Here is a 57,671-nt window from a genome sequence, read left to right as displayed (position 1 = left end):
GCCCGGGGCAAACGCGAAGAACGGCTCAGGCTGCATATTTGCGAGACGTTACCGTAGTAACACCGGTTAATACGCAGCAGCTCAAGGCGTAACTTGTTTCGAGATACAAAGTAGTGCAAACTTTCGTTTTGAAAGACTCGCGCCTTGGCGAAACGCGGTAATAGACCTCGGAGACAAATTGTTTCGATTTCAATGCGCTACATGCGATAAATGGCACGTGGGCGAGCCGAGTCTTACCTTCGCCGTGCCGGACTACTTGTCGGGAATTCCCCAGGATCGGCATAAGTCGCGCGTCCGCTGCTCGGAAGATCTCTGTGCGGTCGATGACGAATTCTTTTTCGCACGTGTGAGCCTTGAGATACCAATTATCGGTGCCAGCGCGCCATTTCTCTGGGGCATCTGGGTGACCCTGAGCAGGCGCAGCTTTGACGACTACACCGAGCGATTCGAACGGCGTGAGGCCGGAGGCCCGTACTTCAGTTGGCTTGCGAATGAGCTTCCCGGCTACCCGCCGCTAGCCGGACAGCAGTCGCGCATTTTCGCTCGGGCAGGAGGGCTCAGGCCTTTGGTTGAACTCGAAGAATCGGATCATCCGCTGTCTTTGGACTTTCACAAAGGGATGTCGGCGGAGCGTGCTGGAGCTATTTTCCAGATGATCCTCCATCGGACCGACCGGGCTCATTGAAGCCTAGATCTGAAAGCGAACACAGCGGTATGGCCAACTGAATAAGCGCGCCTGGTGGGCCTTTGTGGGCTTTACTGGCTGTCTGGTTGGTCGAGGTATGTCTTCAGAAAGGCATCGTCGGGATCGCCGAAGGACTCCAATGCTGCTCATTGCGCCAGGAACCGCCTTCGATCATCGGCGTTGGAGCGCGAGGTGCTCTTTCCTAATGGAACCTTCGCATGCAAGTGGCCTGCTGGCGAAACAAGTGCGGGCAGTCGTTAACTAATCATAAAACAAATGACAGCGAAAAATTATCTACTCATTATGGCTGTTTTTCTTTGCCAAGCATGTACAACGTTATCGGATAAAAACGCGGTACTGGATTACGCGCCGGGGACCTTAGTTGATGCTAATGCGCAATATAGGTTGGGACTGGATTACGAAGCCGGCAAGGGCGTGCCGCAAGATATGCAGCAAAGCAGAATCTGGGTCGAGCGCGCAGCGCTACAAAGGCTGGCAAAAGCTCAGTATGCGCTGGCGTCTATTTATCTGACGGGACATACGTTGGACGATGATCGTGTTGCCTTAAAATGGTTTCAAATTTCCACCGATCAAGGATATTCTCAGGCTCAAACTCATTTCGGTTGGGAAAGCGATCACGTGGAAAAAATTCCAAATGATATTAAAGTGGAAATAGTAAAAAATTATCAATTGGCGGCGCAACAGGGCGATGCCAAGGCTCAGTATGCGTTAGCGTGGCTTTATAAAGAATGGGTCGGGAATTTTGAGCAAGCACTTTATTGGTTTCAGCGTTCTGCTGACCAAGGGCACATGGCCGCAGAAAATAGATTGGGTATATTTTCTCAGCAGTTCAATAAATTTGATGAAGCGTTGTACTGGTATCGAAAATCTGCCGCGCAGGAATATGACGCAGCAGAGGGGAATCTCGCAATTATGTATTGGAATGGGCAAGGTGTTCAACAAAATAAAGAAGAGGCCCTCCGTCGATATCATAAGGCTGCAAATCAAAAATACCCGGTGGCACAGTACAATCTTGCCACCATCTATTGGAGCGACGGCGAATATAAAGATACCGTGCGAGCGTTGGATTGGTTCCGCTTAGCGGCGGACCAGGGATACGCACCGGCGCAAGCCTACCTTGGCGATATCTACGCTCAAGGCCTCGGCGGGGTGCCGCAGGATACCGAACAGGGGCTACGCTGGCTGAAGTTGGCAATTGATCAGAATTCCGATGTTGCCGAAAGCATACTGTCGCGGATGTACGCCAATGGAATTGGTGTGACGCCCGATCTGGGTATCGCATTTCAGTGGGCGCATCGCTCGGCCATCCGGGGGAATCTCCAAGCGCAATATGATGTTGGCAGAGCATATGCGTTAGGGCTTGGTGTTCCCGCAGATAAGCAGCAAGCCGCCAGTTGGTTTCGTTTATCAGCAGATCAAGGATATCCCGGCGCGCAATATTTTCTCGGCTTGTTGTACTTCAGCGGTGAGGGTGTACCGCAAGACAAACCGAAGGCCCTAGCCTTGATGCGGTTAGCCGCGGAGCAGGGGACTCTATCGCAATTCTTTGAACCGGGAGCGCCGGAAAACATGGTGGCCCTCATTTATCTAACTGGGGACGGGGCGCCCAAAAACGGGCCCGAAGCAGTGAAGTGGTTCACGCTGGCAGCGGGGCTTGGAAACACGTCAGCGCAACAATATCTAGGTGATATCTATCGATTGGGTGAAGCTGTTCCTCAGGACATGCAACAGTCGTTTCATTGGTACAAGCTGGCGGCCGATGCTGGAAACGCTGAGGCACAAGTGAGCGTAGCGCAGCTCTATATAGATGGATCCGGCGTGACGCAAGATTATCAGCAGGCGTTAAAGTGGGTTCAGCTAGCTGCCGATCAAGGTTTGGCTCTAGCACATACAAAGTTGGGCTGGATGTATATGAATGGGTACGGAGTTGCACAGAATTACCGAGAAGCCCTGAAATGGGAAACATCTGCCGCGCAGAAGGGCGATCCTGCGGGACAGTTTAATCTTGCATTACTTTATCTCCGCGGCCAGGGCATTAAAGTTGATAAGCAAGAGGCTCTCAAGTGGTTACAACTATCCGCGGGGCAAGGATACGAGGCGGCGAAAACTGCACTGACAGAGCTATAGCAGAGCGTTCAGACTGCCGTGTTCACGTACGTGTTTGTGATGGCGCGTACGGGGCTGGACTGCACAGTGGAACGAAAATGATAGCTGTTTTGGAGCAGAAGATAGGCCGTCCGCGTCAGTTGGTCATCGGCGAAACGCCGCGCCAGGCGAAGGCGATCGACAAGCAGTAGTTTGCATTGAGTAGGGGTTTGAAGGAAGCCCCGGCGCGTATTTGCCGGGGCTTTTGCATCCACGATGCCTGATTGTTTCTCCGCCTACCATTCGTCCTTCGCGCTTGCCCCCAACCCCACCTGCCCAAGCCAAAACTCGCGCAAACACGAGCAATATCAACATGCGACTTGTGTAGTAATGCCAAGATATCCAGGCTTACTGACCCTGCGGGCTTGCCCGCAAACCGCACGAGGAGCTACCGATGTTTCCAGAATTTCGCGATCTGATTTCCACGCTCAAGACGGAAGACGCCCACTTCGCTCGATTGTTTCAGCGTCACAACGAACTGGATCATGAGATCAAGAACATGGAGGGTGGGCCGCTACCCGCGGACGGTCGGACTATCGAAACGCTCAAGAAGGAAAAGCTGCTTCTGAAGGACAAGCTCTATGTCGTCTTGAAGAAGGCCGCGACGCCGGCTTAAGCAGGCAGCGCCTCGTTTAACCCTGAGAGGCGGGGCGCCTAGTTATAAGGAAGAGACTTTGACATCACAGCACGAAAAATCCGACGCTCGCCATTCAGCCGTGCGAAGCGTCGCTCGCGGCGACGTCCTGGAGACCGGCACTCCGCGCGCCGCACAGCTCGATGAAACCGGCCGTGCCGTTCAGGCGGCCAACGAGCAAATCTCAAGCACTTTGCAGCACGTATTGTCGACGGGTGCCGCGCAGGACCCGGGCACGCTGATGGACACCATCAAGACATTGATGAGCGGCCTCTCCCCCGATGAAACCACCGCCCTTCGCAGCGTCATGCTCGAGGGTGATCCGGCGCTTTGGCATGCTCGCGCTTCACGGCATCCCGACGACGAACTGTCACGTGACTGGCGCGGCGGCGGGTATCCATATCGGAACCTGATGTCGCGCCATGCGTACGAGAAGCAGAAGTATGCGCTGCAGGTCGAATTGCTGAAATTGCAGGCGTGGGTACGGGAAACCGGCCAGCGTCTGGTGATCCTGTTCGAAGGGCGAGATGCTGCCGGCAAGGGCGGCGCCATCAAGCGCTTTATGGAGCACATGAATCCGCGCGGTGCGCGCGTCGTCGCGCTCGAAAAGCCGACCGAATCCGAGCGCGGCCAATGGTATTTCCAGCGTTACGTGCAACACCTGCCGACATCGGGCGAAATCGTGCTGTTCGATCGCTCCTGGTACAACCGGGCGGGCGTTGAGCGGGTCATGGGGTTTTGTTCGGAACATGAATATAACGACTTCATGCAGCAGGTTCCCGAGTTCGAGCGGCAACTCGTTCGAAGCGGCATGCATGTTGTCAAGTTCTGGTTTTCGGTGAGCCAGGAAGAACAGCGCCGGCGCTTCAAGGAGCGCGAGATTCATCCGCTCAAGCAATGGAAACTCAGTCCGGTGGATCTCGCCTCGCTGGATAAGTGGAACGAATACACGGACGCCAAGGAAGCGATGTTCGCGCAAACGGATACCGCGGATTCCCCATGGGCGGTGGTTCGCTCGGACTGCAAGAAGCGGGCGCGGCTCAACGCAATGCGCCATATCTTGCATAAGCTGCCGTATGCGAACCGGGACGTTCGCGCAATTGGGACGGTCGATCCGTTGATCGTGGGGCGGGCTTTGTAGGCTGGTGTTTGACGGGTTGTTGATACATTCAACGGGTGTAGGTGCAGTCAGCGCTTACACCCATTTTTATGTCCGAAAGTTTGTTCCCTGGGCAAGGTTTCTACACCACGTCACTGAGAACTCGGATATGACGGATCAAGACGAAATAAAGCAACACGAATGGCGAGCGATGGACCCGGTTTTCATCGCAGGCCGCGACCATCCGGCCCATATCCTGCTGCCCATCGAAGAGTTTCCATGGGGCACCGACGCTTCCGACGCGAGCATTGTCGAGCGGTTAGCTGCTCCAGACACTGCGAATATCGAATTCAAGGCGCCGCAATCAGGCCGTTTATTCCACCCAGCTGATTTCTCCTGATTTGCTTCCTTAACAGGCCGGCCGCGCGGCTAAACGGCTGATTCTTTTCTGCATTCCGGTTGAACGGCCCATCCCGGTACTCCCCATACAGGTAGCCCTACTACCACCCTAACTCACTGTTTTATATCGGTTTTTTCTTGGTTCACTAGCGCAATGCGCCGTCCTGCGTGGCATAATCATCAAACCAAAAAACACCCCCGCAGTCACAACACCTGAAAAGACCATGGCCCAGACTCTGTACGACAAGTTGTGGAATTCGCATGTGATCCACACCGAGGAAGACGGCACGTCCATCCTCTACATCGACCGTCATTTGCTCCACGAAGTGACCAGCCCGCAAGCGTTCGAGGGTCTGAAACTGGCCGAACGGCCGGTGTGGCGGATCAGCGCGAACCTGGCGGTGTCCGACCACAACGTGCCCACCACCGACCGTTCGCACGGCATCGCGGACCCGATCTCGAAGCTGCAAGTCGACACGCTCGACAACAACTGCGACGCGTACGGCATCACGCAGTTCAAGATGAACGACTTGCGCCAAGGCATCGTGCATATCATCGGGCCGGAACAGGGCGCTACGCTGCCGGGAATGACAATAGTCTGTGGCGACTCGCATACCTCCACGCACGGCGCGTTCGGCGCGCTGGCGCATGGCATCGGTACGTCGGAAGTCGAGCACGTGCTCGCCACGCAAACGCTGCTGCAAAAGAAGAGCAAGAACTTGCTCGTCAAGGTCGAAGGACCGCTGCCGCGCGGCTGTACCGCGAAGGACATCGTGCTGGCGATCATCGGCAAGATCGGCACGGCGGGCGGCAATGGCTATGCCATCGAGTTTGGCGGCTCGACCATCCGGGCGTTGTCCATGGAAGGCCGCATGACGGTCTGCAACATGGCGATCGAAGCGGGCGCGCGGGCAGGCATGGTTGCCGTCGACGAAACCACGATCAACTACCTGAAAGATCGCCCGTACTCGCCGCACGGCGCGGAATTCGAGCAGGCGGCAACCTATTGGCGCACGTTCACGTCCGATCCGGGCGCGAAGTTTGACCGCGTCGTCGAGCTGAATGCGGCTGAAATCGTGCCGCAAGTGACGTGGGGCACGTCGCCGGAAATGGTGACGTCCATCGACGGTCGCGTGCCGGATCCCGAGCGCGAAAAGGACCCGGTCAAGCGCGACGCAATCGAACGCGCGCTGAAGTACATGGCGCTCGAACCGAACACGCCGATGCAATCGATCAAGCCGGACAAGATTTTCATCGGCTCGTGCACGAATGCGCGGATCGAGGACTTGCGTGCCGCAGCGTATGTGGTGAAAACACTCGGCCGCCGCGTGGCACCGAACATCCGTCTGGCGATGGTCGTGCCGGGTTCCGGCCTCGTGAAGGCGCAGGCGGAACGCGAAGGGCTCGACAAGGTATTCCTCGACGCCGGTTTCCAGTGGCGCGAACCCGGCTGCTCAATGTGCCTCGCGATGAACGCCGACCGCCTGGAACCGGGCGAGCGCTGCGCATCCACATCGAATCGCAACTTCGAAGGGCGTCAGGGCGCAGGCGGCCGCACGCATCTGGTGAGTCCGGCAATGGCGGCGGCAGCGGCTATTGAAGGCCATTTCGTCGATATCCGCGAACTGGCATGAAGCGCGTCTTTACTCTGCTGGCGTTGATCGCGGTCGTCGCCACTGCTGCGGGCTGCAATACGGTCCACGGCTTTGGCGAGGATCTGCATCACCTCGGCAACTCGATCAGCAACGCGGCCGACAAGTAAGCGGCTCCAAAGAACGGTCAAGCTAACCAAACCGCAAACCGGTGACGGATCATGGAAAAATTCACAGTACATAGCGGGCTCGTGGCGCCGCTGGATCGCGATAACGTCGACACGGACGCGATCATTCCGAAGCAGTTCCTGAAGTCGATCAAGCGCACGGGTTTCGGCCCGAACGCCTTCGACGAATGGCGTTATCTCGATGTCGGCCAGCCGGGCCAGGACAACTCGAACCGGCCGCTGAATCCGGATTTCGTGCTGAACCAGCCGCGCTACAAGGGTGCGTCGATCCTGCTGACGCGCAAGAATTTCGGCTGCGGCAGCTCGCGCGAGCACGCGCCGTGGGCGCTCGACCAGTACGGTTTCCGCGCAATCATCGCGCCGAGTTTCGCCGATATCTTCTTCAACAATTGCTTCAAGAACGGGCTGCTGCCAATCGTCCTGACCGAAAGCCAGGTCGACAAGCTGTTCAACGAAACCTACGCGTTTAATGGGTTCAAGCTGACGGTCGATCTGGAACGGCAGGTTGTGCTGACCGGCGACGGCACGGAATACCCGTTCGAAGTCCCGGGTTTCCGCAAGTTCTGCCTGCTCAACGGTTTCGACGACATCGCGCTGACGCTGCGCCATGCCGACAAGATCCGTCAGTTCGAAAACGAGCGTCTCGTGAAGCAGCCGTGGCTGAATAACCGCCTCGTCGGGTAAGTACGAGCGAGCATAAACGCGTACGAATCAACAAAGAAAAGGAAACACCATGAAGATTGCAGTGCTGCCCGGCGATGGCATCGGTCCGGAGATCATCAAGGAAGCCGTCAAGGTCCTGAACGCGCTCGACGAAAAGTTCGAGCTCGAAGAAGCGCCGGTCGGCGGCGCGGGTTACGAGGCGAACGGCCATCCGCTGCCGGAAGCGACGCTCGCGCTGGCGAAAGCATCGGATGCAATCCTGTTTGGCGCCGTGGGCGACTGGAAATACGATTCGCTCGAACGCGCGCTGCGTCCGGAGCAAGCCATCCTGGGTCTGCGCAAGCATCTGCAATTGTTCGCGAACTTCCGTCCGGCCATTTGTTATCCGCAATTGACGGCGGCTTCGTCGCTGAAGTCGGAGATCGTGGCGGGGCTGGATATCCTGATCATCCGCGAACTGAACGGCGATATCTATTTCGGCCAGCCGCGCGGCGTGCGTTCATCGCCGGATGGGTTGTTCGAAGGCGCGAAGGAAGGCTTCGACACCATGCGTTATTCCGAGCCGGAAGTACGCCGCATTGCACATGTGGCGTTTCAGGCCGCGCAAAAGCGCGCGAAGAAGCTGACGAGCGTCGATAAAGCCAACGTCCTTGAAACGTCGCAATTCTGGCGCGACGTGATGATCGATGTATCGAAGGAATATGCGGATGTCGAGCTGTCGCATATGTACGTGGACAACGCGGCCATGCAACTGGTGAAGGCGCCGAAGGCGTTCGACGTGGTGGTGACCGGCAACATGTTCGGCGACATTCTCTCCGACGAAGCCGCCATGCTGACGGGTTCCATCGGCATGCTGCCGTCCGCCTCGCTCGATAAAAACAACAAGGGCCTGTACGAGCCGTCGCATGGTTCGGCGCCGGATATCGCGGGCAAGGGCGTGGCGAATCCGCTGGCGACCATCCTCTCGGCCGCCATGATGCTGCGCTACTCGCTCGGTAAGCCCGAGCAGGCTGACCGGATCGAAACGGCGGTGAAGAAGGTGCTCGCGCAGGGTCTGCGTACGGGGGATATCGCGACACCGGACGGCCGTACGGTCGGCACGCAGGAAATGGGCGATGCGGTTGTCGCGGCGCTTTAAGCTTTAATACTGGTAACGCGCTTTTTCATCGGATGGTTTGGCGAAAAATTCCGATGGAAAAGCGTCTCGCGGCGGACGTTTTTGCCGGATGCCGCCGATCGCGATATTTCATCTCGATTCGTCGCTTTTAGCGCACGAACCACGTCAAAAGGCGTGGAACGCTCGCGCGGAGGGACGAATATGCGGGTTATCGTGTAGACTCTTTTGTTATGGCGAAGATCTCTTCAATCTCTCCGGACTCGATTTCATGCGGCGGCTTTAGCTCAGGCGCCCGCGCGACTCGTCTCGCCATTACGCTTTTGAACACGCTGCCGGGTACGGTTGCGCTGTCCAAACGCATTACGAAAACCATTTCCCTCAAAACGATCACGTTCCGCTGATCGCCTGTCGTGCCCGCTCATCTTCCCCGCGCGGTCACGTCGGCGGAGGGTTTGGCCCAAGCGGGGAAATGTCCACAAAAAAGGTTAGTCATGAACGTAGGTCTCGTTGGTTGGCGCGGCATGGTCGGCAGCGTCCTGATGCAACGCATGCAGCAGGAAGGCGATTTCGACCTGATCGAACCGGTGTTTTTCAGCACCAGCAATGCGGGCGGCAATGCGCCGTCGTTCGCGAAAAACGAGACGAAACTCAAGGATGCAACAAGCATCGACGACCTGAAAAAGTGCGACGTAATCATTACGTGCCAGGGCGGCGATTACACCAACGAGGTATTCCCGAAGCTGCGCGCGGCCGGCTGGAAGGGTTACTGGATCGACGCGGCCTCGTCGCTGCGCATGAAGGACGACGCGGTCATCATTCTCGACCCGGTGAACCTGAGCGTCATCAAGGATTCGCTTGTCAAGGGCGGCCGGAATTTCATCGGCGGGAACTGCACGGTCAGCCTGATGCTGATGGCGCTCGGCGGTTTGTTTAATCAGAACCTGGTCGAATGGACGACCGCCATGACGTATCAGGCGGCTTCCGGCGCGGGCGCGCAGAACATGCGCGAACTCTTGCAGCAAATGGGCGTGCTGTACGGCGCGGCCAAGGAAGATCTGGCGGACCCGTCGTCGGCTATTCTGGATATCGACAAGCGCGTGCAGGCTGCCATGTCCAGCGATCGTATGCCTATCGATAACTTCGGCGTGCCGCTGGCCGGCTCGCTGATTCCGTGGATCGACAAGGATCTCGGCAACGGCATGTCGAAGGAAGAGTGGAAGGGCGGCGCGGAAACCAACAAGATTTTGGGGTTGCCCGCCATGGGCGAGCCGGGTTCGGTTCCTGTGGACGGCCTGTGCGTGCGGATCGGCGCAATGCGCTGCCACTCGCAGGCGCTGACCATCAAGCTCAGGAAGGACGTGCCGCTGGACGAGTTGCACGGCATTTTGGCATCGGCGAACGACTGGGTGAAGGTTGTCCCGAACGAACGCGAAGCGTCGATGCGCGATTTGTCGCCGGCGGTGGTCACGGGCTCGCTGACGGTGCCGGTCGGCCGCTTGCGTAAGCTCGCCATGGGCGGCGAGTATCTGTCGGCGTTCACGGTCGGTGACCAGTTGCTGTGGGGCGCGGCCGAACCGCTGCGCAGGATGCTGCGCATCCTGCTGGACAAGTAAAGTAAACTACGCGCCACGACGCGCAGCAGTTCACCAGAGCGTCGCGCTTGCGCGGCGCTTTTTCGTTGTGCGGCTGAATGGTTGCTGGCTCGCGCGGCTCAGTTGCCGGTATTGCTCAATCGGTCTGCGGCCAGTTTTTGGATATTGCCCCGTTTTGTTGGTTTCTTGTTCGCTGTCCACTCGCCTGGAGTATCAATGATCGTTCGTCCGAGCCGGCCGCTTCATTCACCGCTTCGCTTCCTCAGCCGCTCGCGGCGCGCGGCGCTGATCGCGGCAAGCGTCGCGAGTGTGCTGCTCGGAACGTTCGTTTCCTCCGATGCCACCGCCCAGGCCAGCAGCGCGTCAGCCGTTTCGGAGGCTTCTGCGCCGGTGTCGGCGTCGGCACCTGTGGCACCTGTGGCACTTGTCACGCAGTACAGCGTGAAACCGGGGCAATCGCTCAGCGATATCGCCTCCCAGATCACCGGCTCGAACGACCGCGCCACGCGCGAGAAGATGTCGCGCGCGCTCTTCGATGCGAATCCCAACGCGTTCATGGGCCATGACCCAAGCCGGTTGAAACTCGGATCGGTATTGAACGTGCCGGCGGTTGAGGATGCGGGAGTGGCTGCCGCCGCGTCTGAGGCTTCTGAGGCTTCTGCGCCTGTGGCGGCATCGTCGCCGGTAGCCGAGGCTAGCGGGTCCGTAGGGGCTGCGGCACCGGTCGAGGGGACATCGAATGCTGCCGGTGCAGTGAGCGGAGCCGCGATGGCAGCGAGCGGCGCGGTCACTGCGGTTGCGCCGAACGCGGCGAGCGAGCCGAACGCGGCGTTGCCGACATCGGAAGCTCAACCTGCGGCGAGCGCCAGCGAGGCTGCGAACGCGAGTGCAAGCGAAGTGGCGCCCGCATCGGAAGCGGCTCCGGCGTTGAGCGCATCGAGCACACCTGCGGCGACTGTCGCGCCGGTGAGCGCACCATCAGCGACAGGTTCTACAGCTATATCGGCGAACGGGCCGATTGGTTGGCTTGTCGGGGCAGTCGCGGTGATCGGCTTGCTGCTGCTCGTTATGCGAAGCGGTAAACGACGCCGTGCTGCAAGCGCCGCCGCTGCGTTGACTGCCGCTGAGCGCGCGCCGCAAGCGCCGCCGGTGGTATCCAAGGCGCCTGAGATAACCGCTGTGCCCCCTCACGATGGATCGACGAGCCACGCGCAAGCTTCCACGGGCGCTGCCGATCTCGACGGTGCATCGGTTCAGCGCGCTCAAGGTGAGCTGAACGTGGTGGCTGCGAGCATGGAAAACTACGATGCTGCGCAGTCCTTCGATACGCCAACCGAGGACAAGCCGTTTCCTCCGGCCGAGAGCAATGCAATAGACGACGATGCCGACGGCGCGCAAGTAACGCTGGGCGAGAGCCGTGCGCAGGATGCCGCACCGGCCCGCGACACGGAGACCAAACGCGCGCCGTTCATGCCCGACGCGCCCGCAGCGCTGCATCGCGATTTCACGCCGCCGCGCCCGGGTGCGATCGAGGCGGCATTGGCGGCGGAACGGGCAGCGGCGGATCGCGCCGAAGCATTGCGCGCAGAAATGGAGGCTCGGGAACATGAGCTTCGCGAGGCGGCTGCGTTAGAACAGGCGACGCGAGAGGCCGTGGCGCAGGAAGCTGCGGCGCGTGAGCTTGAGGCGCAAGAGGCGACAGCGCGTGAGTTGGCAGCGCAAGAAGCTGCAGCACGTGAAGCCGCAGCCCACGAAGCTGCGATGCGTGAAACGGAAGCCCATGAAGTTGCGGCTCGTGAAGCAGCAGCGCGTGAAACGGAAGCTCGTGAAGCCGCAGCCCGCGAAGCTGCCGCTCTCGAGGCGCAAGCCCGTGAAACACAAGCCCGCGAAACCGCCGCTCAAGAAGCAGCGACGCGCGCATCCGCCGCGCACGAAAGCGGAGAACACGTGGCATCGGCCCAGTCGGCGATCGCACCCCAATCTGCAACGAACCAGCGAGACGATGCGGAAGACGCGTCCGCCTACGACGACGAACCGTCGCCGGCTTCGCGTTTCCCGCAGCCCAAATTTCCGCAAGAGGCTATCGAAGCCCTGAGCGCGCTCGATTTCGGTTTGCCGCCGCGTCAGGAGGCGCCCGCACCCTCGGACGTCCAGCCACCGGCGCCCGCGGCCTTCGCCGAATCCACAGCGCAAAACGAGGCCCCCTTGGCTCCCGCGCCCGCCACACCCCAGCCTATCGCCGACCCGGCCGTCTTCGATCGTCAGAACGCGCAGCATAGTCACCCTGAATCAGCCACGACCCCGCCATCCGCGAGCGAGCAAATCGAATCCGGCACGGCTGGCGCTGCATCGGTGGCGGGCCTTGGCGCATCGCGTTTTGGTCCGTTGAGCCTCGATTTCGATTACAACACGCCCGCGAGCCAGAGCGAGCCGCTACCGGCCTTTACGCCCGAACAAATCTCGACGATAGCCCGCAACAAGCTCGAACTGGCCGTCGAATACATTGAACTCGGCGATTTATCCGGCGCGCGCACGTTGCTGCAGGAAGTGATCGAATCGAACGATCCGGCTACGCGCCAACCGGCCGTCACGCTGTTATCGACGCTGGCGCCGCTGTCCTGAGATGCCTGTGAAACGCATTGCATTAGGCATCCAGTACGACGGTTCGGCGTTCAGCGGCTGGCAGACCCAATCGGACGTCGAGACCGTTCAGGACGTTCTCGAACGCGCGTTGGGAAAGTTCACGCAGACGCGCGTGCAGACGGTCGTCGCGGGGCGCACGGATACCGGCGTTCACGCGCTCGGCCAGGTCGTGCATTTCGATACCGAACTCGAGCGCACCGACTTCGCCTGGGTGCGCGGCACGAACGCGTTCTTGCCGCAGAGCGTCGCGGTGCAGTGGGCGCGTCCAATGCCCGATGACTTCCACGCCCGTTTCGGCGCCTATGAACGCACGTATTACTACGCACTCTACGTCCACCCCGTGCGCTCGCCGATGACCACCGGCCACGCCGGATGGTGCTACGCGCCGCTCGATGCCAACGCGATGCGCGAAGCCGCCGCCAGCCTGATCGGCAAGCACGATTTCACCGCGTTCCGCTCGTCCGAATGCCAGGCAAAGACGCCGGTGAAATACCTGCATCAGATTGATATCGTGGAACAGGGCGATTTCATCCACTTTCGCTTTCGGGCGAATGCGTTCTTGCACCACATGGTGCGCAACCTGATGGGATGTTTCGTCGCAATCGGCCGCGGCAAGCATCCCGCGTCATGGATGGCGGAATTGCTGGCAGCGCGCGACCGCAAACGCGCTGCGCCCACGTTCATGCCCGACGGCCTGTATTTGGCCGAGGTCGGCTATCCTGAGAACTTCGCGGTGCCTGCGCCACGCCTGGGAAGCTATCCGTGGAGCGCGGTCTGGCAGGACAACAAGAACGAGACAAAAGCATGAGTAACGGAATGAGCAGCGATTTGCGTCGGACGAGAATCAAGCTGTGCGGTTTGTCGAAGACGGAAGATGTCGATACCGCCGTCGCACTCGGCGCCGATGCCGTGGGTTTTGTGTTCTATCCGCCCAGCCCCCGTTCGGTCAGCGTGGGGCAGGCGGTTGAGCTGGCGGAGCACGTGCCGCCGCTCGTTTCGGCGGTTGGTTTGTTCGTCAACGCCACGCCGGAATGGATTCGCGAGGTGACATCGAATGTGAGGTTGTCATTGCTGCAATTCCACGGCGATGAAACCCCGGCCCAATGCGCAGCGCTCGCTGAAGTAGCCGGCTTGCCGTGGTGGCGCGCTGTGCGGGTAGGGCCTGATGCCACTGCACGCGATTTGGTAGAATCATCTCTTAATTATTCAGCAGCCAGCGGTTTGCTCCTCGACACCTTCGTCGACGGCTACGGTGGCGGTGGAAAGGTATTCGATTGGTCACTTATCCCAACAGATCTCGGGCATCGGGCCGTTTTGAGTGGTGGGTTGAACGCGCAAAACGTCCTTGACGCCATCCGGCGCGTGCGCCCTTACGCAGTCGATGTCTCCAGCGGCATCGAAGTAGCGGGGGCGAAGGGCGTGAAAGATCACGCCCGAATGGCGGCGTTTGTACGCGCGGTGCGCGAAGCAGACGCTGGATGATCAAGATGGGAAACGACGTGGGCAAGCGCAACGCTGCCACGTATCGAGAGAGTGACACATGTACAACTTACCAGACGATCGGGGCCATTTCGGCCCATATGGCGGCACATTCGTATCCGAAACGCTGATTCACGCACTCGATGAACTCCGCGATGCCTACGCGGAATGCAGCAAGGATCCGGCGTTTATCGCGGAATACGAATACGAGCTGAAGCACTATGTCGGCCGTCCGTCGCCGATTTATCACGCCAAACGCTGGAGCAACATGCTCGGCGGCGCGCAAATCTTCCTCAAGCGCGAAGACCTGAATCACACCGGCGCGCACAAAGTTAACAACGTAATCGGCCAGGCGTTGCTCGCGCGCAAGATGGGCAAGCCGCGCGTGATCGCGGAAACCGGTGCGGGACAGCATGGCGTCGCCACGGCGACCATCGCCGCGCGGTTCGGCATGGAATGCGTGGTCTACATGGGCTCGGAAGACGTGCGGCGCCAGGCGGCGAACGTGTACCGCATGAAGTTGCTCGGCGCGACCGTTGTGCCGGTCGAATCCGGCTCCAAAACGCTGAAAGACGCGCTCAATGAAGCCATGCGCGACTGGGTGACGAACGTGGAGAACACGTTCTATATCATCGGTACGGTGGCGGGGCCGCATCCTTACCCCATGATGGTGCGCGACTTCCAGCGGGTGATCGGCGATGAATGCAAGGTCCAGATGCCCGAAATGACCGGGCGTCAGCCGGACGCGGTGATCGCGTGCGTTGGCGGTGGATCGAATGCGATGGGCATCTTTTATCCGTATATCGACGATAAAGACGTGAAGCTGATCGGCGTGGAAGCGGCCGGCGATGGCATTAACACCGGGCGTCACGCGGCGTCGCTGATCGGCGGAAGTCCAGGCGTTCTGCACGGCAACCGCACGTATCTTCTGCAGGACGAAAACGGCCAGATCATCGAGACACATTCGGTTTCAGCGGGGCTGGATTATCCCGGCGTCGGACCGGAACACGCGTGGTTGAAGGATGCAGGCCGCGCTGAGTACGTGGGTATTACCGACGAAGAAGCGCTGAAGGGTTTCCACGATTGCTGCCGGATCGAAGGGATCATTCCGGCGCTGGAATCGAGCCATGCGCTCGCTTACGCCGCGAAGCTCGCGCCCACGTTGCCGAAAGACAAGCTTCTGCTGGTCAATCTGTCGGGCCGTGGCGACAAGGACATGCATACGGTCGCCGAGCGCACCGGCATCACGTTCTGAGCCCGCAACCGATGCGCGATGAAATCGATCATGCAAGTGCGCACGGCGCCGCCGGTGCTGCCGGTGGCGACGTCCACGGCGGCACTGACCGCGGTATCCACCTGCATCATCGCGATTTCCTGACCGATGCAGCGAACCTCCCGGACGGCTCGATCGACCTGATCGTGGCCGATCCGCCGTATGGCCTGGGCAAGGATTACGGCAATGACTCGGACATGCGTTCCGGCGATGCCTTCCTCGACTGGACCTACGGCTGGCTTGATCTGGCCATTCCGAAGCTCAAGCCAAGCGGTTCGCTTTATATTTTTTGCACGTGGCAATATGCGCCGGAGATCTTCGTGTTCCTCAAGCGCCGCCTTACGATGGTCAACGAAATCGTGTGGGACCGGCGCGTGCCGAGCATGGGTGGGACGGTGCGCAGATATACGTCAGTGCACGACAACATCGGTTATTTCGCGGTATCGAAGGATTACTTCTTCGATCTCGATCCCATCCGCATCCCCTACGACGCAGTGACGAAGAAGGCGCGTTCGCGCAAATTGTTCGAAGGCAGCAAGTGGCTGGAGCTGGGTTACAACCCGAAGGACGTCTGGTCGGTGTCGCGGTTGCACAGGCAACACGCCGAGCGCGTCGACCATCCGACGCAAAAGCCGCTTGAGATTATCGAGCGTATGGTCCTGGCGAGTTGTCCGCGTGGCGGGCGCGTGCTCGATCCGTTCATGGGCAGCGGCACGACCGCGGTTGCCTGTGCGCGACACGGGCGCGAGTTCGTCGGCTACGAGATCAACGCCGACTATCACGCGATTGCTGAAAAGCGCGTCGCGGAGACGGGTTCCGTCGGAGTCCGGGTTGAACCGAAATCCGAGACCACGGACACTGCCGTCGACCAAGCGAGCGCCGCCTAAGCTGCTGTTAAGTCACTGCTAAAAAACACTAAAAGGCGCAAATTTCGCGCAAAGAGATTAACTCATGTCCCGTATCAAGAGCACATTTGCGGCGTTGGCCGAGCAGGGCAAGAAAGGTCTGATCCCGTTCATCACGGCCGGCGATCCGAACCCCGAGCAAACTGTTGAATTCATGCACGCGCTCGCCAAGGGCGGCGCGGACGTCATCGAACTGGGCGTGCCTTTTTCCGATCCGATGGCCGATGGTCCCGTGATCCAACGCTCGTCAGAACGCGCGTTGGCCAAGGGCGTTTCGCTGAAACACGTCCTCGCCGACGTGAAGCGCTTCCGCGAGACCAACACCGCGACGCCGGTGGTCCTGATGGGCTACGCGAATCCGATCGAGCGCATGGGCACGGAAGCCTTCGCCAAAGCGGCGAAGGAAGCGGGCGTGGATGGCGTTCTGGTCGTCGATTACCCGCCGGAAGAGTCGGTGGAATTCAGTGCATCGATGCGCGCTGCGGGTATCGATCCGATCTTCCTGCTCGCGCCCACATCAACCGATGACCGTATTGCCGCAGTCGGCAAAGTGGCGAGCGGATATGTCTATTACGTGTCGCTGAAAGGCGTGACCGGTTCGGCAAATCTGGACGTGGTCAGCATCGCGAGTAAAATCCCGGCCATCAAGGCGCATGTCGCGTTGCCGGTGGGGGTGGGTTTCGGCATCCGCGACGCTGCGTCGGCGAGGCTGGTGGCCGATGTATCGGATGCCGTGGTGATTGGCAGCCGTCTCGTGCAATTGCTTGAAGAAGCGCCGCCGGAGAAGGCGGCGGAGATGCTGACGAGTTTTATCGCCGAAATTCGCTCTGCGCTCGATTCTGCAAAATAACCCGTTATTGCGGCCCAAAAGGGTTCAAACCCGCTCCAAATGGGCCGCAAAACACGTGAAACAGGAAGGACATACGATGAGCTGGCTCGACAAACTGTTACCGCCGAAGATCAAGCAAACCGATCCGAAAAGCCGCAAGGGCATTCCGGAAGGGCTGTGGATCAAGTGTCCGTCGTGTGAGGCGGTGCTGTACCGCAATGACGTCGAGGCGAATCTGCATGTCTGCCCGAAGTGCAGCCATCACATGCGGATTGGCGCGCGCGAACGGCTCGACGGTTTGCTCGATCCGGAAGGCCGTTACGAAATCGGCCAGGAAATCCTGCCGGTCGATGCGCTGAAGTTCAAGGATAGCCGGAAGTACCCGGACCGCCTGAAAGAGGCGATGGAAGATACGGACGAGACCGATGCCATGGTCGTCATGGGCGGCGCCATCCACACTATTCCGGTCGTGACTGCGTGCTTCGAGTTCTCGTTCATGGGCGGCTCGATGGGCTCGGTGGTCGGTGAACGTTTTGCCCGCGGCGCGCGCAACGCGCTGGAGCAGCGCACGCCGTTCATCTGTTTTACGGCGTCGGGCGGCGCGCGGATGCAGGAAAGCCTGCTCTCGCTGATGCAGATGGCGAAAACCACGGCCATGCTCACGAAGCTGGCCGAAGCCAAGCTGCCATTCATCTCCGTTCTCACCGATCCGACCATGGGTGGCGTGTCCGCCAGTTTTGCGTTTTTGGGCGATGTGGTGATTGCTGAACCGAAGGCGCTGATTGGTTTTGCGGGCCCGCGCGTGATCGAGCAGACCGTGCGCGAGAAGCTGCCGGAAGGTTTTCAGCGTTCGGAATTCCTGATCCAGAAGGGCGCAATCGACATGATTGTGGATCGCCGGAAGATGCGCGAAGAAATCGCGCGCCTGATTGCACTGCTGACGCTACAGCCTGCTGACGCTGTAGCCTGAGGGTTTTCGTTCGCACTCGGGGTTTGGGTTTTGGGGTGTTTTTGGGGTTGGTCGTTGGGATGCTAGGTTTTGGGGTTAGTGGTCGGGGTCAGTGCCGGGTTGGTGCTTTCAGTGTTAGCGGTCTGCGTGAGTCGGATTTTCTCTTTATCACTATTAGCCACTGTGCGTGGCGGCACGTCATTTCTTTGTCCAAAGCGACAAAGAAACGAAGCAAAGAAAGCGCTTTAACCGCTCTACCCTAAGTGTCCACAGCGTGCAGTTTCTATTCATAGGTGCCCCAAAAGCACGGTGCTCGCCAGAACCACGGATGTTTGAACCCCTCCTTCTCGCGAATCCTGACACGAACACGCTTCGCCCCGTACGCTCTCGGGCAAGCACGAATTGCCCAGGAAGCGGTACGGCCTCACGCGTTCTGCATGCTTCGTTTCTTGGTGGGTTGGCTGCTTGGTCGGCTCGCTTATCTCGTGGGTCACAGCTTGATCCGTAACAGCTCGACGTCACGCGTATTTACTGCCTCGGTCTTTGGTGAGTTGGCTACGCGGTCTACACCGTTATTTTCGTCGGTTATGGCCTTACGCATTGTTGGGGCTTCGTTTCTTGGCGGGTTGGCGACGTGGTTCGAGGCGCGTACAAATCCGGAGGGAGGTCGTCCGCGGATAGCGCGGGGTGTCCCTTGGGCAGGTTCAATCACTGGTGGCGAAGCGTGTGGGTATCGGTGTTCGGAGAAGGAGGGTTTCACACATCCTTCGCTCTGGCGAGCACCGTGCTTTTGGGGCACCTATGAATGAAAACTGCACGCTGTGGACACTTAGGGTAGCGTGGTTGAAAGCGTTTTCTTTGCTTCGTTTCTTTGTCGCTTTGGACAAAGAAATGACGTGCCGCCACGCACAGTGGCTAATAGTGATAAAGAGAAAATCCGACTCTCGCAGACCACTAACACTGAAAGCACCAACCCGGCATAGACCCCGACCACTAACCCAGAACCGACCACCCCGGCATAAACCCCGGCCACTAACCCCGGGCCCCCCAGCATCGACCCCGCCCACCAACGCCAAAAGCACCACCGAGCACCAACCCAGCACCACCGAGCACCAACCCCTACTCACGATCATCCATGGCGACTTCATCGTTCACCTTCCCCACCCTCGACGAGTGGCTGACTCACCTGGAATCGGCACATCCGGTCGGCATCGACATGGGTCTGGCACGCATCAGCCAAGTACGCAACGCACTAGGACTAACGTTCAAATGCCCCGTGATCACGGTCGGCGGAACGAACGGCAAGGGTTCGACCTGCGCGATTATCGAAACCATCCTGGTTCGCGCGGGATATCGCGTGGGCTGCCATACATCGCCGCACCTGCTCGACTTCAATGAGCGCGCCCGGATCAATGGCGTCGACGCCACAAACGACGAGCTGCTCGAGCATTTCGAAGCGGTCGAACAGGCGCGCATGAGCTTGGCCGAACCGGTTTCGCTGACCTATTTCGAATTCACCACCCTGGCGATCATGCGGCTGTTCGCATCGCGTGAACTGGACGCTGTGATTCTCGAAGTAGGGTTGGGCGGGCGCCTGGACGCCGTCAATATCATCGATACCGATTGCGCGATCATCACCAGCATCGATATCGACCATACGGAATATCTCGGCGACACACGCGAGAAAATCGGCTTCGAGAAAGCCGGGATTTTCCGCCCGAATACGCCCGCCATTTGCGGCGATCCCTCGCCGCCGCAGTCGTTGATCGACCACGCGAAGGCTATCGGTGCGGATCTGTGGCTGGTCGGCCGCGATTTCCGCTACGAAGCGCAAGGCGGCAACGAGCGCCAGCAGTGGAGTTATATCGGCCGGACGCAGCGGCGCTCAGCGCTTGCTTACCCGGCTTTGCGCGGTGCGAATCAACTGATCAATACATCGGCGGCGCTGGCCGCGCTCGAATCGCTGCGCGAGCGCATTCCCGTGTCTGCGCAGGATATCCGGCTGGGACTCGCGAACGTCGAGTTGCCGGGACGTTTCCAGGTCGTGCCGGGCAAGCCGCAAGTGATCCTCGATGTCGCTCACAATCCCCACGCCGCCGCCGTTTTAGCTCAGAATCTCGGCAACATGGGCTTTTTTCCCTACACCTACGCAATCTTCGGCGCGATGGGCGACAAGGACATCGCCGGGGTCGTCGAGCATTTGAAGGGTGAGATCGATCACTGGAACGTGACGGCCCTGCCGACCCCGCGCGGCGCCTCCGCTGCCATGCTGGAAGGCGTTTTACGCGATGCCGGCGTCAACGACAGTGGCGACAGCAGCGTTACACAATTCAACAGTCCGGCCGACGCTTTTCAAGATGCGTTAAAGCGAGCGTCCGAAAATGATAGAATTTTGGTTTTCGGCAGTTTCCATACGGTGGCCGGTGTAATGGCTTACCGTAAATCGCAGCGTCATTGAACGGACGGCCGGCCAGCCTCTCGCACAAGCCAACCATGTCCTTTTTCTCGTTCGGCAAGAAAGACGACGCGCCCTCGGGTCGCGACGCATACTCCGACTCCCCGCGCGGCTCGCGTCAGACCGTGCGTACCGAACGCCGGACGCGCCGCAGCGACCGTCCTGAAGCCGACGCAATGATGCTCGACCCCACCCTGCCCGAAAAGCAGCGTGCGCGGCGGCGTCTGGTCGGCGCGCTCGCGCTGGTCGCGGCGGCGGTGATCATCCTGCCAATGGTGCTGGATTCACATCCGAAGCCTGTCACCGACGACATCTCCATCGATATCCCTGCACGCCCGGCTGCACCTTTGCCCAAGACGAGTCATAACGACGCGACGGATGCCGGGGCGGTTGATTCGTCAGCGGATACGCAAGCCGGCGTCGCGCCGGACGGTCCTGCCGCGGCTCCGGACAATGCAGCGGCGGTGGCTTCAAAGCCCGGCTCAAAACCTGATTCGAAGCAAGCCTCTAAGGCAGTAGAAACGCAAGCTCAGGCCAAGGCCGCCGCGCCGCAGCCCGAAGCGAAGCCAGTGGCGCCGCCGGCAGTAACAGCCGCCAAGCCGCCCGCGGAAGCGCCTGCGGCCACAGCAGCAACCCCGAAACCGAACACGCCGGCCTCCCCGGCGGGAAGCCGTTTTGTGGTCCAGATCGGTACTTTCGACGATGACACCGCAGCCCAGGGCTGGGTGACCAAGTTGAAGGCGGCGGGAGTGCCCGCATATATCGAACATCGGAAACAGGCTGACGGCACCACTCGCACGCTGTTGCGTGCCGGACCGTTCGCCGACCGGGCGGCTGCATCGGCGGCGCTGGTCAAGGTGCGGCAAGCCGGACTGGGCAGCGGCAGCGGTGGCAGCAATAACGCGTCGGCGAACTAGCTGTAGATGTTTACGAGTTTCGACTACGCGGTGATGGCCGTGATCGGCCTCTCCGCGCTGCGCGGCATGTGGCGCGGCCTGCTGGCCGAAGTGTTCGGCCTGATCGGCTGGATCGCAGCACTGTTGATCGCGGGGCGGTTTGTCGGGGCGGTCGTGCCGTACATTCCGGCGCACTGGCCGGGCGGGGCGCTGACGCAGTGGCTGATTGCATTTTTGCTGATTGTCGCGGGTGTGCTGGTGGTATCGAGCGTGGCTGGCGCGTTGTTGACGCGCGTGACCGAAGTGGTCGGGCTGCGCGGTATCGACCGGTCGCTTGGACTTTTGTTCGGCCTCGTGAGAGGGGCCATTCTGGTAGTGATCCTGGTCGCCCTCGCGGGCTTGACCGAACTGCCGCAACACGATTTCTGGCGTAACGCGTTGTTCCGGCCCGCGGCCGAACAGGGCGTGCGAGAACTGAAACCGCTGCTTCCCGATACGCTCGCCGCGTACCTGCGCACCACGCCGGACGGCTCGCAAGATCCGCCCGCCACGCCTGCGCAATGACGTCCTGGCCCGCTACCCGAGAATCCCGCGACGGCTCGGCGCAATACCCTGCAGTCTTTGTCCCCCCGTCAGGGGCTGTCTGCATTCGTTGCACCGATACGCCTTTTGGACCCGTTTCGACTCTTTGAAGGACCATGCCATGTGCGGCATCGTAGGCGTAGTTTCCCAGACTCCCGTTAATCAGTTGATTTATGACAGCTTGCTGCTGCTGCAGCATCGCGGGCAGGACGCGGCTGGCATTGCGACGGCTGACGGCAATAACTTCCACATGCATAAGGCCAATGGCATGGTGCGCGACGTGTTCCGCACGCGCAACATGCGCAGCCTGCCGGGTAATGTCGGCATTGGCCAGGTGCGGTATCCGACAGCCGGAAATGCGGCGAGCGAGGAAGAAGCCCAGCCGTTCTACGTGAACGCGCCGTTCGGCATCATCCTCGCCCATAACGGCAACCTGACCAACTGGCCGCAGTTGAAGGAAGAGATGTTCCGGATCGATCGCCGGCATATCAATACCGCGTCGGACACCGAAGTCCTGCTCAACGTCTTCGCCCATGAATTGCAGTTGTCCAGCTCCGGCCTGGAACTCGATCCGGCCGCGCTGTTCAAGGCGGTGAGCGGTGTGCATCGGCGGGTGAAGGGTTCGTACGCCATCGTTTCGCTGATCGCGGGTTACGGCCTTGTGGCTTTCCGTGATCCGTTCGGTATCCGTCCGCTGGTGCTCGGCAAGCAGGAAACCGCGACGGGCGTGGAATGGATGGTGGCGTCGGAATCGGTGGCGGTTGAAGGTATCGGCTTCGAGTTCGTGCGTGATGTAGAGCCGGGCGAAGCCATTTTCATCGATAACGACGGCAACCTGCACAGCCAGCAATGTGCCGAGAACCCGAGCCTGAACCCCTGCATCTTCGAACTCGTGTATCTCGCGCGTCCCGATTCGTGTCTCGACGGCGTGCCGGTCTACAACGCGCGCCTGCGCATGGGCGATTACCTCGCCGAGAAGATCAAGCGCGTGCTGCCGGACGTGCCTATTGACGTGGTCATGCCGATTCCCGATTCATCGCGTCCCGCCGCCATGCAAGTGGCCGCGAAACTGGGCGTGGAATATCGCGAAGGTTTCTTCAAGAATCGCTACGTTGGCCGCACCTTCATCATGCCGGGACAGGCTGTGCGCAAGAAGTCGGTGCGCCAGAAACTCAACGCGATGGCAATCGAGTTCAAGGGCAAGAACGTGCTGATCGTCGATGACTCCATCGTGCGCGGTACGACATCGCATGAAATCGTGCAGATGGCGCGCGATGCAGGCGCCGCCAAGGTGATCTTCGCGTCTGCTGCGCCGCCGGTGAAGTTCCCGAACGTGTATGGCATCGACATGCCCACGCGCGGTGAACTGGTCGCACATGGCCGTTCGGACGAGGAAGTGGCGCGCATGATTGGCGCGGATCATCTGGTGTATCAGGATGTGGCCGATCTGAAGCAAGCCATTCGCGACATCAATCCGGCGCTGCGTGAATTCGACGCGTCGTGCTTCGATGGCAACTACATCACTGGTGACATTGACTCGGCGTATCTGGATCGGCTGGAGAAGGCGCGTCTTGCGCCGCAAGCGCAGTCGGATCGCGATGCCGCGAGTGACGCGATGGAAGGCGACGTATCGCGTTCGCAGTTGCACTTGCAGTTGTCGGTGGAGTGACGAGTTTGACTCCGGCGCGCGATAAGCGCGTGACAGTCGTGATAGGATTGGGTTTGCGTCGATTTGAGATCAGCTTGCGGACGCGGGTTTTGATGAACGGGCTAGACGTTTAGCTTGAGTCGGAACCCGAAACAGCTAAAGCGAACCGGTGGCGAATCTGGACCACGCACCGGCGACGCTACAGGCTTTTCCGCACCGGGCCCGCTCATGCTGACGCAGAAGCGGGCTTTTTTGCGTCCCGGTTTTTTGGCCGGGCTAATGAATAGATGGAATAGATGGGAATGGAAAACACGAACATGGACGAAAACCTCAACTTCGATACGCTCGCCGTTCGCGCTGGAACGCTGCGCAGTGAGTTCAATGAGCATTCGGAAGCGATTTTCCTGACATCGAGCTTTGTGTTCGAGAGCGCCGCGCATGCGGCGGAGAGCTTCAAGAATTCCGAAGAGGCGTACACGTATTCGCGCTTCACGAACCCGACGGTTGCGATGTTCCAGAACCGGCTGGCGGCGCTTGAAGGTGGCGAGGCGTGCATGGCGACGGCGTCGGGCATGGCTGCGATCATGTCGGTGGTGATGTGCTCGATGCAGCAAGGGGACCATCTGGTCAGTTCGAAGAGTTTGTTCGGATCGACGATCGGGATGTTCTCGCAGATCTTCACGAAGTTCGGGATCACGACCACGTTCGTCGATGCTACCAATCTCGATGAATGGCGAGCTGCCGTGCGTCCTGAGACGAAGATGTTTTTCCTGGAGACGCCGTCGAATCCGCTGACCGAGATTGCGGATATTGAGGCGATCGGGAAGATTTCGAAGGAAGTGGGTGCGTTGTTTGTCGTCGATAACTGTTTCTGTAGTCCGGCGCTGCAGCAGCCGCTGAAGCTTGGCGCTGATGTCGTCATGCATTCGGCGACCAAGTTCCTTGATGGTCAGGGGCGCGTGCTGGGCGGCGCGTTGGTTGGGTCGAAGCAGTTCATCATGGAGAAGGTGTTTCCGTTCGTGCGGAGTGCTGGGCCGACGCTGTCCGCGTTTAATGCGTGGGTGTTGTTGAAGGGGATGGAGACGCTGTCGTTGCGAGTGGAGAAGCAGTCGGCGAATGCACTGGAAATCGCGCGTTGGCTGGAGACCCATCCGGCGATCGAGCGCGTGTTTTATCCGGGGCTCGAGTCGCATCCGCAATATGCCATTGCAAAGAAGCAGCAGAAGGCGGGCGGGGCGATTGTGTCGTTCGAGTTGAAGGGCGAGACGCGTGAAGAACAGCGTGCGAATGCTTGGCGGGTGATTGATGCCACCAGGATCTGTTCGATTACCGGCAATCTCGGGGATACGCGTACGACCATTACTCATCCGTCGACGACCACGCATGGGCGGTTGACGCCGGAGGTGCGGGAAGCAGCGGGGATTCGCGAAGGGTTGATCCGGCTGGCGGTGGGGCTGGAAAATGCCGGGGATATCAGAGGGGATTTGGCGCGCGGTTTAAATAGCCAGTAATTTTCGTTCGCACTCGATTGGACGGGGGGGGTAGTGGTCGGGGGTCTATGCTGGGGTGGGCGGTTCTGGGTTAGTGGTCGGGGTCTACGCCGGGTTGGTGCTTTCGGCCGTGGTGGTCTGCGAGAGTCGGATTTTCTCTTTATCACTATTAGCCACTGTGCGTGGCGGCACGTCATTTCTTTGTCCAAAGCGACAAAGAAACGAAGCAAAGAAAGCGCTTTAACCGCTCTACCCTAAGTGTCCACAGCGTGCAGTTTTGATTCATAGGTGCCCCAAAAGCACGGTGCTCGCCAGAGCGGAGGATGTGTGAACCCCTCCTTCTCCGAACACGGATACCCACACGCTTCGCCACCAGTGATTGAACCTGCCCAAGGAGCACCCCGCGCTATCCGCGGACGACCTCCCTCCAAATATGTACGCGACGGACCACGTCGCTAACCCATCGAGAAACGGGCCGCGCGGATGCATCGGGCCGTAGCTGGCGAAAAGAATCGTGCATGCCGCGCAATAGCCCACTAAACATGAAGCCGTAAGTATGCGTTTGGCCGTGTAGTCCACCAAAAAAACAGCGCACGCTTGGCCAACGCTCCAAGAAACGTGGCAGCGAATACGCGTGAGGCCGTGGGGTTCCTGGGCGCCTCGTGCTTGCCCGAGAGCGTACGGGGCGAAGCGTGTTCGTGTCAGGATTCGCGAGAAGGAGGGGTTCACGCATCCTCCGCTCTGGCGAGCACCGTGCTTTTGGGGCACCTATGAATGAAAACTGCACGCTGTGGACACTTAGGGTAGAGCGGTTAAAGCGCTTTCTTTGCTTCGTTTCTTTGTCGCTTTGGACAAAGAAATGACGTGCCGCCACGCACAGTGGCTAACAGTGATAAAGAGAAAATCCGACTCTCGCAGACCACCACGGCCGAAAGCACCACCCCGGCACTGACCCCGACCGCTAGCCCTAGAACCTGGCACCCCGGCACACACGTCAACCCCGCCCCCAGAACCCCGCCCGCCCAATCGAGTGCGAACGGAATACCCGCCTGAATCTTTAAACCTCGAGCAATTCCACTTCAAATACCAGCGTCGCATTCGGCGGAATCACCCCACCGGCGCCGCGCACGCCATAACCGAGTTGCGGCGGAATGGTCAACTTGCGCTTACCACCTACCTTCATCCCCTGCACACCTTCATCCCATCCCTTAATGACCATGCCGCCGCCGAGTACAAATGCGAACGGATCATTACGGTCGTGGCTGGAATCGAACTTCTGGCCGTCCGTGAGCCAGCCCGTGTAATGCACGCTCACCGACTTGCCGGCAACAGCTTCAGCGCCTTCGCCTTCCGTCAAATCTTCATACTTGAGCCCTGAGTCGGTCGTCACGATCGCCATGTAACACTCCTTGTAAAGGCCGGCACCGCCGGCGGGATCTAAAACCGGTATTGTAGGGCTTTCGGGTGGCATCGTTACATCCGGCGAAGCACGCACGAGGTTTGCTGCACGACCTGGCCAATATCTCGCAAATGGGAGAGGAGGGGCGGCCAGCCCCAAACGGAAAGCCCGGAAGCACTCTCCTATAATGGCTGGTCATCTCGATAACACCGGGCAAGATACTCGCATTCATCAACGCTCAAGGATTTCCCATCGTGACAACGTCTTTCTCCGGCACGGTCGACACGGGGCGCGTTCCCCGTCCTGAAGCGCCGGTCGCGGGCACGGACGGCGTGCTCGTGCTGGATACCGCGCAGCGCTGTCTGTCAGCCGATACCGTCTTTGCACATCTGTTCGATCTCGACGCGAGCTCAATCGAAGGGCGTGCTCTCGCCGATACCGCCTTACCCAAACCCCTGATCGCCGTGCTCGCCGAAGCTGCCGACGCCGCTCTTGCCGCCGGCAGCGTGCGGCGTGCGAAGGTACGCATCGATGAGGGCGAGACCACGCTGTCAAGATTGCGTTCGTTCGCCATCCTCGCGCTGCCCGGCAGCATCGGCCGGGCCGATACCGTGTCGTTGATCGTTTCGCCGTGCAGCCCTGGAATACCAACGGAAACCAAGCCCGGACAAGCCGATGAGCGCACCGCGCATCTGCGTGCCGAAGCAGCGTTGTTCATGCGCGATCACGTGCTCGGGCTTGTGTCGCATGATCTGCGCGGTCCCTTGAACGCCATCCACAGCTGGGGCTACGTGCTGGAGCGCAAAGTCGATACCGCCGATGCCCCCGCCCAACGCGCGCTCACCGGGATTCGCTCCGGCGTGGAGCAGCAGGTGAAGCTGATCGAGCAATTCATCGATACCACCCGCGCCGAGACCAAAACACTGGCGCTCGACCGCGAGCCGCTCGCGCTGCGGCACCTGATGGACGAGAGCGCAGCCCAGGCTCGCGCGAGTCTGGCGAGCGCGCGGCACGTCACGCTGCACGTCGAATCCGCGTTGGTCGAAGAGCAGATCAGCGCCGACGGCGAACGTCTCGCCCAGGCGCTCTGGCTGATGCTTGCGTTCGCCGCCGAGGCAAGTGCGGCGGGATCGAAGGTGGTGTTGAACGGCCTGGTGGAAGGCGGTGCGTTCAGCGCGGTCGCCACATTCACCGCATCGCAGAAAGCGCTTTTGGATCCTGACGTTCCCCACGTGCTTGAGGCGTTTGCCCGCAATCAGGCAACGTTGCCACGGGAAGCCGCGCGGATCGCGTGGGTGCTCGCCCTGTGCAAACGTGTGGCTGAAGCGCACGGCGGCACGTTCGAACACGACGATCTCACCGATGGCGCCGCCGTTGCGCTCAGGTTTCGCGTGCCGTTGAGCGCCACCTGATTTAACTTTCGGTCAGCTTGCACCTCTATACTGGCGGTTTCATTTTGTGGAGCAGGTTGCTTTGAATCAGGTTGTCGCGCTAATTGGTGCCTTGTTACTCGTCGCGTTGAACGGGTTTTTCGTCGCGGCCGAGTTCGGACTCGTCAAACTGCGCGCCACGCGCGTTCAGGCAATCGCACGGTCGAACGGTTTGCCCGGCCGCTTGCTGGCCAAGGTCCATGGCAAGCTCGACGCGTATTTGTCGGCGTGTCAGCTCGGCATTACGCTTGCGTCGCTCGGGCTTGGCTGGCTGGGCGAACCGGCATTCGCCGAATTGCTGCACCCGTTGTTCGCGCTTGCGGGTATCGAATCGGTCAAGCTGATCGACGCCGTCTCGCTGTTCTTCGCGTTCTCCTGCATTTCGTTCCTGCATATCGTGGTGGGTGAGCTCGCGCCGAAATCGTGGGCAATCCGGCGCGCGGAACAGGTCGGCCTGTGGGTCGCCATGCCGCTCTACGGTTTCTATTGGGCAATGTATCCGTTCATCTGGGTGCTGAATTCGAGCGCGAATTTCGTGTTGCGGTTGTTCGGGCTCGGAACGGGACATGGCGACGACGCTCACTATTCCACCGACGAACTCAAGTTGATCCTGCGTGGCCGGCGCCTGAGCGGGGCATCGACGGCTACGCTGCCAGACACAATCGGGACTGCCGGGTCTGCCTATAACGCGGATGAATGGAACACCATCGCCCATTCGCTCGATTTCAGCCGCATGACGGTTTCGGACCTGATGCGTCCGAACCACGAGATGGTCGGCCTGCGCAACGACCTGCCCATGCGCGACAACATGCAGGTGATCGCGCGCCACCGTTTCAGCCGCTATCCCCTTTTCGCCGATGCCTCCGGCGAACACGTGCTCGGCATGATTCACCTAAAGGACCTGCTGCTCGCACGTAATGGCGCCGGGCGCGGCCTGCTGCAAGGCCTGACGCGGCAGGACACGTTGCAGGACGAACTGGCCAAGCATGTGCGGCCGGTGCAATACGTGGCGGGGAATCTATCGGCGCTTGAACTGTTCCGCCGGTTTCGCAAGGGCGCGCCGCACTTTGCACTGGTCGGGCGCAAGGGGCAAAAACCAATAGGCTTTCTGACGCTGGATAACCTGCTGGGTGCGCTCGTCGGCCAGATTCACGATGAGTTCCGTCAAGGCGACGCGGACTGGTCGCGCATGGACGATGGCACGCTGATGGGCAAGGGCAGCTTGCCGGTGGTGTCTCTTGAACGGGCGCTGGGGATTGATATCGACGAGGGGCAGGCGGAGTCGGTCGGCGGACTCGTGATCAATGCGCTAGGCGACCTGCCGAGCGAAGGGCAACGGATCGGGTTCGATCGCTTCGATATCGTGGTGAAGAAGATGAACGGGCCGCGGATCGTACTTGTGCGCGTGTATCCGCATGAAGAGGTGGCGCAGGAAGCGGAGTGACTTTCACCCCGCTCGGGCGCCATGAGCCCTCAGTCACATTAAACTCTCGGCACCCCTTCTTCCATCAGCAACGCGACCGGCATCGACGCCAGCGCGTCACGCATGAATAAACGCTGGCCATCCGACTTCGGCGCGTTCGGGCTCAGCCAGTCGAACAACGCACGTGAAGCCAGCGCTTCTGGCAACAGGATTGCTGTATCGCCCCAATGCGCAGCATCCACCAGCGGCAGGCCGGTATTGTTCTCAGCCAGCAGCGAGTCGGCCAGCCTTGTCGCGATCACCACCGCGTACGCGCTGCCCGCATGCCGCGCAAACGCAATCACGCTGTCCGCATGCGCGCCTTCCACCTTCAGCGGAACATAAGCACCCTTCTCGAATAGCGAATGCGCATGCGTCCGCAACGCCAGCGCGCGCCGCACAATACCCAGCTTCACCCGGCCATCGCGCCAGTTCTTCAATTGCTCCGATGGCGCCCCTTCAGCCTCGCCTTCGCTCAACCACGCACGCCGTTGCTCGAAGTCGACTGGCCGCCGGTTATCGGGATCGACGAGACTGAAATCCCATAGTTCGGTCCCCTGATAAAGATCCGGCACGCCCGGCGATGTCAGCCGCAACAACGTTTGCTGAAAACTATTGATCGCGCCGGTCCGCGCGACACGTTCGACGAACGCCGGCAACTCGCCGAGAAAACCATCGCGGCGCTGCGGCGCGAGGATATCGAAGAGAAAATCGCGACATGCATTCTCGTACGCCTCATCGGGCGCGAACCAGCTCGTGCGTAACTTGGCTTCACGCAGCGCCTTCAACTGCCACGCGCTCACACGTTCGGCGAGTTCTTTCACGCCGTCCTGGTCGTCGGGAGAGAGCGTCGGCGGCCAGCAGCCGACCAGCGTCTGATACAACATGGCTTCGGCGGCGGCGCCCGGCGCCCAGTCGTGTTCATCGCCGTTCAGCGCTCGCCGATGCGGCGTGTTCAACGTCGACCAGCTTCGCAACGTCGCGGCCCATTCATCGGGAATCTCGCTCAATCCCGCGATCCGCGCGCGCACGTCTTCGCCGCGCTTGTGATCGTGCGTCGCGGTGTTGAGCATCGCGTTCGGGAAGCGCTTTGCGCGTTCGAGATTGCCCGCGTGGAACGCGTCGACCGACAACGAGAACTCGCCCGGATCGGCACCCACTTCGTTGCGCGAGATCAGCCGGCCGTATCGATAACAGGCGGTGTCTTCAATCGCCTTGGCGGCCACTGGCGAAGTTAGTTGGGAGAACAGAGTTTGTGCGTTGCGTCGATGTGAACCGCTGGAGTTCGAGCCGGCGCTGTTCGCTTGCAGATTCTGGTTAGGTACGCTAGCGGACTGACGATCGCGATCCCGATCCCGGCCGCGATCGAGCAAGCGCTCGCGTTCACGCGGTTTCTCTTCGACCGCATCCTCACCGCCCGGACCGCCGAGCCACTGCGCAACCTGATCAAGGATGACGAAATCGGCGGGCGCCAGCGCGGCTTTGGCGCCTTGATATGCCTGCGAGAAAAAGCGTTCATCTTCCTCGCTGCGCTGACCACCGACGGGATAGATCCGGTACACCGGAAAGTGCACCACGAGTTCAGCCGCGACCCGGCGCAACGATGAATATGTGAAGTCGCGGGTGACGGGGGTATCGCGGGCAATGCGATGCAACGCTCGCGCCACGCGGTCGAGTTCGGCGGACAAGTTCTCCGACAGTATCTTGCGCCGCGCGGCTTCGGCTTCGACGCCAAAGTCCGCCGGACGTCCAGACAATTCGGCCCAGCTTTTTGCCAGTGGTTCGGCGCCGCGCGGGTCGTGCAGCAACGCGCCGACGTCGTTCATGAAGTCGTATCCGGTGGTGCCGTCGATGCGCCAGTCGTCACGCACGGGTTCGCCGCGCGCGAGGATTTTCTCGACGACGAAATACGTGCGGTCCTGCTTCAGATTCTCCGGCCGATGTTCCGCGAGTTCTTCAAGCCGGCCACGCAAGCGCTGGCAATATTCACGCGGTTCGGCGAGGCCATCGACGTGATCGATTCGCACGCCGTCGATCAGCCCTTCTGTAAACAACCGGAAAATCAGCGCATGCGATGCCTCGAATACTTCGGGGCGCTCGACGCGCATGCCGCCGAGCGTGCTGACGTCGAAGAAACGCCGCCAGTTCACTTCGTCGGCGGCGGTGCGCCACCAGGCGAGCCGGTAATGCTGACGTTCCAGCAGCCGATGCAAACGGTCGCGGCCAGCGGGGTTATCGCCGGAATGGGCTTGTACGGCAGTGTCTATAGCTCGCTTACCCTCGGCCGTTGCCGCGTACTCTTTCAAAGCCGCCCGCGCTTCGTCGGCGCGCGGCTGGTCGCCCGGTTGCGTGGACAGCCCCGTGAAGCGCTCCGCCATCTCGGGCGCGTAGTCCTGCAACACCGACGTGTAGTCGAGCGGACTCACTGGAAACGTGTGTGCGTAGTACTCGATCTTGAAGCGGCCCTGGTCTGCGTCGAAAACGAGCTTGATCTTGCCGCCCTGCAGTTCCTCGCCATACGCCGCGCCCAGGAACGGGGCGAGCACTTTGCCGCGCAGCGCGGGATCGGGCGAATGCCAGTCGATGTCGAAATAGCGCGCATGCGCCGCGTGGCGTCCCCATTCCAGGATGTCCATCCACCAGAGGTTTTCCGACCCGCCCACGCCCATGTGATTCGGCACCACGTCCACGATCACCCCCATCTCGTGGGCGCGCAGCTTGTCGACGAAACGCCTCAAGCCTTCTTCACCGCCGAGTTCCGGATTGACGCGAGTGTAGTCCACCGTGTCGTAGCCGTGCGTCGAGCCGCTGGTCGCGGTCGTGATCGGCGATAAATACGCGTGGCTGATTCCGAGCGCAGCCATGTAGTCGACCTGGCGGGCGGCGTCGTCGAAGGTGAAATCCTTGTGTAGCTGCAGCCGGAGCGTGGAGCGTGGAACGGTCATGGTCTCAGTCGGTGGGTGAAGCGTTATGCGTGGCCGCCTTCGTCTGGGCGGATTTTTGCCGGGCCTGATCGACAGCGAGCAGGCGGTCGACGAACGAATCGTCATCGAAGAGTTCGGATACGGGTACAGCCAGCCGCCGGCGCCAGTTCGGATGCTCGTCGATGGAACCGGGCAGGTTCGGCATCTCGGCGAGCGCGAGCAGGTCTTCCAGCGGGTAGATCGCAAGCGGCGCGGGCGTCGACGCCACGAACGCGAGCGCTTCGTCTACGGGTGCGGTTTGCGGGGAAATATCGGCGGCCACGGAGACATCGGGCGCAGCGACACCGGCTTCCTGAAACGCAGACCACAGCAATTTACGATCCTCGCCTCGCTCCACTTGGGCGATTTCGACAGGATCTTGCCCGTCCGCTCGCGCGGCCGTCTGCCCGATCTTCGCGCGCCACACAATGTCCTCGCCGATCCACCAGCCGGTGACCGTCGGCAGGTCGTGGGTGGTGGTGGTTGCGGCCACGTCGTGATCCCAGTCGGCCGGCGCCTTGAAGCCCGGGCCTTTTTCCGCGCGTTCAAACCAGAGCACGCGGATGCCGAGCAGGCCGTGTTCCTGCAAGCGTTCGCGGAAGCCGGGCGGAACCGTGCCGAGATCCTCGCCGATCACGATGGCTTTATGCCGCCACGATTCGAGCGCGATCAGCCGCAACAGGTCGTCGAGCGGATAACGTAGGTACGCGCCGTTCTTCGCACTTTCGCCGTCGGGCACGAGCCAGAGACGCCGCAAGCCGAGAATGTGATCGATACGAATGCCGCCCGCAAGCGTGAACGCGGCACGCAGCATATCGATGAACGCTGAAAAGCCCTGCGTGCGCATGGCGCGCGGGGAAAACGTGGTGAGGCCCCATGACTGCCCGGCCTGGTTGAACAGGTCGGGCGGCGCGCCGACTGACACGCCTTGCAGCATTTCATCCCGATACGACCACGCGTGGCTGCCCGCGCTGTCGCACCCGACGGCCAGATCGGCTATCAAGCCGATCGCCATGCCCGAGTCGCGTGCGACGTGCTGGGCATGCGACAAGCCCTTGGCCGCGAGCCATTGCGCGAAGAGGAAAAAATCGACTTCGTCTTTATGCGCGGCGGCGAATTCCGCGACGGCCGCGCTACGCGGATCGCTTAGTTCACCGGCCCAGTTGCGCCAGTGGCCTTCGTTGGCTTCCTTCAATTGCGTTGCCTGCAGCGCCTCGAAGCGCGCGTGATCTTCCAGCGCGCGTCCGCCGCGTTTCACGAAGCGGGCGAAATCCTTGTGCAACGTGTCGTTTTCGTGAGCACTGGGTTGCGCGTTGAACTGCGCGAACAACGCGCGCAGCACGGCCAGTTTTGCCGTCACCACGCGCGGCCAGTCGATTAGCTGCAGCGCTTCGAGTTCGGCAAATTCATCGGCGACACCGGCGGTTTTTATCGCCGCTTGTGCCGCTTCCACGCCCAGCACCGCTGCCGGATCAATGTGCGCGATGTTCAGAAACAGCCGCGATGAAGGCGAGTACGGGCTGAATTTATTCGGCTCTGCGCTGAACATCGCGTGCATCGGGCTGATCGCGATTGCGTGGCTGCCGCGCTGCGCGCTTTCTGACGCAAGCGTCACGAGCGCGGAGAAGTCGCCCACACCGCCGTCGCCCACGCGCCGCAAACCGTAAACCTGCGCGGCCATGCCCCACATCGGCGGGGTAGCCTGCATGCTGGGCTGGAGCGCGTGCCAGGCATCGTCGACGGTGTAACAGCGTGGCGGCGCCACCGCGAGCGTCGTGCGCTGCTCATTGATCACCAGCGTGTGATAGCCCGGCTCGGAGATCGGCGAGAGCAATGCGGTGGCCCCTTTCGGCGACGTAAACCGCCCGTCGATGACCGCGCCGCTTTCCAGTTCGATCCGGTACCGCGCGCCGGATTTCACGGCGGCCATCGGCAGAGCAATGGCGCGATCGATCTCCGCGGTCATCAACGGCGGCAACTTGCGCCCGGACAATTCCGCATCGAGCGTCGCTGCGCTCTGCTTGAGTTGCGTGAGATTGTCACAGGGCAGGCCGAGGCGTTCCAGCAGCACTTTCAGCGTCTCTTCCGGCACGCGCTGGATCTGCTTGTGCGCGTCCCGCCACTCGACCTCGAAACCGGCCTTAGTCGCGAGTGCTTCGATAGCGCTGGGGGTTTTATCCGGCGTAGCCGGGGTATTGAGGGTCGTGCTCACGAGGTTTTCCCCGAAGCTTTGACGCGGCGTGCGTCATGATTGAATGCGGCATCGGCGAAATCGCCCGTCAGCCACGCGATAAAAGTCTCTGCACCCAGCTCGCCGCGGTCCGCCGCGTCGCGGGCCCGAGCCGGCGTTTCGAATACGACCTTGCCCGGCGGATGGCCGGTAAGCGGCACGGTTTGCTTGCCCAGATTGAGCGCGACGGAATAGGTGCTGCCGTCGCCGAGCCGCCAGTTCGCCAGCACGGCTTTCTCTCCGATCACCTTGGCGCCCAGCGCCTTTGCATTCCTCAGATGTGGCATCAGCAGCTTCGTGCGCACGGCCAGCGCGGAGCGATAGAAGTGCAGCCAGTCGTTGTGATCGGCGGGTTGCTTGCTTTCATCGGGCGACGACATTTTGAACGTCTCGATGGCGTTGGGATCGGGAATCTGGGCGCGGCGTTTTTCGTCGGTGAAAGCGGAGAACTTCGCAAATTCCTTACGACGCCCTTCACGCACGGCATCGGCGAGTTCGTCGTGATAGTCGGTGAAAAACAGGAATGGCTGCGTGGAACCGTACTGCTCTTCCATGAACAGCATCGGGATTTGCGGTGTGAGAAGCATCAGGCCGGTTGCGGCGTAGAGCGAGTCTTCGCTGCACAACGAGCGCAAGCGCTCGCCCATTGCACGGTTGCCGACCTGATCGTGGTTCTGTAAAAACATCACGAAAGCCGTGGGCGGCAAGCCAGCGCTCGGTTCGCCGCGCGGCCGGCCGTCGTGGATGGGCGAGGGCTCGCCTTGATACACGAAACCCTCGCTCAGCACGCGCGCGAGCTTCTGGATTGGCTGGTCGCTGTAGGCGCTGTAATAACTCTCGTCCTCGCCGGTTAGCAGGACGTGGAGCGTGTTGTGTGAGTCGTCGCTCCATTGCGCGTTGAAATGCGATTCGAGCAGGTTCGATGTGTTGTGCTCGTTCTCAAGCACCAGATGCACATATCGGCCCGGTTCCACGGACGAACGCACGCGGTCCGACAGTTCGCGCAACCATTCGTCGTCGTTGATGGCGTGGACGGCGTCGAGGCGCAGGCCATCGAAACGATATTCCTTGAGCCAGTACAGCGCGTTGTCGAAGAAAAAGTCGCGCACTTGCGGACGTTCGAAATCGATCGCCGGACCCCACGGCGTATTCACGCCTTCGCGAAAGAACGGCTTGGCGTAGGCGCTCAGATAGTTGCCGTCCGGTCCGAAGTGGTTATAGACCACGTCGAGGAAGACCATCAGGCCGAAGCCATGCGCGGTGTCGATGAGTGTCTTCAGTTCGTCAGGCGTACCGTAGGCCGAATCGGGTGCGTAGGGCAGCACGCCGTCGTAACCCCAATTGCGGCTGCCGCTGAAGTCGTTGAGCGGCATCAGTTCAATGGCCGTCACGCCGAGATGCGCGAACTCCTTCAGGCGGCGCGTCACACCGGCATAACCGCCCAGCGCGCCCACGTGCACTTCGTAAAGTACGGTTTCTTCCCACGGCCGGCCGTGCCAGTTCGTGTTTTCCCAGCGATACGCACGCGGATCGATGACTTCGCTCGGGCCATGAACGTCGTCGGGCTGGAAACGGGAGGCCGGATCGGGCACCGCCAGATCCGCATTGATCCGATACCGGTAACGCGTGCCCGCGCCGCCTACGGCCAGCGCTTCGAACCAGCCGTCGGCGGTTGGGGTCATGTCGATGAGCGTGGCGGCCGCACTCTTTTCATTAGGGGAGAGCTCCAGTTGCACAGCCGTAAGCGACGGCGCCCAGAAACGATAACGCGTATGTCCGGCATCGGTGAGATGAGCGCCGAAGGACAGGCAATAGGCATGGTGACGCTTGTGCGGATCGATCGGGGTTTCGGACATGATGTGTGTGGCCTTCAGTGCGCTTGGTCAGTTACTTGGCTTGGAGCCTGCCCGGCGTTTTGCATGACTTTTGCATGACATCTGCGAACCGTCTTCGAGCCGTTCAATTTTCCTCCTTTGCGGGTGGCCCGTGCTCGGGCACTGGCGTCTTCCAGGGTTCCGCTGTCCGTCGCGGTCCGATTGTGCCCGGGTCCGGCGGCAACGCCGTCAAGAGCCGCGGCCCCTCGTGGGCGCCGGCCATCCAGACGGCCTGCCAGTCGGCGTCCCCGGTCGGCTGCGCGAGCAGCACGGCCACGCTGTGAGCCTGTACCTCCAGTTCCCCGCCGATCAGCGGGCACTGCGGCGCGTCGGGCACAGCGCTATCCATGAGCACGTTCCATTCCAAGTGCGGCGCTGGAGCGGAGAAGCTCAGCGCCTCCGACGATCCGTTCATCATGATCAGGATGACATCGACTTCCCCGTTCAGGCCGGGCCCCGCGCGACGCAGCGTCAGCGCGCGTCCTTCGGGGTCCTGCCACGCGTCGATAGTCAGCGCCGAGCCGCGTTCGTCGAACCAGCTGACGTCGTAGAGGCCCGGCAGCACTTCACGATCGCCGTGGAGAAAGCGCATTTCCCGCAACAGCGGGTAGTTTTTGCGCAGCGCGATGACGCGGGCGACGAAGTCCGTCATCGTGCGGCCGGCGGGCGAATCCGCTTGGCGCCAGTCGATCCACGAGATCTCGTTGTCCTGGCAATACGCGTTGTTGTTGCCGCGTTGCGTGCGGCCGAATTCGTCGCCGGCGAGCAGCATGGGCGTGCCGAGCGACAGCAGGTTCGTCGCGATCAGCGCGCGTGCCACGCGGCCGCGGGTTTCGAGGATAGCGGGGTCATCGGTCGGGCCTTCCTCGCCCCAGTTCGAGCTGCAGTTTTCGTTGTGGCCGTCGTTGTTGCCTTCCTGGTTCGCTTCGTTGTGTTTCTGCTCGTAGGACGTCACGTCCGCGACCGTGAAACCGTCGTGCGAGGCGACAAAATTCACCGATGCCCAGGGCTTGCGCATACGCCGATGAAACAGCTCGGCGGAGCCGGTCAGACGCGCGGCGAGATCGGGCCGCACCCCGGCGTCGCCGCGCCAGAAGCGGCGTATGCCGTCGCGGAATTTATCGTTCCATTCGGCGAATCCTGGCGGGTGGTTGCCGACCTGATAACCGTCCGGGCCGATATCCCAGGGTTCGGAAATCATCTTGCGCGTGTTGAGGATCGGGTCCTGGCGGATGGCGTCGAAGAAACCGGAGCCCGGGTCGAAACCATGGCCTTCGCGGCCTAGCGTCACGCCGAGATCGAACCGGAAGCCATCGATATTGAAGGCCGTTGCCCAGTAGCGCAACGAGTCCATGACCATTTGCAGCACGCGTGGATGCGACAGGTTCACCGTATTGCCGCAACCGGTTTCGTTGATATAGAGCCGTTCGTCGCCGGGGATCAGGCGGTAGTAGCTGGCGTTGTCGAGGCCGCGCCATGACACGGTCGGCCCGAGTTCGTTGCCTTCGCATGTGTGGTTGTAGACCACGTCGAGAATCACTTCGATGCCCGCCGCGTGGAGCCGGCGCACGGCGATGCGCATCTCGTTCAGCCGGTTGGTCGACAGGTATGACGGTTCGGGCGCGAAGAACCCTGCCGTGTTGTAGCCCCAGTAATTCTTGAGACCGCGTTCGACGAGGAAGCGATCGTTGAGGAACGCGTGTACGGGGAGGAATTCGACGGCGGTTATGCCGAGCTTTTGCAAGTGTTCGATGAACCACGGCGACGACAGCGCCGCGAACGAGCCGCGTTCGTGCTGGCGGATGTCCTGGCGCAGCATGGAGGTTCCGCGCACGTGTGTTTCGTAGATGACGGTTTCGCCCCAGGGGACGTTCGGACGCGTGTCGCGGGACCAGTCGAAGGCGTCGTCGGTGACGACGCATTTGGGGGTGGCGGGGGCTGAATCGCGTCGATCCATCGACAGGTCGAGCCGGTTCGAGTGCACGCGATAGCCGAACAGTGCGTCGGACCAGCGCCATTGGCCGACGAGTTTTTTCGCGTAGGGGTCGAGGAGCAGTTTGTGGGGATTGAAGCGATGGCCGTGGTGCGGCTGATAAGGGCCGTGGGCACGGAAACCGTAGACCGTGCCGGGGTGTGCGCCGGGGAGGTAGCCGTGCCAGATTTCATCGGTGCATTCCGGCAGTTCGAAGCGGGCGAGCTCCTTGCGGCCGGTGGTATCGAAGAGACAGACTTCGATTTTTTGTGCGTTCGCTGAGAACACTGCAAAGTTGACGCCTAAACCGTCCCAGTTGGCTCCGAGCGGGTAAGCCGCGCCCGGGAGTAACTTGTCGGGAAATGAATTAGCCATGGGGTTTCCGTTCGCACTCGGGTTTTTGGTGGTTTGGTTGGTTGGTGGTTCGGGGGTGGTCGGGGTGGTGTTGGGGCGCTAGGTTCCAGGGTTAGCGGTCGGAGTTGATGTCAGGGTGCCAGGTTCCCGCGTTAGCGGTCGGGGTCAGTGCCGGGTTGGTGCTTTCAGCGTTAGCGGTCGGAGTCAGTGCCGGGTTGCTGCTTTCAGCGTTAGCGGTCTGCATGAGTCGGATTTTCTCTTTATCACTGTTAGCCACTGTGCGTGGCGGCACGTCATTTCTTTGTCCAAAGCGACAAAGAAACGAAGCAAAGAAAACGCTTTCAAACCGCGCTACCCTAAGTGTCCACAGCGTGCAGTTTTCATTCATAGGTGCCCCAAAAGCACGGTGCTCGCCAGAGCGAAGGATGTGTGAAACCCTCCTTCTCCGAACACGGATACCCACACGCTTCGCCACCAGTGATTGAACCTGCCCAAGGGGCACCCCGCGCTATCCGCGGACGACCACCACCAAATGTGTAAGTGCCTCGAACCACGTAGCCAACCCGCCAAGAAATAAAGTCGCCAAAATACGTAGGTCCGTAAGCGACTAAAACCACCGCGCATATCAAGCAAACACACTAAAAAAGTGACGCAAAAACTAGGCAGATGGTCGTGCGGTCCACTAAGAATAGACTCGCAGATCACTTACCGAAGACCATCGGCTAACCGATCAAAAAACGAGGCCGCAAAGGCATCCTAGGCGTAGCTCAAGAAAATAAGTGCGCAAACCAAGTGGCAAATCTACTAAGAAACGGAGCAGCAAATACGCGTGAGGCCGGCCGCGCTGATTCGTGGGCAAATCGTGCTTGCCCGAGAGCGTTGGGGGCGAAGCGTGTTCGTGTCAGGATTCGCGAGAAGGAGGGGTTCAAGCATCGGTGGTTCTGGCGAGCACCGTGCTTTTGGGGCACCCATGAATGAAAACTGCACGCTGTGGACACTTAGGGTAGAGCGGTTAAAGCGTTTTCTTTGCTTCGTTTCTTTGTCGCTTTGGACAAAGAAATGACGTGCCGCCACGCACAGTGGCTAATAGTGATAAAGAGAAAATCCAACTCTCGCAGACCACTAACACTGAAAGCACCAACCCGGCATTGACTCAGACCGCTAACCCTGGAACCTGGCACCCCGGCACTGACTCAGACCGCTAACCCTGGAACCTGGCACCCCGGCACTGACTCAGACCGCTAACCCTGGAACCTGGCACCCCGGCATCAACCCCGACTGCTAACCCCTTAAAGCACACCCGTCCAACCTCACCCCCACCCTCTAACTCGCCCCACAACCATAAACCGCCCCACCAAACCCCAACCCGAGTGCGAACGAAAAATCCTCGACCAAGTGCGAACGAAACCCCCCTGTTAATCGGCCCTCAAAACGATGGTCGCCAACGGCGGTAAAGTCAGAGCAGCCGACCACTCCCGCCCATGACTCGAAACATTCTCGGCGTGAATCACGCCCCCATTCCCCATATTCGATCCGCCATACACCGACGCATCCGAATTCACAATCTCACTCCACTTCCCACCCCTCGGCAACCCCACCCGATATCCCAGCCGCGGCACCGGCGTCATATTCGAAATCACCACGCACTCACGACCCTCACCATCCGTGCGCCGGAACGCAAACACACTATTGGCCGCGTCATCGCCGATCAACCAGTCAAACCCGTGTGGATCGCTATCAAGCTTGTACAGCGCCGGCTCCTCGCCATACACCCGGTTCAAATCGCGAACGAGCTTCTGCAAGCCACCATGAAACGCATCGTCAAGCAAATGCCAGTGCGGCGATGCATCGTGATTGAACTCGCCAAACTGACCAAACTCACCGCCCATGAACAACAACTTCTTGCCCGGATGCGTCCACATGAATCCCAGATACGCACGCAGATTCGCAAACTTCTGCCAATGATCGCCCGGCATCTTCCCAATCAACGAACCCTTTCCATGAACCACCTCATCATGTGAAAGCGGCAACACAAATCGCTCGGAATACGCATACACCATCCCAAACGTAAACATGTTGTGGTGGTACTTCCGATTGACCGGATCCTCTTCCATGTAGTGCAACGTGTCATGCATCCAGCCCATGTTCCACTTGAAATCGAAACCAAGCCCACCGTGCTCAAGCGATGCCGTCACACCCGGCCACGCTGTCGACTCCTCAGCAATCGTAATCGCACCAGGAATCTGGCGGACTTCGTGGTTAAGGCGCTTGAGAAATGCTATCGACTCCAGATTCTCGCGGCCGCCATACATGTTCGGCACCCACTCGCCCGCCTTGCGCGAATAGTCCCGATACAACATGGAAGCCACCGCGTCCACGCGCAATCCATCGACGTGGTAACGCTTCAACCAGGCCAACCCCGACGCCACGAGGAACGCGCTAACCTCGTTACGGCCGAGGTTATAAATCATCGTGTTCCAGTCCTGGTGGTAGCCCTCTCGCGGGTCCGCATGCTCGTAAAGCGGCGTGCCATCGAACTCGATCAACCCATGCGCGTCGTTCGGGAAATGCGCGGGAACCCAGTCGAGAATGATCCCCAGCTCGGCCTCATGCGCGCGGTTCACGAACTCAGCGAATTGCTCCGGCGTCCCAAACCGCGCCGACGGCGCAAACTGCCCCAACGGCTGATATCCCCACGACCCGCCAAACGGATGCTCCGCAATCGGCATGAACTCCAGATGCGTGAACCCCATGCTCTTCGCGTACGGAATCAGGCGCTCGGCAAGCTCATGCCAGTTCAACCCGCGATTGCCTTCCTCCGGCACCCGCAGCCACGATTCCGCGTGCACCTCGTACACGGAAATCGGCGCGTTCACGGTCTGCCTCGGTCCGCGTGAGTTCATCCACTCACTGTCGGTCCACGCGTATCCATCGATAGCCTCGGCATCCGCCACCACCGAAGCCGTCGCCGGCGGCAACTCGCTCTGCATCGCGCACGGATCGGCCTTCAGCGGCAACGTGTGGCCTTCGCGCGTGACAATCTCGTACTTGTAGCGCGTGCCCGCACCGAGTCCCGGCACGAACAGTTCCCAGACGCCGGCACTGTGGCGCAGGCGCATGGGATGCCGGCGGCCGTCCCACGAGTTGAAGTCGCCCACCACCGAGACGCGCCGCGCATTCGGCGCCCATACCGCAAAGCGCACACCGGCCACGCCGCCATGCACGACCGGCCGCGAGCCCAGACATTCCATCACCGCGTACGGGTCCCCGCCGGAAATGCGGTTCAACGCTTCATCGTTTAATACGGGGCCGAACGAATAGGTATCGGCGACTTCCTGTGGCGTGCCGTGCCAATCGATATTGAGCCGATACGCCTGCATCTCGTCGATAAACCCAATAAACAACCCCGCCGGATGAACCTGCGTCAGCGTGCCAAGCGGCTTGCTGCTGTCGCGATCGAGCACCTGCACACCGCTTGCACCGGGCAACAGCACGCGGACCACGGGGCCGGCGTCGGTCTGATGAAGCCCAAGCTTCGAAAACGGATCGGGATGGCGAGCTTCGACGAGCGCGTCGATATCGAGCGGATGCAGACCTTCGGTCAGCAGTTTTTCGTCTGTGCGCTTATTCATGTTCGGTTCCATCAGATGTGTCCTTGAGTGCGGCGTCCACAGGTCGCGTGCCAGGGGCAGCCGGCGCGCCCGTATCGCCAAGCAGGCGGCTCGCGAGCGACGCGAGGCCACGCAACGGCAAGCCGATCCACGTCGGACGGTTCGCCGCTTCGTAGCGGATTTCGTAGGCTGCCTTCTCGATCAGGAAAAGATCGAGCAGAGCGGCGAAGGTGGCTGCGTCGCCGGCAATCGGCTGCGGTGAAGTCTCTACCGCCGCGTGATATTCGAGCAGGAAACCTTCCTCGCCATGACCGCGCAGGCGCTCGAACAGCGCACGCCTGCGATCGGCGGTCGCTTGTGGCGCGTTGCCGGTCGTCGGTTGCGCAGCGGCACTGGCATACGACAAGGAACGCAATAAACCGGCCACATCCCGCAACGGACTCGATTTCTTGCGGCGCTCTTCCAGCGGCCGCGCAGGTTCGCCCTCGAAGTCGATCAGGAACGCGTCGCCTTGCGCCATCAGCACCTGACCCAGATGGAAGTCACCGTGAATGCGGATGCGCAGCGCATCGGCGTTTTCAGGCACGAGCTTTTGCACGGCCGCGAGCAGCAAATCACGGCGATCGAGCAGGCTCTGCGCCATCTCGCGGTCGTGCTCGCTGAACTCCAGAAGCTTCGATGCGAGGATATCGAGCGCAGTGACAAGCAGCGTGTGCGTGCCGTCGTTCCAGCCACGCACGTCCTTCTTCGATGCCTTCTCCGGCGCAAAAGCGGGGTCATCCGAAGGTTGAGCGAGCGCAACATGCAGTTCGCCCAGCCGCCGTCCGATGATCCCCGTGACCTTCCGATACCCCTCGATCCCGAGCATTTCCTTCTCGCGGTCCATCGAGTGGTCGCCGGTATCCACGGCCAGCGCGAGTTCATCCACGGTGCGGCGCAGGTAATCGAGCACGTAGTTCCACGCATCGCCCTGGTTGTCGATAAACCCTTGCAAGATGCACAGCGTATGCGGCACGCCTTCCGGGTCCACCCGCACCACTTCGCCGAACAGCGGTCCCGTATTCTGGTAACCGAGCTTCGTCAGGTGCCGGCTCATTTCGGCTTCCGGATGAATCCCGCCGACAAGCCGGCGCACGAGTTTCAGTACGATCTGATCGCCGATCACGAGCGAGCTGTTGCTCTGCTCCGCCGCCAGCCAGCGAATTTCCGGCGGTGGTTCTCCAGGCTTGAAATTGGCGGCAAGCGCGTCGAGCCGTTCGGTGGGAATAAAGCGGATCTCGCTCTTCTGCACCGTGGGAATGACCGCCCGCTGCAAGAGCTTTTTCAGCACGCCGTAGGTGAAGTTCGGGACGGCGAAGGCGTCCGTGATATGGCCGATATTACGAACCTGGCGCACACGGGCGAGCGCGAGCTGCATATAGAGGGGCGAAGTCGTTTCGGTGCCCCATGCAATGGTGAGCGGCAGCACGTAGCGTTCGACGTGATCGCCGACATCGGCTTCGATCTCCGTGAACGCAAAACCCGCTTCCGGAATGGTCGTCAATGCCGCCAGACGCACGCCTATCAGCTTCTTGTCCTTCGATGCAAACCAGCGCCGCTTGCTCAAATAAGACGGCAGCACTTCCGACTCCAGCAAGCGCACGTTTTCCGGTGTCGGGCCGGTCTGGCCGGCGCGGATCACCATTGTCACGAATTCGGGCAATTGCTCGGACGGCGCCTGGCTCCATGCCGGACGCTGATTGCCCGGACATAGCTGGAACCACAGGAAACCGTAGGGCGGGAAGGTCAGCAAATACGTGAGCTGCCCGATCGGCGGGAACGCGGAATCCGCGGTCATTTCCAGCGGCACCGACCCGGCGTACTCGGACAAATCGAGTTCCACGGCCTGCGGCGCCCGCGACAGATTCGCCACGCACAGGATCGGTGGTTCACCCTCGACCTCACGCAGATACGCAAGGATCTTGCGGTTGTTCGGACGCAGGAAACGGATCGAGCCTCGGCCAAACGCCTGTTTCCCGCGACGCACCGTGAGCATCTTGCGGGTCCAGTTGAGCAGTGAGTGCGGGTCTCGGCTTTGCGATTCCACATTGACGGCGTCATACCCGTAGAGCGAACCCATCACGGGCGGAAGCACAAGTTGCTCAGGATCGGCGCGCGAAAACCCGCCGTTTCTATCCGATGACCACTGCATCGGCGTACGCACGCCATCGCGATCGCCCAAGTGAATGTTGTCGCCCATGCCGAGTTCGTCGCCGTAATAGATCACGGGCGTGCCCGGCATGGACAGCAGCAGCGAATTGATCAGTTCAATCCGGCGCCGGTCGCGTTCCATCAACGGCGCGAGACGGCGGCGAATGCCGAGATTCAGACGCGCGCGCCGATCGCTCGCATACGTGTTCCACAAATAATCGCGCTCGGAATCGGTCACCATTTCCAGCGTGAGTTCGTCGTGATTGCGCAGGAAAATGGCCCACTGGTTGGTCGGCGCGAGATCCGGCGTTTGCCGCATGATGTCCGTGATCGGGAAGCGGTCCTCGCTCGCAATCGACATATAGATGCGCGGCATCAGCGGGAAATGGAAAGCCATGTGGCATTCATCTTCGTCGCCGAAATATTCCTTCACGTCTTCCGGCCATTGGTTCGCTTCGGCCAGTAACATCCGGTTCGGATATTCCGCGTCGATAGTCGCGCGGATCTTCTTCAAAATCGCGTGTGTTTCCGGCAGGTTTTCGTTGTTCGTGCCTTCGCGTTCGACGAGATACGGCACGGCATCCAGCCGCAAGCCGTCGATCCCCATGTCGAGCCAGAAGCGCATCACCTGCAGCACTTCCTTGAGCACGGCGGGGTTATCGAAATTCAGGTCCGGCTGGTGGTTGAAAAAGCGGTGCCAGTAATACTGGCCGGCGACGGGATCATGGGTCCAGTTGGACGGCTCCGAGTCGATGAAAATAATCCGCGTGTCTTCGTACTTCTTGTCGGTGTCTGACCAGACATAGTAGTTGCGATGATTCGAGCCCGGCTTCGCGAGGCGCGCGCGCTGGAACCACGGGTGCTGGTCGGACGTGTGATTGATAACGAGTTCGGTGATCACGCGAATGCCACGCGCGTGCGCTTCCTGGATGAAACGCTTCACGTCGGCGAGCGTGCCGTAATCGGGATGCACGTTGCGGTAATCGGCGATGTCGTAACCATCGTCACGTCGTGGCGACGGATAGAACGGCAGCAGCCAGATCGTATCGACGCCGAGTTCGGAGATGTAGTCGAGCTTCGCCAGCAGGCCGGGGAAATCGCCAATGCCGTCGTTGTTCGCATCGAAGAAGGACTTGATGTGGATCTGATAGATGATCGCGTCTTTGTACCAGAGCGGATCGTTGCTGAGAGTCGAATTCTTGTTACGCTTCACGTGTCGCTCCTTGAGCCGCGACGGTGGTTTGTCCCGGCTGTATGAGTTGTTCTGTGCCACGTCGGCGAGTGCCGTCGTGATGATGACTGTCAGGTGACGCTCAGAGGGGAGTCGGCGCCCGCGGCAAACCCCACGTCGGCGCGATTCTCCAGATCGCGAACGGCCGCGTGTTCGGGTCGAGGCGGATATGCTGCTTTTTGCCGCGCCATTCGAAACGTTCGCCCGTCATCTGGTCCTCCACGGCCAGTGCGTCCCATTCCTGCACGCCCCAATTATTCAACGTCTGCCACGGCAATTCCACGTCCGCGCCCTGTTCGTTGAACGGATCGAGATTGATTGCGACCAGCACGATGTTGTCGCGCGCCGCATTCGCTTTCTCGAAGAACAGGATGTTGTCGTTGTGAGCGGGAAGGAAGTTGACGCCGAGATGTGAATGCAGCGCCGGATTCGCCTTTCTGATCCGGTTCAGCGCCGTGATTTCCCCGACGATATTCCCCGGCCGGTTCCAGTCCCAGGCCCGGATCTGATACTTCTCCGAATCGAGATATTCTTCGCTGTTCGGCAGCGCGGCGGCTTCGCAGAGTTCGAACCCGCTATACACGCCCCATAGCCCCGACAGCGTCGCAGCGAGCGCGGCGCGGATCACAAAACCGGCGCGGCCTGAGCGTTGCAGGAAACGCGGGTTGATATCGGGCGTATTGACGAAGAAGTTCGGGCGGAAATAATCCTTCGCGCCCGTCTGCGTCAGGTCATGCATGTATTCCAGGAAATCTTGCTTCGACTCGCGCCACGTAAAGTACGTGTACGACTGCGAGAAACCGAGCTTGGCGAGCCGGTTCATCACGCGTGGACGTGTGAACGCTTCGGCGAGGAACATGGCGTCCGGGTGACGCGAGCGCACGTCGCCGATCACCCATTCCCAGAACGGCATGGGTTTCGTGTGCGGATTGTCGACGCGGAAAATCTTCACGCCTGCCGCGATCCAGAACAGGAACACGTCGCGCAACGCGAGCCAGAGTTCCGGCTTCGCGTCCTGCGCGTAGAAGTCCGGATTCACGATGTCCTGATACTTCTTCGGCGGATTTTCCGCATAACGCAGCGTGCCGTCGGGGCGCCACGCGAACCACGTGGGATGCTCCTTCAGCCACGGATGATCCGGCGCACACTGCACGGCGAAATCGAGTGCAATCTCCAGACCGTGGGCGCGCGCGGCTTCCAGCATCTGCTTGAAGTCGTCCAGGTTGCCGAGTTCCGGATGCACGGCGTCGTGGCCGCCTTCCTTGCCGCCGATAGCGTACGGGCTGCCCACATCGCCGGGTAGGGCCGTCAGTGTATTGTTCTTGCCCTTGCGGTTCGCCACGCCAATGGGGTTGATCGGCGGGAAGTACAGCACGTCGAAGCCCATCTCGCGGATGCGCGGCATCTTGCCGATTACATCGACAAACGTGCCGTGACGATTTTCGTCGTCGCTCATGGAGCGCGGGAAGATTTCGTACCAGCTTGCAAAGCGCGCGGCGGCGCGTTCGGCGTCTATCCGATACGTCACCGGATCGCGCGACAGGAATGGCCGGTGCCGCGCCGCCTCGATCGCCAGCGCCGTTTCCGGCGCGAGCGCCAACGTGAGCCGGGTGTCTGCATCGGCCTTGGCGAACTGCTTGACGATCCGTTCCAGCGGTTCCGTCTGCACGCCTTCCGCGGTTTTCACTTCGGCCAGGATCAACGCGAACAAATGGCGCGCTTCCTCGAGTTCGAGTTCAACCGTCTGTTCGGCCTTCAGCTTCTTCTGCATGTGATCGATCAGCGAAGCGAAGTCGTCGCGCCACGCGATCACGGTGAATTCATGACGGCCTAAGCGGTCCAGCGGAATGTGCGTCGTCCACAGATCGTTGCCGAGCGGCAGGACCGGCACCATTGGCGCTTCGTGCCAGTCGGTTTCATCGGCGGCGCGCCATTGCACGGCGGCCGCGATCTTGTCGTGGCCTTCCGCGAAAATCGCCGCCGTGATTTCAACCGCTTCGCCTACGATCCGCTTCGCCGGAAAGCGCCCGTGATCGACCGACGGCGTCACGCTTTCGATCGCCACCCGCGGCGCCACCAACGCCTCGTTCACCGACTTCTTGTCAGCTGCCTTGGCGCCGCGCTTGACCTGGGGTTGCGCCAGCAGGATGGGCGGCTCGGCCGCGCCGCGCAGCAGTCGCACTTCGCCAGGTTGCAGCAAGAAAGGCTCGAGCGGCAGCGGCGTTTCCGTCGTGTCCTCGTCAATTGCCCGAAACCGCGTGAAGTTGCCCGGTGCGCCGTCCAGCAAATGACGGGTATCGACATAAACCGGCGTGGTGAGGTCCGGGTTCAGCACGATCAGCGCCGCCTCGGCCGCGACCCGCAGGTCCGGGCCGCTGCCGCGCAGAATGGCAGCGTAAGGCGTGCCCGCGCCGGTCAGCGCGCGCAGTTCGCCCGTGCTCGCCAGCGCCGCGGAGTTCCGTTGCAACGCGTTGGCGTGCGCCACTTCCGCCGATACGTTAAAGCGCGCGCCTTCTCTGGCGCGCCGGAATTCTTCGGCGCTGCCGTGGTTGTAGGTGAGCGGCTGCGTGACGCCGTATTCGAAGCCCATGGGCACGAGCAGGCCGGTGCCTATGCCCGCCGCCGTGTACAACGCGCGCCGGTAGGCACGTTCTACCAGCGACGAGTCGCCGGTATCAGGCAGATCGTGGAGCAGGCGCGAGCCGTAGGGCTCTTCCGGAAACGCAATGGGCGGCGCGATGCGAAACAGCGCGGCGTGTTCATCGAAGAGCCAGTTGCTCTGGAAATCCCACCATCGCGACGATGAAAACACCGAGTCGAAACCGGCATCGGCGAGAGTGGCGAGGTCCTGACGGCTGATGCCGACGGTCCATGCCAGCCATTTCGTTTGCGGATGACGTTCGCGAACGGCCGCACCGAGCCTGCGCCACACGTGCGCCGGCACCTTGTGCGGCGCCTCGAAGCGAAAGCCGCCAATGCCGGCATCGGCCAGCAGCATCAGCTCGCGCGCCCACCATTCGGTGAGCGCCTGGGCCGCTTCGCCATCAGCGAAATTCGCATGCGCCGCGCTTTCTTCGTGCGGCGCGTGACGCGGATCGAGCCGGGCTTCAGCCGCTTCGAACGGATGGAACCAGTGCCGGTTGTCTCGGAACAAGCCGCCTTCAGCGCTCACCTGGTCGAGGGTGATATCGACCAGCAAGGTCAGGCCGTGCTTGCCCGCCTGACTTGCAAGCAGACGCAGGCCTTCGCTCGCGGGTGCATCGGATTCGAATACAGAATGGAGTTTGTGATGATCGGCCACGGCCTGTCGATGGCCGTTGCTGCCTGGCTGGAACGGCGCGCCGATCAGGACGTGATCGAAGCCCAGCGCGGCGGCATGTTCGAATTGTGCGGACCACTCGCGCAATGGTCCGACGAGAAGCGGATCGATGAAATAGATTCTTGGTGCGTATGCTTGAAGCATGTGATGGTGTTCCATCGGTCGTCTTTTCCAGTTCGTCCTGCTATGGCGTGGATGCGGGAAAACGCGATCGCGCTCAACCAGGCAATAAACCAAACCGCAAGAACGGCTACGGCAGACGAGCCTCAGACAGTCTTCAAAGCACCAATTCCGGGGTGACGAGTGCGGTGCGTATCGACTATCAACGTCAGGTCATCAGGCGATACGCCGTTCGGTGCGGCGCCAGGGTCGCTTGAGGGACACAGCACGTAGCGTGCCGCGCCTCTTTCGCGTTTCCTGGGGTATGTCGGAGCCTGAGCGTAGCCAATGGTTCGCGACCAGCATGCGGGTTCAGGTCAGACGACATGCGTTCGCAGCGCACTGCAATCCAGTGCGCTGCGAACGGCCAACCCTGTAACCGTACCATCGAAAAGGGGTGTGTGGAACGTCAGGCGCTGCGTGCGACGAATTGCGCCAATTGTGCCTGTTGCGCTTCACGACGCTCGGCCTCGGCCACCGCCATGACCGGTACTGCCCGAACCCTGCCCGGCACACGGCGCGTGCGCAACGGTGCTTTGGCGGGACGCATATCGGTGAGACTCGCGTATAACTGGACATACTTCGCTACCGCCTGGTCCCAGCCGTAATCGCGCGCCATCGCGTTGCGTTGAAGCGCGCGCCATTGTTGCGGCCGCATGAAGGCGTCGATGGCGCGCGTGGCGGCGACGATCACGTCCTGGACACGGTCGCCATCGAAGAGGAAGCCGGTCGCCGGGCGCGCGGACGTTGCGCCCTCGAAGCCGCCAACGGGAGATGCCTGGAAACCCGTCTGATGCCCCGCAGAGTCGGCTGCGTCGGCAGCATCCACGATCGTATCCGCCAGCCCGCCCACGCGCGATGCCACGGGCAACGTGCCATAACGCATGGCGTAGATTTGCGTGAGGCCGCAAGGCTCGAAGCGGCTGCCATGCAGCAGGATGTCAGCACCGGCATGCAGCACGTGCGCGCGGCGCTCGTCGTAACCTATATAGACACCCACCCGATCCGGCCAGGTCTGCGCCAGCCGCTGGAACGCGGCTTCTATATATGCTTCGCCTTTGCCGAGCACGGCAATCTGCAAACGCGGATAGTGTTCCAGCAGCGCGGGAATGGCTTGCACGGCGACATCGGCCATTTTTTGCGATGTCATCCGGCTGCCGAGCGCGATCACCGGCGCGAAGGGGTCGGTGGGAAGGCCGAACATCTGCTGCAACTCGCGCTTGCAGGCGTGCTTGCCGCGCATATCGTCGAAACAATAATGGCGGGCGATTTGCGGATCGGTCCTCGGGTCCCAGGTATCTACATCGATACCGTTGATGATCCCCGACAGCTTGCCGGCGCAACTTTGCAGCACGCCTTCCATCAGGTGGCCAAAGCGCGGCGTGAGGATTTCGCGAGCATACGTTTCGCTGACGGTAGCAACGTGGTCGGCATGGACAATGCCGGCTTTCATCAGACTCAATGCACCATAAAATTCGATGCTCGCAGGTTCGGTCAACGCGGGCACGAGCCATTTGGCAGGCACGCCGAGCGCTGCACCAAGCGAGAGCGAATAGTTGCCCTGGAACGCCAGATTGTGGATCGTGAAAACGCTTTTTGCGTGCACGCCGGCTTGCTTCATCAAGAGCGGTGTGAGTCCAGAATGCCAGTCATGCGCGTGCACGATATCCGGCTTCTTGAACCCTCGAACGCCTTCGGCAATCTTCACCGCCGCCGCCGATAACGACGCGAAACGAATCGCGTTGTCTTCGTAGTCGCGTCCTTTCGCGTCTTGATAGAGGCCTTCGCGTGCGTACAAATGATCCATGCGCAGCAGGATCACGGGCACGCCGGTTTCTGGCATGCGACCACGATACAGCGCGCCGTCCCCGCCGGGGAGCCCCGTCACCGAAGCCACCTTCTGTAATCCCTCGACCATCTGCAGCGCTTTCGGATAGGCCGGCATGAGTATCGCGGCATCAACTCCGGCTTCACGCAACGCAACGGCGTACGCGCTGACCATGTCACCCAGTCCGCCGGTTTTGGCTAGCGGCACAGCCTCGGAAGCGACAAGCAAGACGTTCAAGGACAAAGCTGACTCCTGGCGTTTGATGGATGAAAAGCGATGGGATGCGCTTGGGGCCAGAAGAATCTGCGGCGCATGCGTCCGGTGCTTTTATCGGAGGGAAGAGAGGGTGCGGGATAGCTAGAGCAAGGCGTGTGCCATGTTCTTAAGAATCTGCTGAAACCGGGGAAAAGAGACGGGCTCTGATAAGCCCTGAGGTCGACGTCAGGCGGACCTGGGAAGCCGTGTAAAAAAGCACGCGCTGCGGGCGGCGTTTTTACACGGAGAGTTCGGGAATCGTTATACGAAAGACGGGGCTGGCGGTGCGCTTATCCATCGAGATGCAAGAATTGTCAGCCCTCCAGATTAATTTATCCGAGCCGGAAATTACGCCCGAAGGCGCTCAGTCGTGACGGCAATATTTGCTTCTCAGATCAGATCAAATCAGCTCAAGGCCCAAGTAAGCTGGCCGCCGTGTTGACACATAATCCGATCACCGCGGCGTTGAAGAAGAACGATAAGACGGATTGCGCGAGCGCCGCTCGCCGGACTTCATTGGAGCAGAGCACGACATCCGAAGTCTGCGACGCCACCGCGATCGTGAATGAGAAATAGAGGAAGTCCCAATAGTCCGGCTTGAGATGGGCATCCGGGAATCTCAGCGATGTCTCGTCGCCCTCTGACTGATAGTAGTGACGTGCGTAGTGGAGTGTGAAGATGGTCGGGATGAGGAACCACGCGCCCAGCATTGTGAATGCAGTTAGCAGATAGTGGAGCACCGCGCCGCGCAAGCCCAGGTTCTTGGCCATGGCCAACTCGAACACAATGGCGATGAGGCTTGCTATAGCGGCCAGGCTGATGATGAGCAGCACCATGCCTGCATTCTCATCCTCGCGTTCGGCGAGCTTCTGCACTTTGTCTTGACGCGCAAGCGCCATCTGAATCCAGATAAGCACGAGATACAGCCATACGGCACTGTCCCATCCAATGAGGCCGCGCACGATCGGCTTGAAGTCATGTGGAACCAAAAGCGCCACGATCACACCAATCACGAGTGCAATGACTGCCCGCGGGCGATAGCGAAGTACTTGGGGAACGAGATTCATTTTTTATAGCGGTCTGGTTATGGCGGGTTATGGCGTTAAGCTGGCACGCAACGGTATCGGGCAAGACACAGCAAGATGCGGTGCTTCACGGTCCTAAAGTGCCGCGATTATTGCCCGTGCGCCTTTCAATTGCCAGCGGCCAACGGCTGGTTGTTATCCGCTTCATCGTGCATGCTTCCGCCGCCGCAAGGCGCGCCTTAAAAAAACTGATCGGGGGATATCGACAGGTGCAATCGATCATCGCCTCTCTGAACAAGGCGAATTGGGACTTCACACCATGACACAACTCGACCACCCCATGGCGCGCGCACAGTCGGCCACACGCCGGCGTTTTGTTCTCGGCGCGTGTGCGTCAGCAGCCGCGCTCGCGTTCACTTCTGCGGGTTTCGGTTTCCCAACATTCTTCACCCGGGCTTTCGCCGATACCCCGCCTGCAGGTATCGACGGTTTCCTGTTGCTCTCGCGCAAACTGACCGGCCGCACCACGTTCGATCCCGCGCTGGCGCAGCGCGTGTATGACGCGCTGTCGAAGTCGGACAGCGAGTTTGTGGGCAACGTGAGCGCCCTGAACGTGTGGCTCGCGGCGCATGGCGGCGTGCCGTCGGATACGGTGACGCAGGCGCTCAAGGCGGATACACCCAAGCTCGCCGGCACGGTCACCGCGATCATGCGGGCGTGGTATCTCGGTCTTGTCGGCGATGCGCCGCGCGTGAGCGTGGTCGCCTATGAGCGCGCGCTGATGTTCGATCCGGTCAACGACGTGCTGACCATTCCGTCGTATTGCCGCGACGTGCCGTTCTACTGGGCGCAGAAGCCGCCTGGCGCGGCGTGAACCCAACGCATCGAACGTATCAAGAACGCATCAAGCCGGCACGCTGCCTGACGACACCTGCCTGACAACATAATTGACAGCAGGATTGTTGGCACGCTCGACAGCGCGACCGAAGCAAATAAAAATCTACCCTCACAGGACAACAACAAATGGCAAATTCGAATTCGGCCGATGTGGTGGTCGTCGGATCGGGGGTTGCGGGCGGACTCGTTGCGCATCAACTCGCGACCGCGGGCGCATCCGTGATCCTGCTCGAAGCCGGGCCGCGTATTCCGCGCTGGCAGATCGTCGAGAACTTTCGTAACTCGCCGGCCAAAGCCGACTTCGCTACGCCGTATCCGTCGACACCTTACGCGCCGCATCCCGAGTATTCGCCCGAGAATAACTATCTGATCCAGAAGGGCGAGTATCCGTACGCGTCGCAATACTTGCGGCTCGTGGGCGGGACGACCTGGCACTGGGCCGCCGCTGCGTGGCGCTTGCTACCAGCCGATTTCAAGCTGAGGACGCTCTATGGCGTAGGTCGTGACTGGCCGATCCCATACGAAACCCTTGAGCCCTGGTACTTCGCCGCCGAAGTGCAGCTTGGCGTGTCCGGTCCGGGCAATAACGTTGATCTTGGTTCGCCGCGTTCCAAACCGTATCCAATGGACATGCTGCCGCTGTCCTACATGGACCAGCGTTTCTCCGATGTCCTCAACGCGCAGTCTTATCACGTCGTGCCGGAACCGGTCGCGCGCAACAGCCGCCCGTACGATGCCCGTCCAACCTGCTGCGGCAATAACAACTGCATGCCGATCTGCCCGATCGCCGCCATGTACAACGGCATCACGCATGCGGAGAAAGCCGAGCGAGCCGGCGCGAAGCTGATCGCGCAAGCGGTCGTCTACAAGATCGAGAGCGACGACAAAGGCCTGATCACCGCTGTCCATTACAAGGACCCGAATGGCAACAGCACGCGTGTCACCGGCAAGCTCTTCGTGCTCGCGGCTAATGGAATCGAAACGCCGAAGCTGATGTTGCAGTCGGTATCCGACAGATTCAAGAACGGCATTGGCAACAGTTCGGATCAGGTCGGCCGCAACCTGATGGACCACCCGGGCACCGGCGTGACCTTCCTTGCCAACGAACCCGTGTGGCCGGGACGCGGGCCGATGGAAATGAGCTCGGTCGTGAACTTCCGTGACGGCGCTTTCCGCTCGGAATACTCGGCGAAGAAGCTGCATTTGTCGAATGGCGTCCCTACCATGTCGGTCACGGCGGACCTGATCGCCCGAGGCGTGACCGGAGCGGAACTGGACCGCCAGATCCGCGACCGCGTCGCGCGCACGATGAACATCAACAGCTTCCACGAGCATCTGGCCGAGCCGCAGAACCGGGTGGTGCCCTCGTCGGATCGCAAGGATTCGCTCGGCATCCCGCAGCCCGAGATCTATTACTCGATCAACGACTACGTGAAGAAAAGCGCGGCGGACACACGCGTCCAATATGCGCGGATTGCGGAGTTGTTCGGCGGCACGGAGATCACCTTCGACGATAAATTCGCTCCGAACAACCACATCATGGGGACGACCGTCATGGGCGCGGACCCGAAGGATTCCGTCGTCGATTCCGAATGCCGCACGCATGATCACGCGAACCTCTTCATTGCCGGCAGCGCGGTGATGCCGACGGCGGCATCGGTGAATTGCACGCTGACGTTGTCCGCGTTGTCGCTGCGTCTCGCCGACAAGCTGAAGAAAGAACTTTGATTGCGCGCCGACGGAGATCCACGATGAAGAACCCCAAACCTCGCGACGCGAAGACCTTCAATAACCTTAGCATTGGCAAGCTTGGCAAGCGCCTGGGCGGCGCGCTCGCCGTTCTTGCGCTTGCCGTCACGGGCGTGAGTTTCCACACGCTGATTCAGTCGGCGCACGCGCAGACTGCCGCGACTGAGCCCACGGTCGTGCAGCGCGACACGCTGGCCGGCGCGGCGCTGATCAAGCGCGGCGAATATCTGGCGCGCGCGGGCGATTGCGTGGCCTGCCATACCGCCGACAAAGGCCGTCCGTTCGCGGGCGGTTTGCCGATCAGCACGCCGTTCGGGACTATCTATACGCCGAATATCACGAGCGATCCGGATACCGGCATTGGCCGCTGGAGCGACGCCGACTTCCTGCGCGCGATGCATGAAGGGATTGGCAAAAGCGGTGAGCGCTTGTACCCGGCGTTCCCTTACGCCGAATATACGAAGGTCACGGGCTCGGACGTCCTCGCGATCCGTGCCTATCTGAATACCCTTGTGCCGATCCACTACACGCCTCCACGCAATGCGCTGTCGTTTCCGTTCAACCAGCGCTGGCTGATGGTGTTCTGGAACATGTTCAATTTCAAGGAAGGGCGTTTCGTGCCCGACCCGCAGCAGAGCGCGGAATGGAATCGGGGCGCTTATCTGGTTGGCGGACTCGCGCATTGCGAGGAATGCCATACGCCTCGCAATGTGATGCAGGGCCTGAAGACGAGCGAGCGCTTCAGCGGCGCCGAGTTGTCCGGCTGGCATGCGTTCAACGTCACGCCTGACAAGACTGCGGGCATCGGCGGATGGACCGACGACGAGCTGACACAATATCTTGCGACCGGTGTGGCGCATGGCCGGGCGAATGCGGCTGGCCCGATGGCGGATGTGGTGCAGAACAGTACGCAGTACATGACGTCTGAGGATCTGCGTTCGATCGTGGTGTACTTGCGCTCGGTGCCGGCGCAGAGCGGCGGCGACATCCATCCGCGTGATTCCTTTGGCAAGCCGACCAGCGCGGACGTCACGGCAATGCGCGGAACGGCGATCAGCGGGGTGAATGGCGCGCAATTGTTTATCGCCAACTGTGCGACCTGTCATAGCTGGACGGGCGAGGGTCGGGGCGGCAGCGCGCCGGGGGCATATCCATCGCTGATTCATAACGGCGTGGTAGGGGCATCGGCGGTTAACAATCTGACAATGGTCATATTGCACGGCGTGAGTCGTCAGACGAAAGACGCTACCGCTTTCATGCCCGCATTCGCGGATGAACTCAGCGATGAACAGATTGCCGCCATCAGCAATTATGTGACGAAGACATTTGGCAATCCGCAATCGACGACGTCCGCCGATCAGGTCGCCAAACTCCGTTCGACACCGCAATAAATACGGTGTGATTCAGCTTGGCGCGGCAATTATTGCCGCGCCAAGCTGATCGTGTTGCGCATTGATGGCGGTCGTTCCAGAATGTGGAGGGATGCGTTGTTGGAAAGCGAGTTGGCGCGCATAACTGTGCGTTTTGGAAGATTAAGATTACTGCCATGACTGCCTCTACTTACCCTGTCGTTTGCTGGCATCCGGCGAACAAAGTTGGCCGTGACCTTGTGGTTGGCGATTTGCACGGTTGCGTCGATGCCCTGCGTTATTTGCTTAGCGAAATTGCTTTCGATGGTTCGCGTGATCGCCTGTTTTCCGTGGGCGACCTGGTCGATCGCGGGAGCGATTCGCTTGGCGGCATCGACTTGCTCGATAAGCCCTGGTTTTACCCTGTGCTTGGCAATCACGAAGACGCGTTGTGCGCGGTTGCTGCGGGCAAGATGCAGCGCCACATGTGGTATTCGATCGGCGGCGCGTGGGCGGCGAACCTGACGGATGAGCAACTGAAGGGGATTGCGACGAAGTTGGCGAGTGTTCCTTTGGTGCGAATTGTCGGCGATGGTCCGACGCGGTTCAACGTGCTGCATGCGGAATTTTTTGGCAGCGACGCTGATCTGGAAGTGGCGTATTTTCCTGACGATGTGCGCCAGCAGTTGTTGTGGGGGAGGTCGCTTGCGCTGGGGACGGGGAAGGCTGCCTGGCAGCGGGGGTTATCGCCGACTTATTGTGGGCATACGCCGATGAAGGCGATCAAGCAGATCGGGTCGCAGATTTTTATCGACACAGGCGCTTATACCGATGACGGACGCCTCACTATTGTCGAGGTGGGTACCGATCAGCGCTGGTCGGTCAAGCAGGGTTGGGCTAGTGCGGAAGGGGCTAGGGAGTTGGCATTACCGTAGGGGGGTCGTTCGCACTCGGGTTTGGGTTGGTGGGGTTTGGGGTTAGTTGGTCGGAGTTTATGCCGGGGTGCCTGGTTCCGGGGTGCCTGGTTCCGGGGTTAGCGGTTCTGGGTCTGTGCCGGGGTGGTCGGTTCTGGGGTTAGCGGTCGGGGTCA

39 protein-coding genes are annotated in these 57,671 nt (G+C 60.7%); 29 read left to right on the top strand and 10 right to left on the bottom strand.

Annotated features, from left to right (window positions below):
- Nucleotides 1-178 precede the first annotated feature (178 nt).
- The 22 genes from HB376_RS26235 to HB376_RS26130 all read left to right on the top strand — a co-directional run bounded on the left by HB376_RS26235 (nt 179) and on the right by HB376_RS26130 (nt 25,305).
- Nucleotides 179-685: a DUF2199 domain-containing protein gene (locus HB376_RS26235; protein WP_255631580.1), complete on the top strand. Its 507-nt coding sequence runs from the start codon at nt 179-181 to the stop codon at nt 683-685.
- A 276-nt stretch (nt 686-961) separates the two neighbouring features.
- Nucleotides 962-2,833 (top strand): SEL1-like repeat protein, encoded by a 1,872-nt coding sequence (locus tag HB376_RS26230; protein ID WP_213766650.1) that lies wholly within the window; start codon nt 962-964, stop codon nt 2,831-2,833.
- A 412-nt stretch (nt 2,834-3,245) separates the two neighbouring features.
- Entirely contained in the window at nt 3,246-3,467 is a 222-nt protein-coding gene (locus HB376_RS26225; protein ID WP_031362537.1) for a YdcH family protein, read from the top strand.
- Nucleotides 3,468-3,594: 127 nt separating this feature from the next.
- Nucleotides 3,595-4,626 carry a polyphosphate kinase 2 gene (gene ppk2 / locus HB376_RS26220; RefSeq protein WP_255631582.1) on the top strand — a complete coding sequence of 344 codons (1,032 nt, stop codon included), beginning with the start codon at nt 3,595-3,597 and terminating at the stop codon, nt 4,624-4,626.
- Nucleotides 4,627-4,753: 127 nt separating this feature from the next.
- The gene (locus tag HB376_RS26215) at nt 4,754-4,984 is read left to right on the top strand and encodes a type II toxin-antitoxin system Phd/YefM family antitoxin (protein ID WP_213766648.1); all 231 of its coding nucleotides are present in this window, start codon (nt 4,754-4,756) and stop codon (nt 4,982-4,984) included.
- 223 nt (nt 4,985-5,207) lie between these two features.
- Nucleotides 5,208-6,617, top strand: coding sequence for a 3-isopropylmalate dehydratase large subunit (gene leuC / locus HB376_RS26210; RefSeq protein ID WP_213766647.1), 1,410 nt, complete (start codon nt 5,208-5,210; stop codon nt 6,615-6,617).
- Nucleotides 6,614-6,745, top strand: a complete 132-nt coding sequence (locus tag HB376_RS26205) for an entericidin A/B family lipoprotein (protein ID WP_213766646.1) — start codon at nt 6,614-6,616, stop codon at nt 6,743-6,745. The genes leuC and HB376_RS26205 overlap by 4 nt, the downstream gene beginning before the upstream one ends.
- 51 nt (nt 6,746-6,796) lie before the next feature.
- Entirely contained in the window at nt 6,797-7,447 is a 651-nt protein-coding gene (gene leuD, locus HB376_RS26200; RefSeq protein WP_213766645.1) for a 3-isopropylmalate dehydratase small subunit, read from the top strand.
- 49 nt (nt 7,448-7,496) lie between these two features.
- Nucleotides 7,497-8,564 (top strand): 3-isopropylmalate dehydrogenase, encoded by a 1,068-nt coding sequence (leuB, locus tag HB376_RS26195; protein WP_213766644.1) that lies wholly within the window; start codon nt 7,497-7,499, stop codon nt 8,562-8,564.
- 470 nt (nt 8,565-9,034) lie between these two features.
- Nucleotides 9,035-10,156 (top strand): aspartate-semialdehyde dehydrogenase, encoded by a 1,122-nt coding sequence (gene asd, locus HB376_RS26190; protein WP_213766643.1) that lies wholly within the window; start codon nt 9,035-9,037, stop codon nt 10,154-10,156.
- A 195-nt stretch (nt 10,157-10,351) separates the two neighbouring features.
- Nucleotides 10,352-12,757, top strand: a complete 2,406-nt coding sequence (locus HB376_RS26185) for a FimV/HubP family polar landmark protein (protein WP_213766642.1) — start codon at nt 10,352-10,354, stop codon at nt 12,755-12,757.
- Between the two features lie 7 nt (nt 12,758-12,764).
- Nucleotides 12,765-13,586 (top strand): tRNA pseudouridine(38-40) synthase TruA, encoded by an 822-nt coding sequence (truA, locus tag HB376_RS26180; protein ID WP_346730585.1) that lies wholly within the window; start codon nt 12,765-12,767, stop codon nt 13,584-13,586.
- Nucleotides 13,583-14,260, top strand: a complete 678-nt coding sequence (locus HB376_RS26175; protein ID WP_213766640.1) for a phosphoribosylanthranilate isomerase — start codon at nt 13,583-13,585, stop codon at nt 14,258-14,260. Before truA ends, HB376_RS26175 begins: the two co-directional genes overlap by 4 nt.
- Nucleotides 14,261-14,318: 58 nt before the next feature.
- Nucleotides 14,319-15,512 carry a tryptophan synthase subunit beta gene (gene trpB / locus HB376_RS26170; RefSeq protein ID WP_213766639.1) on the top strand — a complete coding sequence of 398 codons (1,194 nt, stop codon included), beginning with the start codon at nt 14,319-14,321 and terminating at the stop codon, nt 15,510-15,512.
- Between the two features lie 11 nt (nt 15,513-15,523).
- A complete protein-coding gene (locus HB376_RS26165) occupies nt 15,524-16,417 on the top strand; it encodes a site-specific DNA-methyltransferase (protein WP_255631579.1) in 894 nt (297 codons plus the stop codon).
- A gap of 64 nt (nt 16,418-16,481) precedes the next feature.
- On the top strand, nt 16,482-17,285 hold the full coding sequence (trpA, locus tag HB376_RS26160) for a tryptophan synthase subunit alpha (RefSeq protein ID WP_213766638.1): 804 nt from the start codon (nt 16,482-16,484) through the stop codon (nt 17,283-17,285).
- 76 nt (nt 17,286-17,361) lie between these two features.
- A complete protein-coding gene (gene accD, locus HB376_RS26155) occupies nt 17,362-18,234 on the top strand; it encodes an acetyl-CoA carboxylase, carboxyltransferase subunit beta (RefSeq protein ID WP_062086303.1) in 873 nt (290 codons plus the stop codon).
- A 1,114-nt stretch (nt 18,235-19,348) separates the two neighbouring features.
- Nucleotides 19,349-20,671 carry a bifunctional tetrahydrofolate synthase/dihydrofolate synthase gene (folC, locus tag HB376_RS26150; protein WP_213766637.1) on the top strand — a complete coding sequence of 441 codons (1,323 nt, stop codon included), beginning with the start codon at nt 19,349-19,351 and terminating at the stop codon, nt 20,669-20,671.
- A 35-nt stretch (nt 20,672-20,706) separates the two neighbouring features.
- Nucleotides 20,707-21,585 (top strand): SPOR domain-containing protein, encoded by an 879-nt coding sequence (locus tag HB376_RS26145; RefSeq protein ID WP_213766636.1) that lies wholly within the window; start codon nt 20,707-20,709, stop codon nt 21,583-21,585.
- Nucleotides 21,586-21,591: 6 nt separating this feature from the next.
- Nucleotides 21,592-22,128 carry a CvpA family protein gene (locus tag HB376_RS26140; RefSeq protein WP_213766635.1) on the top strand — a complete coding sequence of 179 codons (537 nt, stop codon included), beginning with the start codon at nt 21,592-21,594 and terminating at the stop codon, nt 22,126-22,128.
- Nucleotides 22,129-22,267: 139 nt separating this feature from the next.
- Nucleotides 22,268-23,815, top strand: coding sequence for an amidophosphoribosyltransferase (purF, locus tag HB376_RS26135; protein ID WP_213766634.1), 1,548 nt, complete (start codon nt 22,268-22,270; stop codon nt 23,813-23,815).
- 296 nt (nt 23,816-24,111) lie between these two features.
- Nucleotides 24,112-25,305 carry an O-succinylhomoserine sulfhydrylase gene (locus HB376_RS26130; protein WP_213766707.1) on the top strand — a complete coding sequence of 398 codons (1,194 nt, stop codon included), beginning with the start codon at nt 24,112-24,114 and terminating at the stop codon, nt 25,303-25,305.
- A gap of 1,036 nt (nt 25,306-26,341) precedes the next feature.
- On the opposite strand, the gene HB376_RS26125 is transcribed toward HB376_RS26130, so the two are convergent.
- Entirely contained in the window at nt 26,342-26,683 is a 342-nt protein-coding gene (locus tag HB376_RS26125; protein ID WP_213766633.1) for an FKBP-type peptidyl-prolyl cis-trans isomerase, read from the bottom strand.
- A gap of 254 nt (nt 26,684-26,937) precedes the next feature.
- On the opposite strand from HB376_RS26125, the gene HB376_RS26120 reads away from it, so the two are divergent.
- Nucleotides 26,938-28,095 (top strand): HAMP domain-containing sensor histidine kinase, encoded by a 1,158-nt coding sequence (locus HB376_RS26120; RefSeq protein WP_346730584.1) that lies wholly within the window; start codon nt 26,938-26,940, stop codon nt 28,093-28,095.
- 61 nt (nt 28,096-28,156) lie between these two features.
- The gene (locus tag HB376_RS26115) at nt 28,157-29,557 is read left to right on the top strand and encodes a hemolysin family protein (protein WP_213766632.1); all 1,401 of its coding nucleotides are present in this window, start codon (nt 28,157-28,159) and stop codon (nt 29,555-29,557) included.
- Between the two features lie 38 nt (nt 29,558-29,595).
- On the opposite strand, the gene treY is transcribed toward HB376_RS26115, so the two are convergent.
- From treY to HB376_RS26070, 9 genes are all read right to left on the bottom strand, one after another.
- A complete protein-coding gene (gene treY / locus HB376_RS26110; RefSeq protein ID WP_213766631.1) occupies nt 29,596-32,520 on the bottom strand; it encodes a malto-oligosyltrehalose synthase in 2,925 nt (974 codons plus the stop codon).
- 4 nt (nt 32,521-32,524) lie between these two features.
- Nucleotides 32,525-34,750: a 4-alpha-glucanotransferase gene (malQ, locus tag HB376_RS26105; protein ID WP_213766630.1), complete on the bottom strand. Its 2,226-nt coding sequence runs from the start codon at nt 34,748-34,750 to the stop codon at nt 32,525-32,527.
- Nucleotides 34,747-36,624, bottom strand: coding sequence for a malto-oligosyltrehalose trehalohydrolase (treZ, locus tag HB376_RS26100; RefSeq protein WP_213766629.1), 1,878 nt, complete (start codon nt 36,622-36,624; stop codon nt 34,747-34,749). Before treZ ends, malQ begins: the two co-directional genes overlap by 4 nt.
- A 103-nt stretch (nt 36,625-36,727) precedes the next feature.
- Nucleotides 36,728-38,989 (bottom strand): glycogen debranching protein GlgX, encoded by a 2,262-nt coding sequence (glgX, locus tag HB376_RS26095; protein WP_213766628.1) that lies wholly within the window; start codon nt 38,987-38,989, stop codon nt 36,728-36,730.
- Between the two features lie 1,394 nt (nt 38,990-40,383).
- Nucleotides 40,384-42,600, bottom strand: a complete 2,217-nt coding sequence (gene glgB, locus HB376_RS26090) for a 1,4-alpha-glucan branching protein GlgB (protein ID WP_213766627.1) — start codon at nt 42,598-42,600, stop codon at nt 40,384-40,386.
- Nucleotides 42,593-45,982, bottom strand: coding sequence for a maltose alpha-D-glucosyltransferase (gene treS / locus HB376_RS26085; RefSeq protein WP_346730583.1), 3,390 nt, complete (start codon nt 45,980-45,982; stop codon nt 42,593-42,595). The genes glgB and treS overlap by 8 nt, the downstream gene beginning before the upstream one ends.
- A gap of 100 nt (nt 45,983-46,082) precedes the next feature.
- On the bottom strand, nt 46,083-49,478 hold the full coding sequence (locus HB376_RS26080; RefSeq protein WP_213766626.1) for a maltotransferase domain-containing protein: 3,396 nt from the start codon (nt 49,476-49,478) through the stop codon (nt 46,083-46,085).
- A 409-nt stretch (nt 49,479-49,887) separates the two neighbouring features.
- Complete coding sequence (gene glgA / locus HB376_RS26075) at nt 49,888-51,549, bottom strand: glycogen synthase GlgA (RefSeq protein WP_213766625.1); 1,662 nt, start codon at nt 51,547-51,549, stop codon at nt 49,888-49,890.
- Nucleotides 51,550-51,971: 422 nt separating this feature from the next.
- The gene (locus HB376_RS26070; protein ID WP_213766624.1) at nt 51,972-52,628 is read right to left on the bottom strand and encodes a DUF1345 domain-containing protein; all 657 of its coding nucleotides are present in this window, start codon (nt 52,626-52,628) and stop codon (nt 51,972-51,974) included.
- 29 nt (nt 52,629-52,657) lie between these two features.
- Here HB376_RS26070 and HB376_RS26065 point away from each other — a divergent pair, with 29 nt between their 5' ends.
- The 5 genes from HB376_RS26065 to HB376_RS26045 all read left to right on the top strand — a co-directional run bounded on the left by HB376_RS26065 (nt 52,658) and on the right by HB376_RS26045 (nt 57,516).
- On the top strand, nt 52,658-52,909 hold the full coding sequence (locus HB376_RS26065; protein WP_213766623.1) for a hypothetical protein: 252 nt from the start codon (nt 52,658-52,660) through the stop codon (nt 52,907-52,909).
- Complete coding sequence (locus HB376_RS26060) at nt 52,906-53,460, top strand: sugar dehydrogenase complex small subunit (RefSeq protein WP_213766622.1); 555 nt, start codon at nt 52,906-52,908, stop codon at nt 53,458-53,460. Before HB376_RS26065 ends, HB376_RS26060 begins: the two co-directional genes overlap by 4 nt.
- Nucleotides 53,461-53,609: 149 nt before the next feature.
- Entirely contained in the window at nt 53,610-55,211 is a 1,602-nt protein-coding gene (locus HB376_RS26055; RefSeq protein ID WP_213766621.1) for a GMC family oxidoreductase, read from the top strand.
- A gap of 23 nt (nt 55,212-55,234) precedes the next feature.
- Nucleotides 55,235-56,623 (top strand): cytochrome c, encoded by a 1,389-nt coding sequence (locus tag HB376_RS26050; protein WP_213766620.1) that lies wholly within the window; start codon nt 55,235-55,237, stop codon nt 56,621-56,623.
- A 155-nt stretch (nt 56,624-56,778) separates the two neighbouring features.
- Nucleotides 56,779-57,516, top strand: coding sequence for a metallophosphoesterase (locus tag HB376_RS26045; RefSeq protein WP_213766619.1), 738 nt, complete (start codon nt 56,779-56,781; stop codon nt 57,514-57,516).
- The last annotated feature ends 155 nt before the right edge of the window (nt 57,517-57,671 follow it).

Origin of the sequence: Caballeronia sp. dw_19, assembly GCF_018449515.1 — a bacterium.
Lineage (GTDB): Bacteria > Pseudomonadota > Gammaproteobacteria > Burkholderiales > Burkholderiaceae > Caballeronia.
Note: the sequence above shows the minus strand (reverse complement) of the source record. Positions and strands in the feature narration are given on the sequence as shown.

Bases quoted from the DNA above. Each gene is read 5' to 3' on its own strand.
- HB376_RS26230 (WP_213766650.1), top strand. From the start codon at position 962: ATGACAGCGAAAAATTATCTACTCATTATGGCTGTTTTTCTTTGCCAA.
- HB376_RS26225 (WP_031362537.1), top strand. From the start codon at position 3,246: ATGTTTCCAGAATTTCGCGATCTGATTTCCACGCTCAAGACGGAAGAC.
- HB376_RS26215 (WP_213766648.1), top strand. From the start codon at position 4,754: ATGACGGATCAAGACGAAATAAAGCAACACGAATGGCGAGCGATGGAC.
- leuC (WP_213766647.1), top strand. From the start codon at position 5,208: ATGGCCCAGACTCTGTACGACAAGTTGTGGAATTCGCATGTGATCCAC.
- HB376_RS26205 (WP_213766646.1), top strand. From the start codon at position 6,614: ATGAAGCGCGTCTTTACTCTGCTGGCGTTGATCGCGGTCGTCGCCACT.
- leuD (WP_213766645.1), top strand. From the start codon at position 6,797: ATGGAAAAATTCACAGTACATAGCGGGCTCGTGGCGCCGCTGGATCGC.
- leuB (WP_213766644.1), top strand. From the start codon at position 7,497: ATGAAGATTGCAGTGCTGCCCGGCGATGGCATCGGTCCGGAGATCATC.
- asd (WP_213766643.1), top strand. From the start codon at position 9,035: ATGAACGTAGGTCTCGTTGGTTGGCGCGGCATGGTCGGCAGCGTCCTG.
- HB376_RS26185 (WP_213766642.1), top strand. From the start codon at position 10,352: ATGATCGTTCGTCCGAGCCGGCCGCTTCATTCACCGCTTCGCTTCCTC.
- HB376_RS26175 (WP_213766640.1), top strand. From the start codon at position 13,583: ATGAGTAACGGAATGAGCAGCGATTTGCGTCGGACGAGAATCAAGCTG.
- trpB (WP_213766639.1), top strand. From the start codon at position 14,319: ATGTACAACTTACCAGACGATCGGGGCCATTTCGGCCCATATGGCGGC.
- HB376_RS26165 (WP_255631579.1), top strand. From the start codon at position 15,524: ATGCGCGATGAAATCGATCATGCAAGTGCGCACGGCGCCGCCGGTGCT.
- trpA (WP_213766638.1), top strand. From the start codon at position 16,482: ATGTCCCGTATCAAGAGCACATTTGCGGCGTTGGCCGAGCAGGGCAAG.
- accD (WP_062086303.1), top strand. From the start codon at position 17,362: ATGAGCTGGCTCGACAAACTGTTACCGCCGAAGATCAAGCAAACCGAT.
- folC (WP_213766637.1), top strand. From the start codon at position 19,349: ATGGCGACTTCATCGTTCACCTTCCCCACCCTCGACGAGTGGCTGACT.
- HB376_RS26145 (WP_213766636.1), top strand. From the start codon at position 20,707: ATGTCCTTTTTCTCGTTCGGCAAGAAAGACGACGCGCCCTCGGGTCGC.
- HB376_RS26140 (WP_213766635.1), top strand. From the start codon at position 21,592: ATGTTTACGAGTTTCGACTACGCGGTGATGGCCGTGATCGGCCTCTCC.
- purF (WP_213766634.1), top strand. From the start codon at position 22,268: ATGTGCGGCATCGTAGGCGTAGTTTCCCAGACTCCCGTTAATCAGTTG.
- HB376_RS26130 (WP_213766707.1), top strand. From the start codon at position 24,112: ATGGACGAAAACCTCAACTTCGATACGCTCGCCGTTCGCGCTGGAACG.
- HB376_RS26125 (WP_213766633.1), bottom strand. From the start codon at position 26,683: ATGGCGATCGTGACGACCGACTCAGGGCTCAAGTATGAAGATTTGACG.
- treY (WP_213766631.1), bottom strand. From the start codon at position 32,520: ATGACCGTTCCACGCTCCACGCTCCGGCTGCAGCTACACAAGGATTTC.
- treZ (WP_213766629.1), bottom strand. From the start codon at position 36,624: ATGTCCGAAACCCCGATCGATCCGCACAAGCGTCACCATGCCTATTGC.
- glgX (WP_213766628.1), bottom strand. From the start codon at position 38,989: ATGGCTAATTCATTTCCCGACAAGTTACTCCCGGGCGCGGCTTACCCG.
- glgB (WP_213766627.1), bottom strand. From the start codon at position 42,600: ATGAATAAGCGCACAGACGAAAAACTGCTGACCGAAGGTCTGCATCCG.
- HB376_RS26080 (WP_213766626.1), bottom strand. From the start codon at position 49,478: ATGGAACACCATCACATGCTTCAAGCATACGCACCAAGAATCTATTTC.
- HB376_RS26070 (WP_213766624.1), bottom strand. From the start codon at position 52,628: ATGAATCTCGTTCCCCAAGTACTTCGCTATCGCCCGCGGGCAGTCATT.
- HB376_RS26065 (WP_213766623.1), top strand. From the start codon at position 52,658: ATGGCGTTAAGCTGGCACGCAACGGTATCGGGCAAGACACAGCAAGAT.
- HB376_RS26060 (WP_213766622.1), top strand. From the start codon at position 52,906: ATGACACAACTCGACCACCCCATGGCGCGCGCACAGTCGGCCACACGC.
- HB376_RS26055 (WP_213766621.1), top strand. From the start codon at position 53,610: ATGGCAAATTCGAATTCGGCCGATGTGGTGGTCGTCGGATCGGGGGTT.
- HB376_RS26050 (WP_213766620.1), top strand. From the start codon at position 55,235: ATGAAGAACCCCAAACCTCGCGACGCGAAGACCTTCAATAACCTTAGC.
- HB376_RS26045 (WP_213766619.1), top strand. From the start codon at position 56,779: ATGACTGCCTCTACTTACCCTGTCGTTTGCTGGCATCCGGCGAACAAA.